General features: G+C 35.6%; 47 protein-coding genes. 28 read left to right on the top strand and 19 right to left on the bottom strand.

From position 1 onward, the window contains the following. Positions 1-5: 5 nt before the first annotated feature. The 3 genes from MP478_RS21055 to MP478_RS21045 all read right to left on the bottom strand — a co-directional run bounded on the left by MP478_RS21055 (position 6) and on the right by MP478_RS21045 (position 3,302). A complete protein-coding gene (locus tag MP478_RS21055; protein ID WP_257201569.1) occupies positions 6-1,091 on the bottom strand; it encodes a 2Fe-2S iron-sulfur cluster-binding protein in 1,086 nt (361 codons plus the stop codon). Continuing rightward, on the bottom strand, positions 1,091-2,407 hold the full coding sequence (locus MP478_RS21050; RefSeq protein WP_257201568.1) for a phenylacetate--CoA ligase family protein: 1,317 nt from the start codon (positions 2,405-2,407) through the stop codon (positions 1,091-1,093). Before MP478_RS21050 ends, MP478_RS21055 begins: the two co-directional genes overlap by 1 nt. Positions 2,408-2,693: 286 nt before the next feature. After that, positions 2,694-3,302 (bottom strand): TetR/AcrR family transcriptional regulator, encoded by a 609-nt coding sequence (locus tag MP478_RS21045; RefSeq protein ID WP_257201567.1) that lies wholly within the window; start codon positions 3,300-3,302, stop codon positions 2,694-2,696. 333 nt (positions 3,303-3,635) lie between these two features. Between MP478_RS21045 and clpB the strand changes: the two genes are divergently transcribed. From clpB to MP478_RS20995, 10 genes are all read left to right on the top strand, one after another. Then, the gene (clpB, locus tag MP478_RS21040) at positions 3,636-6,230 is read left to right on the top strand and encodes an ATP-dependent chaperone ClpB (protein WP_257201566.1); all 2,595 of its coding nucleotides are present in this window, start codon (positions 3,636-3,638) and stop codon (positions 6,228-6,230) included. Between the two features lie 165 nt (positions 6,231-6,395). After that, complete coding sequence (locus MP478_RS21035) at positions 6,396-7,049, top strand: hypothetical protein (RefSeq protein ID WP_257201565.1); 654 nt, start codon at positions 6,396-6,398, stop codon at positions 7,047-7,049. A gap of 457 nt (positions 7,050-7,506) precedes the next feature. Further along, positions 7,507-8,025 carry a hypothetical protein gene (locus MP478_RS21030; protein WP_257201564.1) on the top strand — a complete coding sequence of 173 codons (519 nt, stop codon included), beginning with the start codon at positions 7,507-7,509 and terminating at the stop codon, positions 8,023-8,025. Between the two features lie 33 nt (positions 8,026-8,058). Beyond that, the gene (locus MP478_RS21025) at positions 8,059-8,706 is read left to right on the top strand and encodes a hypothetical protein (RefSeq protein WP_257201562.1); all 648 of its coding nucleotides are present in this window, start codon (positions 8,059-8,061) and stop codon (positions 8,704-8,706) included. Then, positions 8,685-9,470, top strand: a complete 786-nt coding sequence (locus MP478_RS21020) for a sensor histidine kinase (protein WP_257201561.1) — start codon at positions 8,685-8,687, stop codon at positions 9,468-9,470. The genes MP478_RS21025 and MP478_RS21020 overlap by 22 nt, the downstream gene beginning before the upstream one ends. After that, positions 9,467-10,108 carry a response regulator transcription factor gene (locus MP478_RS21015; protein ID WP_257201558.1) on the top strand — a complete coding sequence of 214 codons (642 nt, stop codon included), beginning with the start codon at positions 9,467-9,469 and terminating at the stop codon, positions 10,106-10,108. Before MP478_RS21020 ends, MP478_RS21015 begins: the two co-directional genes overlap by 4 nt. Before the next feature lie 244 nt (positions 10,109-10,352). Beyond that, entirely contained in the window at positions 10,353-11,372 is a 1,020-nt protein-coding gene (locus MP478_RS21010) for a zinc metalloprotease (protein WP_257201557.1), read from the top strand. Between the two features lie 401 nt (positions 11,373-11,773). Beyond that, positions 11,774-12,781: a zinc metalloprotease gene (locus MP478_RS21005; protein ID WP_257201556.1), complete on the top strand. Its 1,008-nt coding sequence runs from the start codon at positions 11,774-11,776 to the stop codon at positions 12,779-12,781. Between the two features lie 441 nt (positions 12,782-13,222). Beyond that, entirely contained in the window at positions 13,223-14,215 is a 993-nt protein-coding gene (locus tag MP478_RS21000; protein WP_230041162.1) for a zinc metalloprotease, read from the top strand. A 99-nt stretch (positions 14,216-14,314) separates the two neighbouring features. Further along, the gene (locus MP478_RS20995; protein ID WP_230041163.1) at positions 14,315-15,700 is read left to right on the top strand and encodes a phosphatase PAP2 family protein; all 1,386 of its coding nucleotides are present in this window, start codon (positions 14,315-14,317) and stop codon (positions 15,698-15,700) included. A gap of 36 nt (positions 15,701-15,736) precedes the next feature. Here MP478_RS20995 and MP478_RS20990 read toward each other — a convergent pair whose 3' ends face one another. Together MP478_RS20990 and MP478_RS20985 are read right to left on the bottom strand one after the other, a co-directional pair. Next, complete coding sequence (locus MP478_RS20990) at positions 15,737-17,602, bottom strand: M1 family metallopeptidase (protein ID WP_257201555.1); 1,866 nt, start codon at positions 17,600-17,602, stop codon at positions 15,737-15,739. 104 nt (positions 17,603-17,706) lie between these two features. After that, positions 17,707-20,079, bottom strand: coding sequence for an outer membrane beta-barrel family protein (locus MP478_RS20985; protein WP_257201554.1), 2,373 nt, complete (start codon positions 20,077-20,079; stop codon positions 17,707-17,709). 229 nt (positions 20,080-20,308) lie between these two features. Between MP478_RS20985 and MP478_RS20980 the strand changes: the two genes are divergently transcribed. Both MP478_RS20980 and MP478_RS20975 read left to right on the top strand, forming a co-directional pair. After that, the gene (locus MP478_RS20980; protein ID WP_257201553.1) at positions 20,309-21,628 is read left to right on the top strand and encodes a sensor histidine kinase KdpD; all 1,320 of its coding nucleotides are present in this window, start codon (positions 20,309-20,311) and stop codon (positions 21,626-21,628) included. Next, positions 21,618-22,304, top strand: coding sequence for a response regulator transcription factor (locus MP478_RS20975; RefSeq protein WP_230041167.1), 687 nt, complete (start codon positions 21,618-21,620; stop codon positions 22,302-22,304). Before MP478_RS20980 ends, MP478_RS20975 begins: the two co-directional genes overlap by 11 nt. Positions 22,305-22,306: 2 nt before the next feature. Here the strand turns inward: MP478_RS20975 and MP478_RS20970 are convergent, their stop codons facing one another. The 3 genes from MP478_RS20970 to MP478_RS20960 all read right to left on the bottom strand — a co-directional run bounded on the left by MP478_RS20970 (position 22,307) and on the right by MP478_RS20960 (position 26,377). Then, complete coding sequence (locus MP478_RS20970; RefSeq protein ID WP_257201552.1) at positions 22,307-23,134, bottom strand: endonuclease/exonuclease/phosphatase family protein; 828 nt, start codon at positions 23,132-23,134, stop codon at positions 22,307-22,309. A gap of 85 nt (positions 23,135-23,219) precedes the next feature. Next, positions 23,220-25,418 (bottom strand): M1 family metallopeptidase, encoded by a 2,199-nt coding sequence (locus tag MP478_RS20965; protein WP_257201551.1) that lies wholly within the window; start codon positions 25,416-25,418, stop codon positions 23,220-23,222. Between the two features lie 77 nt (positions 25,419-25,495). Next, positions 25,496-26,377 (bottom strand): SDR family oxidoreductase, encoded by an 882-nt coding sequence (locus MP478_RS20960; protein ID WP_257201550.1) that lies wholly within the window; start codon positions 26,375-26,377, stop codon positions 25,496-25,498. Between the two features lie 126 nt (positions 26,378-26,503). Between MP478_RS20960 and MP478_RS20955 the strand changes: the two genes are divergently transcribed. Then, positions 26,504-28,801 (top strand): GH92 family glycosyl hydrolase, encoded by a 2,298-nt coding sequence (locus MP478_RS20955; protein WP_257201549.1) that lies wholly within the window; start codon positions 26,504-26,506, stop codon positions 28,799-28,801. A gap of 301 nt (positions 28,802-29,102) precedes the next feature. Here MP478_RS20955 and MP478_RS20950 read toward each other — a convergent pair whose 3' ends face one another. Further along, positions 29,103-30,440: a dihydroorotase gene (locus MP478_RS20950; RefSeq protein WP_257201548.1), complete on the bottom strand. Its 1,338-nt coding sequence runs from the start codon at positions 30,438-30,440 to the stop codon at positions 29,103-29,105. Between the two features lie 160 nt (positions 30,441-30,600). Between MP478_RS20950 and MP478_RS20945 the strand changes: the two genes are divergently transcribed. The 8 genes from MP478_RS20945 (at position 30,601) to ribA (ending at position 37,679) form a co-directional block, all read left to right on the top strand. Beyond that, positions 30,601-32,055, top strand: coding sequence for a lipopolysaccharide biosynthesis protein (locus MP478_RS20945; protein ID WP_257201547.1), 1,455 nt, complete (start codon positions 30,601-30,603; stop codon positions 32,053-32,055). 146 nt (positions 32,056-32,201) lie between these two features. Continuing rightward, entirely contained in the window at positions 32,202-33,218 is a 1,017-nt protein-coding gene (locus MP478_RS20940) for a sugar phosphate nucleotidyltransferase (RefSeq protein ID WP_257201546.1), read from the top strand. A gap of 112 nt (positions 33,219-33,330) precedes the next feature. Then, positions 33,331-34,176 (top strand): DUF4292 domain-containing protein, encoded by an 846-nt coding sequence (locus MP478_RS20935; protein ID WP_257201545.1) that lies wholly within the window; start codon positions 33,331-33,333, stop codon positions 34,174-34,176. Continuing rightward, positions 34,173-35,735 carry a murein hydrolase activator EnvC gene (locus MP478_RS20930; RefSeq protein WP_230041176.1) on the top strand — a complete coding sequence of 521 codons (1,563 nt, stop codon included), beginning with the start codon at positions 34,173-34,175 and terminating at the stop codon, positions 35,733-35,735. Before MP478_RS20935 ends, MP478_RS20930 begins: the two co-directional genes overlap by 4 nt. 31 nt (positions 35,736-35,766) lie before the next feature. Next, entirely contained in the window at positions 35,767-35,979 is a 213-nt protein-coding gene (locus MP478_RS20925) for a twin-arginine translocase TatA/TatE family subunit (protein WP_047494921.1), read from the top strand. Positions 35,980-35,994: 15 nt separating this feature from the next. After that, a complete protein-coding gene (locus MP478_RS20920) occupies positions 35,995-36,609 on the top strand; it encodes a DUF4254 domain-containing protein (protein WP_230041177.1) in 615 nt (204 codons plus the stop codon). Further along, positions 36,606-37,067, top strand: coding sequence for a hypothetical protein (locus tag MP478_RS20915; RefSeq protein ID WP_047494916.1), 462 nt, complete (start codon positions 36,606-36,608; stop codon positions 37,065-37,067). The genes MP478_RS20920 and MP478_RS20915 overlap by 4 nt, the downstream gene beginning before the upstream one ends. A gap of 15 nt (positions 37,068-37,082) precedes the next feature. Further along, complete coding sequence (gene ribA / locus MP478_RS20910) at positions 37,083-37,679, top strand: GTP cyclohydrolase II (RefSeq protein WP_230041178.1); 597 nt, start codon at positions 37,083-37,085, stop codon at positions 37,677-37,679. Positions 37,680-37,910: 231 nt separating this feature from the next. Here the strand turns inward: ribA and MP478_RS20905 are convergent, their stop codons facing one another. Next, positions 37,911-38,456 (bottom strand): hypothetical protein, encoded by a 546-nt coding sequence (locus tag MP478_RS20905; protein WP_230041179.1) that lies wholly within the window; start codon positions 38,454-38,456, stop codon positions 37,911-37,913. Between the two features lie 116 nt (positions 38,457-38,572). Here MP478_RS20905 and MP478_RS20900 point away from each other — a divergent pair, with 116 nt between their 5' ends. The 5 genes from MP478_RS20900 to MP478_RS20880 are packed head-to-tail and all read left to right on the top strand — an operon-like array spanning position 38,573 to position 43,465. Further along, positions 38,573-40,285, top strand: coding sequence for a glycoside hydrolase family 3 protein (locus MP478_RS20900; RefSeq protein WP_257201544.1), 1,713 nt, complete (start codon positions 38,573-38,575; stop codon positions 40,283-40,285). A gap of 4 nt (positions 40,286-40,289) precedes the next feature. After that, positions 40,290-41,438, top strand: a complete 1,149-nt coding sequence (gene bshA / locus MP478_RS20895) for an N-acetyl-alpha-D-glucosaminyl L-malate synthase BshA (RefSeq protein WP_257191957.1) — start codon at positions 40,290-40,292, stop codon at positions 41,436-41,438. Between the two features lie 26 nt (positions 41,439-41,464). Next, positions 41,465-42,727, top strand: a complete 1,263-nt coding sequence (locus MP478_RS20890) for a DUF2851 family protein (RefSeq protein WP_257201543.1) — start codon at positions 41,465-41,467, stop codon at positions 42,725-42,727. Between the two features lies 1 nt (position 42,728). Then, the gene (locus tag MP478_RS20885) at positions 42,729-42,950 is read left to right on the top strand and encodes a PspC family transcriptional regulator (protein WP_047494723.1); all 222 of its coding nucleotides are present in this window, start codon (positions 42,729-42,731) and stop codon (positions 42,948-42,950) included. Positions 42,951-42,952: 2 nt separating this feature from the next. Continuing rightward, positions 42,953-43,465, top strand: coding sequence for a GNAT family N-acetyltransferase (locus MP478_RS20880; protein WP_257191953.1), 513 nt, complete (start codon positions 42,953-42,955; stop codon positions 43,463-43,465). Positions 43,466-43,545: 80 nt separating this feature from the next. On the opposite strand, the gene MP478_RS20875 is transcribed toward MP478_RS20880, so the two are convergent. From MP478_RS20875 to MP478_RS20860, 4 genes are all read right to left on the bottom strand, one after another. Next, entirely contained in the window at positions 43,546-44,280 is a 735-nt protein-coding gene (locus MP478_RS20875) for an SIMPL domain-containing protein (protein ID WP_257201542.1), read from the bottom strand. Between the two features lie 76 nt (positions 44,281-44,356). Continuing rightward, positions 44,357-45,073, bottom strand: a complete 717-nt coding sequence (locus MP478_RS20870) for a carboxypeptidase-like regulatory domain-containing protein (RefSeq protein ID WP_257201541.1) — start codon at positions 45,071-45,073, stop codon at positions 44,357-44,359. A 116-nt stretch (positions 45,074-45,189) separates the two neighbouring features. Next, entirely contained in the window at positions 45,190-45,999 is an 810-nt protein-coding gene (locus MP478_RS20865; RefSeq protein ID WP_257201540.1) for a hypothetical protein, read from the bottom strand. A 5-nt stretch (positions 46,000-46,004) separates the two neighbouring features. Continuing rightward, positions 46,005-46,751: a hypothetical protein gene (locus MP478_RS20860; protein WP_257201539.1), complete on the bottom strand. Its 747-nt coding sequence runs from the start codon at positions 46,749-46,751 to the stop codon at positions 46,005-46,007. A 183-nt stretch (positions 46,752-46,934) separates the two neighbouring features. Between MP478_RS20860 and MP478_RS20855 the strand changes: the two genes are divergently transcribed. Then, a complete protein-coding gene (locus tag MP478_RS20855) occupies positions 46,935-50,075 on the top strand; it encodes an exodeoxyribonuclease V subunit beta (RefSeq protein WP_257191948.1) in 3,141 nt (1,046 codons plus the stop codon). Positions 50,076-50,214: 139 nt separating this feature from the next. Beyond that, entirely contained in the window at positions 50,215-50,439 is a 225-nt protein-coding gene (locus tag MP478_RS20850; RefSeq protein ID WP_257191947.1) for a hypothetical protein, read from the top strand. A gap of 271 nt (positions 50,440-50,710) precedes the next feature. Here MP478_RS20850 and MP478_RS20845 read toward each other — a convergent pair whose 3' ends face one another. The 5 genes from MP478_RS20845 to MP478_RS20825 all read right to left on the bottom strand — a co-directional run bounded on the left by MP478_RS20845 (position 50,711) and on the right by MP478_RS20825 (position 57,045). Beyond that, entirely contained in the window at positions 50,711-51,220 is a 510-nt protein-coding gene (locus MP478_RS20845) for a ferritin (protein WP_209804726.1), read from the bottom strand. A 127-nt stretch (positions 51,221-51,347) separates the two neighbouring features. Beyond that, complete coding sequence (locus MP478_RS20840; protein WP_257201538.1) at positions 51,348-51,794, bottom strand: hypothetical protein; 447 nt, start codon at positions 51,792-51,794, stop codon at positions 51,348-51,350. Positions 51,795-51,974: 180 nt separating this feature from the next. Further along, positions 51,975-52,946: a hypothetical protein gene (locus tag MP478_RS20835; RefSeq protein WP_257201537.1), complete on the bottom strand. Its 972-nt coding sequence runs from the start codon at positions 52,944-52,946 to the stop codon at positions 51,975-51,977. 139 nt (positions 52,947-53,085) lie between these two features. Beyond that, positions 53,086-55,737 (bottom strand): 4-alpha-glucanotransferase, encoded by a 2,652-nt coding sequence (locus MP478_RS20830; RefSeq protein ID WP_257201536.1) that lies wholly within the window; start codon positions 55,735-55,737, stop codon positions 53,086-53,088. Between the two features lie 141 nt (positions 55,738-55,878). Further along, positions 55,879-57,045, bottom strand: a complete 1,167-nt coding sequence (locus MP478_RS20825; RefSeq protein WP_257201535.1) for a T9SS type A sorting domain-containing protein — start codon at positions 57,043-57,045, stop codon at positions 55,879-55,881. Positions 57,046-57,671: the final 626 nt, after the last annotated feature.

Genomic DNA, 57,671 nt, shown 5'->3' with positions numbered 1-57,671 from the left:
TTGAATTAAACATCATAATTAAGCATCACCACATTCGTTGTCGGGTGGCATTGACAGGTAAGAACATAGCCTCTGGCTACTTCGTCTTCGGTAAGCGCATAGTTTTTCTCCATGAAAACTTCTCCTTCCAAAACCTCCGCTTTACACGTACAACAAACTCCTCCTTTGCAAGCAAAAGGTACAGGAAGATTGTCTTTCAATGCTTTATCTAAGATACTCTCTTTTTTAGAATTTAAGTGAAACGAATATTCATCATCATCGATAATTACCGTTACCATACTTTCAATATTGGCAATAGCCTTGAATTCGTCACTCATCTCCTCCGTATTTTCTTCGTCAGGAGCTGTGAAGTATTCAAATAAAACCTGGATAGCAGGAACTTTTTTATCCTTTTTAAGATAATCGGCGATCCCCTTGATCATTTCTGAGGGTCCACAAATAAAATAAGTGGATTCTTTTACATCAATATCCGTGTATCTTTCAAATAACTGTTCTAATTTTTCGGCAGAAATTCTTCCTTCAAAAACAGGATCTTCATGTTTCTCCCGGCTTACCAGGTAAACCACCTTAAGTCTTCCATTGAAATGCTCTACCAATTTATCTATTTCCCCTTTTCTCAAAATATGATTCATGCTTCTGTTACTGTAAAACAGATATGCATTACTGTTAGGTTCCTGATAAAGGCTTTCTTTAATATTGGACAAAACAGGAGTGATACCGCTTCCTGCTGCAAGACCTACATAAGTTTTCACATTGGTAGGATGATAAGAAGTATTAAAACCACCCATCGGAGGCATTACTTCCAGCATTTCATCCATATGAAGATGTTCGTTGAAGTATCCTGATACTTTTCCGCCTTCTAATAATTTCACCAAAACTTCCAGCGTATTGCTTTTTTCACTTGGAGCATTACAGATAGAATAAGAACGTCTTTCTTCGTTTCCGTTGATCATCATTCGGAAATTAAGGTACTGCCCCTGTTTGAACCTGAACTTGTCTTTCAGTTCTTCAGGAATTTCCACAGCCACATTTACGGCTTCCGGAGTATCTTTCTGAACTCTAACTGTTTTAAGTTTATAAAATGAATTCATTATTTTTTTAGTATTCTATTAATTTTCCCACCTTCACATTTCGGTAAGCTATCCTGGGCATGAACTTTTACTTTTGTAGTAATCCCTACCCGTTTTTTTATTTCGTTTTCTATATTTTTTCCAAAGATTCCGGCAAATTTAAAATATTCATCGGTATTGGCTTCTATTCTTTGATCTTTTACAAGGTCATCATCAATTTCTATATCGATATCCAGTGCTACACACATATGTTCCTTTTCAATCGGAGTCAGATAATAATTGGGAACAACACCTTTTACATATGAAAATGCATCTTCAATCTGGCTTGGATAAACATTTACCCCTCTTACAATCAGCATGTCATCTGCCCGGCCAACAATAGGTTTCATTTTCACCATTGTTCTTTTGGCATTTTCATCATAATAAAGACTTGTAATATCATTGGTCCAGTACCGTAAAAGGGGCATCGCTTTTTTCGTTAGAGTCGTAATCACCAATACGCCTTCTTCTCCGAATGGAACCGGCTGCTTGGTTACCGGATCTAAAATTTCAGGATAAAAATGATCTTCCCAAATATAAGAACTTCCTTTTTCTTCGAAATCTTCCATTGAAACTCCCGGTCCTATAATTTCACTTAAGCCATAGATATTCGTGGCATGAACCCCTAACCTTTCTTCAATATGTCCTCTGATAATCTCCGTCCAGGGCTCTGAACCCAACACCGCATATTGAAGACTGATTTCATCGGCTGAAATTCCTCTGTTGGCAAATTCATCAGCAATAGTCAGTGCATAAGATGGTGAACAGCAGATCACCTCTGGCTTAAAATCCATAATCAAGTCTACCTGTCTGGCTGTCATTCCTCCTGAAATGGGAAGAACACTCATTCCCAACTTTTCCGCTCCGTAATGGAGACCAAGCCCCCCTGTAAAAATCCCATATCCGTATGCATTATGTAACTGCATCCCCGGTCTGGCACCTGCAGCATACAGGGATCTCGCCACTACCTCACTGAAAAGATCCACATCCTCTTTGGTATATCCTACCACAGTAGGTTTCCCTGTAGTTCCGCTTGAACAATGAATTCTCTGCAGCTCATTTTTGGGAACTGTAAACAATCCAAAAGGATAATGATCTCTTAAATCCTGTTTGTAAGTAATGGGAAGTTTCGTGATATCTTCTATTGTCCTTATATCCTGTGGAGATATTTTTAATTCATCGAATTTTCTTTTATAAAACTCTGACTTCTCCTCAAGATAACCAATTAAACCTGTTAACCGGTCGGATTGAAGCTGTCTCAACTGACCCAGCTCCAGATATTCAACTGAAAAACCCATAAAACTAACTAACATTTGTTAGGTGTAAATTTAAAAAGATTTTGCAAGCTGACCAAATTTTTATGATTTTTATCATATTTTGAATGATTCTAAATAAGGATGTACTAATGATTCCCCTTATTTAAACCGTAAGTTTTGATATTAAGGCTAAGGAAAGTACAATAGGATTATTAATAGTACGTTTAAGTTTTTGAAAAAAAACAATAATTTACTTTAATGGAAATTGACATTCAGAGCAAACGCAATGGAGTGTGAACCTATTTATAAAATAAGTGTAATAAGGCCATTATTGTTTCTGGTTCCCTAATAGCCCAAAAAGTATCTTCTCTCTGATTTCATCAATAATTTCATCAGTAGAATCGCTGTTCCTTTTGAACCAGAAATAAGAGTTGTTTAGGGTATGAAGAATAAATCTTGTGGTAAATGAAGGTGATTTTAAATCCCAGTTTTCGGCCTGGTAAATTTCAGAAATAAGTTCCTCCACTTCCTGCTGATAGTTTCTCCTTAATTCCACAAATTCAGAAAGTCTTTCTTCCAGGTGTCTCCATTCGTTGGAATAAATATGGGTTACATCCCGGTTCTCCAGGACTACCGATAAATGTTTATCCAGAAATAGGTTCAGTTTTTCTCTGGGAGGAATATTGGTGTTTTTTACTTCCTGAAGCTCATCGAAAAATTCCTGTGCAATGCCAAAGCATATCCATTCCAAAATTTCTTCTTTCGAACGGATATGCGCATAAAGGGATGCGGCCTTAATATTGAGTTTTGTAGCCAGATCTCGTACTGAACTGCCCATATATCCTTTCTCCTTGAAAAGTTCTACAGCTACGTTTAATATTCTTCTTTGTTTTTCTTTAAGCTCCATCTGGTAAAATGCAAAAGTAGTTATTCTCAAAATAATACGCTGGAATTTAACACAGCATCGGGTAAATTAGCTCATTTCTCCATTGACGGCCAAAGATATTTCACTTCCGGCATGACGTATTGTTCTTCATTTTAAAGAAAATTATTAAGAATCGGAAATTTTGTCAAGTTAATTTTACGTTAAAAATGCTGATTTCGGAAATTTTGTCCTATTTTTTTGTAAATTTAATAATTGAACGATTTTTGTGATACAGTCATCGAATAAATGATTAAATAATTGATGGCATTAAGAAGCCAAGCCTTAAAATTTGGTTTCTTGATGTTTTTTAGAACTCCAATTTAAAACAACCAAAATATATAAAATATGAACTTAAACCAATATACTGTAAAATCACAGGAAGCCATTCAGGCAGCTCAGCAAGTAGCTCTTGAATTGGGTAATCAAAGTATCGAACCTCAACATATACTTGAAGGGATCTTTCAGGTAGATGAAAATATATCGCCTTTCTTATTAAAAAAATCTGAAGCAGATGCCAATCTGGTAAGAGAGCGCAACCGTGAAAATTTAGAAAAACTTCCAAAAGTACAGGGAGGGAATATTTATCTTTCCCAGTCTGCCAATAAAGTATTGCTGGATGCACCCAACATCGCTAAGAAAATGGATGATGAATATGTAACTATTGAACATTTATGGCTATCCCTTTTGGAGACAAGCTCTGAGGTATCCAAAATGCTGAAGGATATGGGCGTTACCAAAAAATTACTGGAAGGAGGTATTAAAGAATTAAGAAAAGGAAGCAAAGCTACTTCTGCAAGTTCAGAAGAAACTTATCAATCCTTAAATAAATATGCCAAAAACTTTAATGAATTAGCAGCTGAAGGAAAACTGGACCCTGTGATCGGACGTGATGAAGAAATCAGAAGGGTTTTACAGATCCTTTCCAGAAGAACAAAAAACAACCCGATCCTTATCGGAGAACCGGGAGTTGGTAAAACAGCCATTGCTGAAGGAATTGCTCACAGAATTATCAGTGGGGATGTACCTGAAAATCTAATGGATAAGACGTTGTTTTCATTGGATATGGGAGCTTTAATCGCTGGAGCAAAATATAAAGGTGAATTTGAAGAGCGTCTGAAATCTGTAGTGAATGAAGTAAGCAAATCTGACGGACAGATCATACTTTTCATCGATGAGATCCACACATTGGTAGGAGCTGGAGGCGGTGAAGGCGCAATGGATGCTGCCAATATTCTGAAACCGGCTTTAGCAAGAGGGGAACTGAGAGCTATCGGAGCGACTACTCTCAATGAATATCAAAAATATTTTGAAAAGGATAAAGCTTTGGAAAGACGTTTCCAGAAGGTAATGGTAGAGGAACCGGATACGGAGTCTGCAATTTCCATTCTTCGGGGTATTAAAGATAAATATGAGGCTCACCATAAGGTAAGAATCAAAGATGAAGCAATTATTGCAGCTGTGGAAATGTCTCAGAGATATATTTCAGACAGATTCTTACCGGATAAAGCAATTGACCTCATTGATGAGGCTTCTGCTAAATTGAGAATGGAAATCAATTCAAAACCGGAAGAACTGGATGTACTGGATAGAAAATTAATGCAGATGGAAATTGAATTGGCAGCCATCTCAAGAGAGGGTAATGAAACCAAAATCAACCACTTAAAAGAAGATATTGCTAAAATTTCTGAACAGAGAAATGAAATCAATGCCAAATGGCTGAAAGAAAAACAGAAAAGTGAAGATTTAACGCAGATCAAAAAGGAGATTGAATCTTTAAAATTAGAAGCGGAAAGAGCATCCAGAGCCGGTGATTATGCCAAAGTAGCGGAAATACAATATGGAAAACTCCGTGAAAAAGAGGAACAACTGCAAAAGGTTGAACTTGAAATGCAGAACCATCAGAATGAGCTGATCAAAGAAGAGGTTACTGCCGAGAATATTTCTGAAGTTATTGGTAAATGGACGGGTATTCCTGTCACCAAGCTATTACAGTCGGAAAGAGCAAAATTATTGAATCTTGAGGCTGAGCTCCACCATAGAGTTGTAGGACAGGATGAAGCGATACAGGCTGTAGCAGATGCTATCAGAAGAAACAGAGCCGGATTGAGTGATGAGAAAAAACCTATCGGATCCTTCTTATTCTTAGGAACCACAGGTGTTGGTAAGACTGAGCTGGCAAAAGCATTGGCGGAATTTTTATTCGATGATGAAAACAATATGACGAGAATTGATATGAGTGAATATCAGGAGCGTCACAGCGTTTCAAGACTCGTGGGTGCGCCTCCGGGATATATCGGATATGATGAAGGTGGTCAATTGACAGAAGCCGTGAGAAGAAGACCTTATTCAGTAGTGCTTTTAGACGAAATTGAAAAAGCCCATCCTGATGTTTTCAACACATTATTACAGGTGTTGGATGACGGAAGACTGACTGATAATAAAGGTAGAGTTGTAAATTTCAAAAACTCAATTATCATTATGACTTCGAATTTAGGTTCCCATCTGATCCAGGAGAATTTTGAAAATATCACAGAGGAAAATCAGGACGAAATTGTAGCTAAAACAAAAGACGAGGTCTTTGATTTATTGAAACAAAGTCTGCGTCCGGAATTCCTGAACAGAATTGATGAGATCGTACTGTTCCAGCCTTTAAGAAAAAAAGAAATCGGAAAAATCGTTCAGTATCAGCTGAGAGGATTCAATGATATGTTAGCAAAACGGAACATTATCATGACTTTCACTCAGGATGCTGTAGATTATCTGATGGAGAAAGGTTACGATCCTGCATTCGGAGCAAGACCTTTAAAAAGAGTTATCCAACAGGATGTACTGAATAAATTATCTAAAGAGATCCTTGCCGGAAATGTAAATGAAGGAGATAGAATCACATTAGATTTCTTTGAAGAAACAGGTCTTGTTTTCAGACCTGCCGAACAATAAAGTAGTTTTTTTTCATATACATTATTTTGTAAGTAAGTGCTGTAGAATTTTCTGCAGCACTTATTTTTTTATCCTACTTTTGGGATAAAATTTCATCATATCCAAAAAACATATTATTAATTTAAATAAAATATCTTAAATCTGTAAAAATATTTCATTTAACAAATGACAATCCCCCAACTACTTTATGAAAGCATCCTTTGGGTAGAAGGAGCTACAGCACTCATCGCACTACTCTGTTATCATCGTGAAAAACAGCAGTATTGGAAATATTTTTGCCTATACCTGATCATTATATTCCTATGCGAGGTGTTCGGAAAATACAGTCCGCGTTTTATAGAATATGACAGTCCAAAATTTTATAATTATTTTGTGATACCGCTGGAGTTTATATTCTTTTATTGGCTGTATGCTGCGAAAGCTTTCGGAAGGCCCAGACTTTTTTACATTGTAACTTTTATATACCTGCTGTCATTTATCCCAAATGAGATTTTTCTTGATACCAATAAGGAAATCTTTTCCATAAATTACACACTGGGCTGTCTTATATTAATGATCCTTGTGATTATGGAGTACTATAATCAGGTAAATTCTTCTGAGATTGTCAATTTCAGCAAAAACAGAATGTTTTACATCAATCTGGGAGTTACTTTATTTTATATCGGAACCTTGCCTTTCTGGACTTTTTTTGCTCAAATAAAGCAGTATAAAGAAATCTGGAATATTTATTATTCTTATTTTCAAATTTCTCTCATTATCATGTACATCCTGTTTTCAATTTCGCTGATAAAAGGAAAACAGAAACTTAAATATCCCTGATATTTTACACTTAAAAATAAGCAGGTTATCTTTTTAACTATTTTTATCCAGACAACGTGAATTATCATTACATTTACATCACTAATCTAACTAAAACAAAATCAACATGAAAAAATTAAAAAGAGATGAATTAAAGAAAATTGACGGTGGCGTTCTTTCATCGATCATTATGTGTGACGAGTTCTGGAATTGCCCAACAGGCCTATGCTGCACAGCAGGACTGGTTTGCAAGGACCGGACAAAATATCCATGCATATAAAATCTAAGCCGGAGATTGCCTCCGGTTTTTTTTGTCATTATGATAACCTGGTATTTATTTACGTATAGTTGAATTTGCGTACAACCCGTAAAAACACGGTAAAAATAACAGTATAATCCCCAATTTATTACTGTTCTTTCTACCATATTTTTTCCGAAATTTGCAGATACACTAACATTTTTTATAAATACTAAGGTTATGGAAGCAGAATCTACTAATGAACACGGACCAAAATCCGGCAGAATGCCCAATGATTTGATTAAGACTTTAATTGATAATTACCGTCAGAATCATTTGAATGCAATTAACGAGACTTTGGGTATACAAGATGCCCACTCCATCTGGTTTGATCTTCCTAAATTAAAAAAGTTCATTGCGATGATAGAAGAAGAAGCCATGAAAAAGACTCCCGATGTAACTGAGGAAGATTTAGGAATCAGATTTTATTATGCCGCTTATCCAAAGCTTGAAAACTGGAATCTTATGGAATCTCACCCTGTATCGGAAGACTATGCAGGAAGGCATACCCTGGTGATGATCCCTACGGTAAAAAAAACAGATGAAGAAGGAGAAATCCACCATTATGATTTCAATACCTTAGAACATTCTATAAATTTAACATTAATTGCAAAAAAGGGAGGTAAAGAGGAAGATCCTATCGGAGAAAATAACGGGTCATTAACTCCTCCTGGAGATCCTATATCTGAAAGGTTCTAATCTCATAAAAAATATTCAATACTATTTATAACAATGACCGAATTCCAAAAGTTTTTCTTACAAATCATGTATACGGGAGAAGGAATTGCAGCCCTGACATCCCTTATTTACTTTAACCGTGTAAAAAAACAATATTGGAAATATTTTGCCTTGTTTCTGATTGCTATTTTCCTGTGTGAATCTGCAGTAAAATGGGCAGAAAAGCCGTTACACATCAATAGAGTAAAGTTTTACAATTATTTTGTTATGCCCCTTCAGTTTGTGTTCTTTTATTGGCTGTATGCAATAAAATCTTTAAAAAAAGCAAACCTTTTTTATATTTTTTCAGGAATCTATCTTTTATCATTTGTACCCAATGCTTTATTTTTTCCTGATAAAAAGGTAGTTTATTCTTTTAACTATACTTTTGGTTGCTTATTTTTAATGGCTCTTGTCATTATGGAATATTATAAGCAGGTGAATTCATCAAATATTTTAAATTTCAGCACAAACAGAATGTTCTACATTAATCTGGGGATTACTCTTTTTTATATTGGAACCCTCCCATTTATGACATTTATGTCTCTCCTTTGGGAATACAGGAATATTTGGGATTTATATTTTGCTTATTTTCAGATCTCAGGTGCCGTCATGTATATTCTATTTGCAAGTTCATTTATATGGGGAAAACAGAACTCTTAATTACGATTATTCTTTTTAATACATTTTTTTTAATGTTTGTTATTGCCGTAGCTATCTATATCAGAAATTACAGGCAGCGCAAGAAAGAATATCTGACTGAAATTGAAATAAAAAATGAGATCCACCAAAAGGAGCTTCTGGCAACCCAGCTGGAAATCCAGCAGGCAACCATGCAGCAGATTGGAAGGGAACTTCATGACAATATTGGCCAAAAGCTGACGTTGGTAAGTCTCTATACCCAGCAAATGCTTTACGAGAATAAAGTTCCGGAAGCCAGTGAAAGAATTGAACAGGTCTCACAGATTATCAACCAGTCTTTACAGGATCTACGCAGTCTTTCAAAAACATTAACGGACGATAATATCAACCAAAAAGAAATTAAAACACTCATTCAGGAAGAGGTAGATATTACCAATTCTTTTAAAAGGTGTACCGTAAGTTTTGAATGCAGCTTTGATCAGCTCGATTTGAGTTTTGTTCATAAAAACGTAGTTCTGAGAATTATCCAGGAGTTTATTCAAAACAGTATAAAACATTCGGGCTGTAAGAATATTTTTATTACTTTAAATACTTCCGAAAATATCCTTTGGGAACTTTCTATTAATGATGACGGTGTTGGATTTGATACCAGTCAGACAGCATATAATGGGATTGGCCTTACCAATATGAAAAACAGGGCTAGAATCATTGGTGCAGACTTTCATTTTGAAAGCCAGAAAAATACAGGAACTTATCTTCATATTATTTTAAAAAAGCAATCATGAAAAAAACAATTGTAATTGTTGATGACCATATACTTATTGCCAAAGCTCTGGAGGGTATTATTGGTAATTTTAATGAGTTTGAGGTGATCTACGTGTGTGAAAATGGAAAAGATCTGATTCAGAAATTTGAAGAGGGTAACAAGATTCCGGATATCATCCTATTAGATATCAGTATGCCTATTATGAATGGTTTTGAAACGGCAGCCTGGCTCTCGAAAAACTATCCAGATATCAAGATAATGGCCCTCAGCATGCAGGGTGATGACAACAGCGTCATTAAAATGATTAAAAATGGGGCAAAAGGTTATTTGCTAAAAAATACACACCCAAAAGATCTGGAAACAGCATTGACTAGATTAAATTCTGATGGATTTTTCTATCCTGAATGGGCCTCAAAAATTATATTCTCGACCCTCAATAAAGATAAAGAATCTGAAATCACGGTAAAAATTAGCGAAAGGGAAAAAGAATTCCTGAAATACACTGTTACCGAGCTCAGTTATAAGGAAATTGCAGACAGAATGTGTTGCAGCCCAAGGACAGTAGAAAGCTACCGGGATCAGCTTTGTGAAAAACTGGATTTAAAAACCCGGGTAGGACTTGCCGTTTTTGCCATTAAAAATGGTTTTGGCAGTTGACACAGAATAAAAATATTTCGTTTAAATAAACAATATTTACAATTATTAACACCAAAATTACAGCGTATTGTGAAATATAAAAACGTAATTTACTGGATTGATTAAAATTCAATAAAAATTCAAATTAAACACCAAATAAACAATTAAAATATAGATTAAATAACTATTTATCAAACAAACCGTTAAATAATTTGCATATCAATTTCAAATAATATAATTTCACATCCTCAAACAAAAAGACGATATGAAAAAATTATTATTTGGAGCTATTGTACTAAGCTTCATGTCAGCTTGTAACAGTGACAACATTTCAAACCAAGGTGAAGAACCTACAGATCAGGCAAATTCTCCTTCTACAACCGCATTAAAAAGAAGCTGTCCTTCTGTAGAACTCAGAGAAGCAGCCCTGCAGAAAGATCCTGCATTGAGACAAAGAGCAACAGAGATTGAAGCCACTGCTGAAAGATTTGCCAACGATATAAAATTTGGAAAGGTTCTCGCTGATGGAACCGTTGAAATTCCTGTAGTAGTGAATGTATTATACAGAACTGCTACTGAAAATGTTTCAGACGCAAGAATTGCAGAACAAATCGCTGTTTTAAATGCTGATTATAGTGGTACAAATACAGATGCCTCTAAAATACCTACAGAATTCCAAGGGGTAAAAGCTGGCGATGTAAAAGTAAAATTCAAACTGGTAAATACCGTAAGAAAAGTAACAACTAAAACATCATGGACTCCCACTGATGTAGACAACCACACGATGAAAAAAGTCTCTACTGGAGGAATAGATGCTACCAATCCTACCAATTATTTTAATATCTGGGTGGTAAGCAGTATGCCAGATGGTCTATATCAGACTCTTGGATATGCTACTTTTCCTGAATCCGCAGGATTATGGAATGATGGTGTAGTAATTGCAGCTCCATATTTTGGAAAAACAGGAGCAACTGCTAATTTCAACCTGGGAAGAACAGCCACTCATGAAGTAGGGCACTATTTAGGACTTATACACATCTGGGGAGATGCAAGCTGTGGAAATGATCTTGTTGCCGACACTCCAACTCAAACTGGATTCAATAATGGAAAACCACGCTACCCACTTTATAATACTTGTGGCGGAGTAAAAAGATCTGTAATGTTTATGAATTACATGGATTACGTAGATGACGCTGCTATGTTTATGTTCTCCACCGGACAAAAAACAAGAATGCAGTCTGCGGTTGCAGCATCAGGACCAAGATCCGGGCTAAGAGTTTTATAATACATCTACAAACAATTCTATTTAATATTTTAAATCCATCTCAATTGAGATGGATTTTTATTTTCAAATGACTAGAATTTCACCATCAAAAAGAGCTTACAACCCTTATCAGGATTGACTGCTTTAGAAATCAAAAAAAACATCTTAACCAATCGATAAAATGTAATATTTTATTATAAATAAAAAATAAATACAATTATTTACATTAAAATAATTAAATACAAGAAAAATTTAAATCATAAATTTTAATTTTGATTAAAATACACTCTAATTACAATTTACTTAAATAATAATCAAGAAAATTGTATATTTAATAGTAATTTATTAAACAAAACGCGAAATGATTTGCATATTAATTTCAAATACTATAATTTCACATTCTCAAACAAAAAAGAAACGATATGAAAAAATTATTATTTGGAGCTATTGTACTTAGCTTTATGTCAGCTTGTAACAGCGACAACATTTCAAATCAAAATGAAGAATCTACAGATCCGGCAGTTTCTTCTTCATCAATGGCTTTGGAAAGAAGCTGCCCATCAGAAGAAATCAGAGAGGAAGCTTTAAAAAACAGCCCTGAACTCCGACAAAAGTTTGCTGATCTGGAAGCCAATACAGCAAGGTTTGCCAATGACCAAAAACTTGGAAGAGTCTTGGCAGATGGGACCGTAGAAATTCCGGTTGTAGTTAATGTAATCTACAGCAGCACAGCAGGAAATGTTTCAGACGCAAGGATTGCAGAGCAAATAGCTGTATTAAATGCTGATTATTCCGGAACAAACACTGACGCCGGTAGTATTCCTACAGAATTTCAAACAGTAAAAGCAGGTGATACAAAAGTACAATTCAGATTAGTTAATACCATAAGAAAGTCTACAACTAAAACAGGCTGGAAAACAGATGATTCCATGAAAAAAGCCTCATCTGGCGGTATTGATGCTACCAACCCAACCAATTATCTAAATATTTGGGTGGTAAGTAAAATGACCTCTCAAGGAAAAAGCATTCTTGGCTATGCCACTTTTCCTGAATCTGCAGGATCATTAAATGATGGTGTAGTCATTGCTGCTCCATTCTTTGGAAAAACAGGAGCTTCTTCTCCTTACAATCTGGGCAGAACTGCTACTCATGAGGTAGGACATTATCTAAACCTCAGACATATCTGGGGAGATGCAATGTGTGGGAATGACCTAGTAGATGATACTCCTACACAAACTTCATCTAATGGAGGCGCACCAACATACCCATTATACAACACCTGCAATAGTGTAAAAAGGTCTGTTATGTTCATGAATTATATGGATTATGTAAATGATGCTTCCATGTTTATGTTCTCATCTGGACAAAAAACAAGAATGCAGGCTGTAGTTGCCGCATCCGGAGCAAGAGCAGGGTTAAGAGTTTTATAATACATCTCTAAATACAATCTTATTTAATATTTTAAATCCATCTCCATTGAGATGGATTTTTTTATTTTTAGGAAGTTTAATCCTCAAACATCATAATGATAAAAGGTCATTATCCTCCAGTTAAAAAAATGCAGTGATCGCGGCAAAATTTACGGGACAATTAGCTTCCTTTTCCAACGGCTTGAAACAGATATGCCAGATGACTAAATTTTCATTAAAAATCAAAAACAATAGTATTTTTTTTAGTTAAAAAACACAAAAAAGTGAAATATAAAAACAAAATTACTAAAATTGATTAAAATTCAAATTAAATTAAATTTATTTAAGATAATCACAATCATTAACAATAAAGATTAATAATAATTAAATAAATTAAGAAATAATTTGCACATTAAGTTTATTTAATATAAATTCACAAACTCAAAACCAAAATAATATAATATGAAAAAACTTCTTTTTGGAGCTGGAATTCTATTTCTGGCTTCTTGTAACAACGATGTCAATTCTGTAACGGAACAACAGGACATGCAACCCCAGGAAACCGCCAGCAGAAGATCTTGCCCGTCGGATGAAATGAGGAACAAAATTCTAAGTACAGATCCTGCAGCCAGAGCCAGAGTTAACGCTATTGAAGAGTTTACGGAAAAGCGTCTTAACGACATAAAAGTAGGCAAGGTATTGGCAGATGGCACCGTAGAAATTCCTGTAGTATTCAATGTTGTTTATAACACAAGCAGTGAAAATGTATCTGACACGCGCTTACAATCCCAGATTGATGTCCTGAACAGAGATTATGGAGCTACCAATGCAGACAACAGCAATACACCATCAGAATTCGTTCCTGTAAAGGCCGGAGACACCAAAATCAGATTCAGATTAGCTAAAACAGTGAGAAAGCAAAACAGCACAACGCTTTGGAATCCTGACGAGAATAAGATGAAATCAGCAAGTACAGGTATTGCAGCTACTACTCCAGACAATTACCTAAACATTTGGGTAGTCAATAAAATGACAGGCGGCACCCTTGGATATGCTTATTATCCGGGAACCATCACTGGCTCCTTAGATGGTGTAGTAATAGCTGCTCCCTATATAGGAACAGGATCCGGAACTTCAGCACCTTTCAATTTGGGAAGAACAGCCACTCATGAAGTGGGACATTATTTAAATCTTCCTCACCTTTGGGGCTCATCAAACACAGGCTGCCAGACAGATTACTCTAATGATACACCTGTTTCGCCTGGTCCAAATTACGGAACACCTTCTTATCCTCTTAGCCGTGCTTGCGGTGGAGTAAGCCGTTCTCAAATCTTCATGAATTACATGGATTATGTGGATGACAAGATCATGGTCATGTTTACAACCAATCAAAAACAAAGAATGCAGGCTGTGGTTTCTGCATCCGGACCAAGATCAGGGTTGAGAGTATATTAAACCATTAATATATTAAGATTTGCTTAAAAAAAATCTGTCCCAATTTAGGGATGGATTTTTTTTATACTTTTATGCGATTCTAATTTCAGAACAACAAAGATGAAAAAAATAATATTAGCAGCCAGCATGTTTTTACATTTATGCTGTTATAAAGCACAAGATACTGTTCAGTCTCGAAATCTGCAAAAAGATATTTCATTAATAAGCTCTGATATACCTATTGAAAATAAAACAACTTTCTTCAAAAAAGAATGGGTGAAAAAATCTATAGCTCCAGCCATACTTTTTACAGCTGCTGCAGCAACCTGGGGAGAGAAGGAAAATATCCGTGAAGTCCGAAACCGCTATCTTCCTACATTCAAGGCAAAATATGATGATTATCTGCAATATGCTCCTGCAGTTGCTGTTTACGGATTAAAACTTTCCGGAGTTAAAGGGCGGAACAATATAGGAAGAGCTACACTTTCTTACATTACCAGTTTAGCTATTATGGGTATTGTGGTGAATTCAATCAAATATACATCAAAAGTTGAACGACCTGACCGCTCTAAAAATAATTCATTCCCATCCGGCCACGCTGCTATGGCTTTTACCAATGCAAGTTTTCTGCATAAAGAATATGGTATGGTAAACCCAGCATACAGTATTGGAGGATATAGTACAGCCACTCTTACGGCGCTTGGTCGGAATTTAAACAACAGACACTGGCTTCCTGATGTATTGGCCGGTGCAGGAATAGGTATTATATCTACGGAATTAGGCTATTTCTTTATTGACAAAATATATAAAAACAAAGGTGATAATTTAAGTCTTTTATCGAGGATACAGGGAAATGATTATCCTTCTTTCCTGGCTATAAAACTGGGCACAGCATTGGGTACAACAAATTTCCTGAAAGAGTCTGATCTTGACAATAAAAAACAAGTAGGCTTTGAAGGCGGATTGGAAGGAGCTTATTTCTTTTCAAAAAAATGGGGTATCGGAGCAGACATCACCTTTAGCAGCTTTCCCGTTAAGCCTCTAAAAGAAACGTTAGATAACGGAGAAGATTTTGGAGATTACACTATTATTACCCAATCTTTAGGTTTTCTAGGTGCCGGAATAGGGCCTTATTTCTCGCACGAGTTTTCAGATAAATGGCAGTTTACATTAAAAGCCACTGCCGGATACGCAGCCACAGCAAGCGGAAAAGTCTCTATAAAAAGTGACAATATAGACACACCAACTCATGAGCTTCCTATTGCCAGTTATAAACCTAAGCCCGCTTTCCGGTGGAATACGGGAGCTTCCCTTACTTATAAATTCAATCCCGGAATAGGACTTACATTATATGCCGATTACAACCAGATAAAATCTACGATCCGATATCATTTTAGTGATGAAATAAAAGAAAACGACGAATTAAATGAAGAGCTTAATCATGTCATTGCAAAGGAAAGAATCAATTATATCACGTTAGGTTTACGGTTAACAGCCTATTTTTAAAATAAAAAAGCCTTCAAAAATCTGAAGGCTTTGCTTTTATAGTATTTTAGTATTGTCTTCCGGAGTGTAATCCATAAAAAGATCTCCATCCAGCTGTACCGATTTTACTTTTTTCTTGATGGGAATCACAAGATCAGTTAGTTTTTGGTCTTTCTCCCAAATGGAAGGTGAAAAATGCAGCTTCTCCGTTGTTCCGTCCTCATAAGACAGGATAGCATCAAACGGAATAGCAAACCCTCCTACATTGATAATATTTACCGTAAGCAGATCATTCATCTGGGAAACTCCCGCCACTTTTACATCTATATAATGATTGGTATAAAACCAGTTATGGAAGAACCAATTCAAATTTTTTCCGGATCCTGTATTCATAGAATTAAAATAATCCCAGGGAACAGGATGCTTACCATTCCAGTTATCCATATAATGATGCAATGCTTTTTTAAACAATTCATCTCCAAGATAATCTTTTAGGGCAAGATAGGATAACGATGCTTTTACATAAGAATTATTTCCATAGCCGGAGCCGCTTACCTGTGTGCTCATAGTGATAACAGGCTGATCCTGCTCTGCGGAAGCATCATTGATCCATTTTTTAACACGGAAGTTTTTATAAAATTCTTTTGCTTTAGCCTCACCGTTTTCATCAATTCCTATAAGATATTCCAATGTTGTTGCCCATCCTTCATCCATAAAAGCATATCTTGTTTCATTGATTCCCATATAAAAAGGGAAATAGGTATGCGCAATTTCATGATCGGCAGTAAGTCTTGCATCCTGAAGATCATCCGGAATACTGGAATCATTAATCATCATAGGGTATTCCATATCAGCATATCCCTGAATGGCTGTCATTACATTATAAGGATATTCTACTCCCGGCCAGTTTTTCGAAAACCAGTCCAGATTATAGCGCATCCACCCTACATATTGTTCGAAATCTTTTGCTCCGGCTTTGTATCCTGCCTGCACACTCGCTCTTTTTGTTTTCAGCTGGACACTGGCCGCATCCCATACGTAATGATTACTTAATGCAAAACAAAAATCAGTAATATGGTTCGCTTTAAACTTCCAAACATTCCATTTATTCTGTCTGGTTACTTTCCCGGACTTCATTTCCTGCTCTGTTGCAATATGTATCAGCTTATCACTCTTCAGGGAAGCTTTATATCTTTTTAAATATTCCGGCTGAAGGACAGCATCAGGATTCAGGAAATCCCCGGTTGCCCAAACCACATAATTTTTGGGAGCCGTAATAGCAAAACTATAATCATTAAAGTCATTGTAAAACTCCTGTCTGTCTGAATGGGGAAGCATATCCCATCCATTATAATCGTCATATACAGAAATTCTTGGGAAAGAATAAGCTACATAAAAAGTTTCAGGATCTATCTGTCCTTCTCTTCCACTCTGCACAGAAAGCGGGTATTCCCATTCTATTTTAACCTCAGCTTTTGATTTTGATTTTAAAGCTGATTTCAATTTCACTTTTTCAACAGTTCCCCAATCATCGCTGTCAATATCATACCTTTCACCATTTACAATAAATGATTTGATTTTAAGTCCCGAAGACAAAAAATCTTTAGAGACCGTTCCTGATCTTGGAGATTGTGGCTTATGAAGGTTATTAACAAACCTGATGGCCAATTCATTAAGGTTATCTGAGCTATTGTTAGTGTAAACAATTGTTTCTTTTCCTGAAACTATTTTTGTATTGGCATCTACCTTTACTTCAACATTATAAATTCCTTTATTCTGCCAATAGTTTTTACCCGGCGCTCCCGAAATGTCGCGCGTTCCTTTTTCATAGGCTTTTTTGATATTTCTCGGCATATATAAGTCCTGTGCAGAAAGCTGGAATAATGAAACCACCACCATCACACCGGAAAAAATTCTCTTCATAACTATCTTTTTTAAGATTGGTATCAAAAATAGCGAAAATGTGACACAGAGCAGCAAATTCTTTGATAAGAATATTTAACAATAACCGTATTTTGTTTAATTATTTACAATCGTTCCTGTTCTTCTGTTTTTTTTATCGTTTTGGCGTTCTTTACAGACTGGTTTCCAAAATTGAACTTCAAAGAGAAGGTAAAGCCTTGTGTATCGTTATAATCCAGGAAATAATTATCCTGATTGGCATATTGGGTGCTTACTTTCTGCCCCATGGTCCTGAAGATATCATTGAATATAAAACTGGCATCCAGTTTTTTGTTGAAAAACTTCCTGTTCATTACAAAATAAGCAGTCCAGGCATTCGAAATTTTAAATGTTCCCTGTATTCCCGGAGAATAGTAACGGTGTCCCACTTCTAATTTCCAGTCGTTACTTTTATCCAGCGTAAAGCTTGTAGAAACATTGGAAACCCAGTTCCATACTTTATTTTTGTACAGTATTCCGTCGGTACCTTTAAAATAATTTTCATTATGTTCTAGATTTTCGGACAGAATAAGGTTCCACCATGGTTTTATCTGCAAATTCTTATATACACTCAGTCCGAAAGCTTCTCCTTTTTCAATATTGGTAAAATAGTAGATCAGGCTGTTGGTATTGGGCTCCTGAAAGGAAATTTCCATAGAAGGATAGATCTCTTTTCGGTAGTATAGATCGAGATTCCACTCTTTCCAGGAATAGGTAAAGTTAAGATTATGAGTAATGGTCGCTTTTAATTTGGGGTCTCCCTGGTAATAGGAGAAAAGATTATAGTAAGACTTTGCAGGATTCAGCCAGGAATAGGTAGGCCTGCTGATGCGTTTGCCGTAGGAAAATCCAAATTCCTGCTTATTTTCCGTAGTATATTGGGTGTAAAAAGTAGGGAAAAGGTTCCAGTATTTATTTTTATTCCGGTCATAAGGCTCAGAAACAATTCCCTCCAGGTCGGTCATTTCTGCACGCAGCCCGGCTTTGAAGTTCCATTTTCCGATGGTGTATCCTAAAGAAGAATAAACGGCAAAATTATGTTCCTTATAATCAAAAATACTGCTTTTATCCGGTCTGTACTGCAGCATTCCATTTTCATTATCAGAAAAATCCAATCTGCTGTTTGTTTTTACAAAACTGTATTTTACGCCGGATTCAAGGTCAAATTTTTCATTTTTCCATTGATAATCTGCCTGTGTGGAATAGAGCTGAACATCAGTTTTATTTTGGGTCATAAAATTCTCTTCCCTTGGAGACTGTCCGGCAAAATTCAGGGAAGTGATCACATTTTGATATTTATCGGTGTTGTTTCCTGTAAAATAATTAATCCATGACAGGCTGCTTTTTTTATTCAATTTTCTATCTATCTGAAAGCTTAAAGAATTATTAATACTGCGGTTTTGGTGATCATTAACTGTGGTATAATCAGACTCAGCAATATTCTGATTATTATAGATTATTGTGGGAACATTGTATATTCCATAAGACTTTGGAGAGTAAAACCCTGAATAGTTGAGACTTAAGCTAGTCAAACTGTCCAACTCATATTCCACATTAAAATTCAGGGTATTCTGGTTATGGTTTTTATCCTTCCTGTTCATCGTACTTACCCATCTCTTCTGGCTTTCCATATAATTGACATAATCTGTTCCTTCCCTGTAGTAAGTCCCCATCCCTTTATAATAGCTCGCCATAACGGAGAGTTTATCTTTTTTATAATATTGAGAAAGTCCGAAAACACCTTTTGCGTACTGTGTCTGTATATATTTAGATGACAAAATTCCCCGGTAGCCTTCAACTTTATTTTTTTTCATGATAATATTGAGCACTGCACTTCCCGATGCTTCATATTTTGCAGGAGGATTGGTAATCACTTCTACAGACTTCACCTCATCTCCCTGAGTATTTTCCAGGAGATTTTTGAGCTCATCGCCAGTCAGCATCACCTTTTTATCATTAATGGTCACCAAAATTCCGGTACTTCCTTTTACACTAAGGACATTATTATTAACCGTTACATTGGGTGTATTTTTCAAAATCTCCCAGGCATTGAGTGATGAAATATTACTGTTCTCCACATTAAACTCCAGACGGTCTACTTTTCTTTTCACCAAAGGCTTGCGCTTGGTCATCACCACCTCTCCTATTTCATGAGATTCTTTTTTCATGATGATATGCAATGGCTCAGGATTTTGAAGATCCAGATTTTTTTCATACAGGGCATATCCTTCGCTCTTCACAACAAGCTTTACATTTTGTTCTGAAATTCCTTCTAAAATAAAGCTGCCGTCAATATTTGTTTTCAGCACTTTAATCAGTTCATTCCGGGAATTATAGAGTTCCACCTTTATTGCGGAAAGCTTTTCATTCTGATTGCTGACAACCATTCCTTCAAGTTTTTGCTTTTGGGCAAATACCAACAGGGGAAAACATAGAAAAAGAAAAATTTTATACATCATTACCGTTTTTTGAATGACACAAAGCAATATGACTGTCTTGCTTTATGGTACAAAACTCTGAAATGAAAGGGTAAGTTTCGGTTAACAGGAGGTTAATGATAGGTTAACGTCCATTGCCCTGTTCTTTTCCTCTTTAAGAAACAGAAAACGCAATGTATATACTGGTTAATGAAAGGTTAATATCAAAATAAATCTCCTCGAAAATAGCTAAAGCTTTATCTTTGTTTTAATGATGTCCAAAAGCAGATACCTTATTCCTCTATTCGCTACGTTATTCCTGATTTTATTGGGAATCCAGGTCTATTTCATTTATAAAACGTATCAGGTAAAAGAAAGGGATATCTACAGGTCTATTCAGGAAGGTCTGTCCAATTACACCGATAAACTGGAGGATGTGAGTACAAAAGAAATGAAAGATGATTCTCTTCAGAGTATTATTATCCAATATTATGATAAGGAAATCAGCAAAAAAGATTTTTTAAACCACTTCTTAGACAACAGACAACCTACCCGGGAAAAGCTAAATCGTTATATCAGCAGCCGTTTCAAAAAAGAAGGCTATGATATTTCTGCAAAAATTCAATACTACTCAATCATACATCTTCCGGACAGCACTAAAATAATCGATCAGCCAATCATCATTTTTGAAACAAAAAACAAGGTTAAAAATTCTAAAATTTCAACAACCAGCAGCTGGGAAACCTCTTCCACCAAAAGGAATGATAAAAACAATGAAAAAATTGAAAGGAAAAACACTTTTTTAGTCAAAAGTAAAACTGAATTTGAAATTGCCAATATTAAGAGCATTGTATTTAAAGAACTTACCTTATTGATTATTTGCTGTATCATCCTTCTTGCAAGCGTTCTACTGCTGTATATCTTCACTGTTAAAAACCTCATAAACCAGCAAAAACAGGTAGAGGTACTTCATACCGTAGTAGACAATATATCACACGAATTCAAAACACCTATTGCCACATTAAAAATAGCTTCTAAAACTTTAAAGAAAGAATGGAATCCGGAAACGCTTCCCCTTATTGACCGGCAGATTTACAGACTTGAGGCCCTTATGTCCCAGCTTCACAAAGATGAACTCCCGGATAAAGCTACTCCCGTAAAGCCTGAAGATTGGGATTTCTTTATTCAGGATCTGGCCTTCACTTACTTCAATACAGATTTTAAATTTGAAAATAATATATCACAGGAGCTTCCTTTTGATAAAAACCTGATGGAAACCATTATCAAAAACCTCTGTGAGAACAGTGTAAAATATGGTGCTTCCAGTATAAAAATCAATATCAGCAGTTCTCTACAGCATTTAGAAATTGAAATTTCCGACAACGGCTTTGGCATGGAAACTAAAGAATTAAAAAATATCTTTGAAAAATTCTACAGGATACAGGCCAACAATATCCATAACAATAAAGGATTGGGGCTTGGGCTGTATATCGTTAAAAAAATTGTTACAGAATATCACGGCAAAATACATGTTTCCAGCCAGCCTAAAGTGGGAACTGCTTTTAAAATATCTATTCCTTATGAAAACTAAAATCCTTTTAGCAGAAGATGATCCTGATTTCGGAATGATCCTGAAACAATATCTTGAACTGGAAGATTTTGAAGTCACCTGGTTTGAAAACCCTGAAGATATTGTAAAAATAATCCCTTCCGAATTCCCTTTCCATATTGGAATTCTGGATATTATGATGCCTAATATTGATGGTTTTTCTTTAGCTAAAATGATCCTGCAGGAAAAAAGTGATTTCCCATTGCTTTTTTTAACCGCCAAGAATCAGAAAATAGACCGGTTAACCGGATTAAAAATAGGAGCAGACGATTATATTGCCAAACCCTGCGATCCTGAGGAACTCATTTTGAGAATAAAAAACATACTCAGAAGAACTTTACCGACGGCTGTAGAAACATACATTAAGATTGGAGAATATTCTTTAGACACCAGTAAACTTTTACTTTCACACAATGAGGGGAGCATACGCCTTACGGTTCGGGAACAGGAACTCCTTGTCTATCTTTTGAAGCATAATCACACCACGATAACAAGAGACAACATCCTGGATAACCTCTGGGAAACCAATGATTATTTTACAGGAAGAAGCCTTGATGTATTTATCAGCAGACTCAGAAAATATTTCAGCCATGACCCGGAAGTAAAAATCCAATCCCTGAGAGGAATTGGATTTGAAGTTGATTTTCCAACGCATTGATCTTAGAAGGAAAGCTCTGTAATCACCGGAAAATGATCCGATGGATACAGCAGGTTTTCCCTTCTGTCATTAATGTGTCTATTTGATTTGATCCTGAAACCTTTTGTAAAAATATAATCAATCCTTTCTTTAGGTACTTCGTTGATATTAAAGCCTGTAAAAGTTCCTACCGGACCATAATGCTTCGTTTCCGAATGATAGAAACTATCTTTCATATGTTGGGAAAGAATCTTAATCGGCTCTGTATCATCTGTCAGGTTAAAGTCTCCACTTAAGGTTACCGGAAGGTTTTTGGGATTAAGTTCCTGAATCTTTTTTATAATCAATTCAGAAGATTTAACCCTTGCCACATTTCCAACATGATCAAAATGAAGATTCATTGCTAAAAATTCTTTTTTAGATTTTCTATCCCTGAACACAGCATACGTACAGATTCTGTTCAGTGCAGCATCCCAGCCTTTTGAAGGTTTTTCCGGAGTTTCAGACAGCCAGAATGTTCCGGATTTTACGACATCAAGCCTCTTGGTATCGTAAAAAATAGCAGAAAACTCTCCTTTTTCTTTTCCATCATCCCTGCCTACACCAATATAGTCATAGTTCTTCAATTCGCTTTTAAGATCTTTCATCTGCTCGGGAAGTGCTTCCTGAACTCCGAAATAATCGGGATGGTAATAGGTTAATAAATCGGCGACATCCTGTTTTCTCTGAGGCCAGGCATTCTCTTTATCCGATTCTACATTAAGCCGGATATTAAAACTCATCACCGTAAGATCCTGTGAAAACCCCAATACAAAAAGCATCAGGAGCATAATTGAAAATCTGAAATTCATAGTTTATTTTATCAATAAGAGACAAAAATAAGACTTCTCTGTGACAGGGAAGTCTTATTTATATGATAATATTGTTAAATCAAGATTATTCTTTATTGAATTTATATTCTCTTCCTCCTTCTGTAAGCGTAATCATCTTTTTATCTTTACTGAAAACAACCGCCAGCCCGGCCTGGTCAAAAGTGAATCTATTATCTCCTGCGTACTCAAAAGGAAATTCCTGCTGTCCCATTACACTTCCAAAAAGCTGTCCGTTCTTCTCCACAAATGTGATCTTAAAATTGTTCTCTTTGCTTCCATATATTCCTGTAAAATCTTTTGCATTGATTTTTTCAACAGGTTTTGCATCAGAAGATGTCCAGATGTTATTTTTTGCGTTAATATCGGGAACTACAGAATTCGGATCCAGTTTCACCTCATCTATTTCTTTAGCAGCATCTACTTTAAAGGTCCATTCTGTATTTCTTTTCCAGACTTCAACGGGTATTTTTACTGTTTTCGATGTTCCATCCTTAAATTTCATCTGTACTGTAGTAGGCATTGGTAGCTGGCCAAGATTTTCAACAGTTACCTCAGCCCCATTCTTAAAATCTCCATTGATATATTTTACATTTTTAACAGCCTGATCAATTTTCCACTTATTAAAAAACCAGCCTCTCCAGAACCAGTTCAGCTCTTCTCCGGAAACATTCTCCATAGTGTGGAAGAAATCCCAGGGCGTAGGATGTTTAAAAGCCCAACGGTTGATATAGGTCCGGAATGCTTTATCAAATTTTTCAGGACCCAAAATGGCTTCTCTTAAAACGGATAATCCTGCTCCCGGTTTATAGTAGGCTAAAGCGGCAATATTCCTTTCCTTCATATTATCCGGTCCTACCATTATAGGTTCCAGGTTATCACCCATCAGATAGCTTCCTGTACGGGCAAGGTTTGGCTTTTTATAATATTCACCCTTATTAAAAGCTTCCGTTGACAGTCCGTTAATGAAAGTATTAAAACCTTCATCCATCCATGCAAATAGTCTTTCATTAGAACCTACGATCATAGGGAACCAATTATGACCAAATTCGTGATCGGTAACCCCCCAAAGACTTTCTCCTTTTGAATCCATATGACAGAACACAATTCCCGGATACTCCATTCCGCCTTCATTTCCTGCAACATTAGTCGCTGCCGGATATGTATATTCGTACCATTTATTTGAGTAGTGCTCTATAGCAGCCTTGGTATATTCCGTAGATCTCCCCCATGCTTTATCTCCCGCACTTTCTGCAGGATATGCAGAAATAGCTAAAGATTTTTTCCCACTTGGAAGATTGATTCTTGATGCATCTATAATAAACCCCGAAGATGATGCCCAGGCAAAATCCCTTGCCTGTGTAATCTTAAACTTCCAGGTTTTTGTTCCGGCCGTTTTATTTTTACCAATTTCAGATTCAGAATGGATCATTACTGTTTTATCACTGTTTCTGGCTTCATTCCATCTGTTGATTTCCTCTCTGGTATACACTTCTTTCTCATTGAGAAGCTCACCGGAAGCAACTACATAATGATTGGAAGGAACTGTAATATTGGCTGTAATATTTCCATATTCTAAATAAAATTCCGATGCTCCAAGATAAGGCATCGTATTCCATCCCAATACATCATCATAAACGCACATTCTAGGATACCATTGTGCCATGGTAAATATTTTGCCATTTTTCGTATCCTGCACTCCCATTCTGTCTGACCCGTATTCCGGAGAAATAAAAGAATATTCAACGGCAATTTTTGCTTTACCTCCTTTTGCTTTCAGTTCCTTAGGAAGGTCAATCTGCATTCTTGTATCTGTAATGGTATATTGTACTTCTTTACCGTTCAGTTTTACCGATTTAATATGATATCCTCCATTCAGTTCCTCACCATGAGCTCCGTTTCGGCTTCCCGACATAGGAACAACTCCATTTCCCCGGGAATCTTTTGCAAATAAATTCTGATCCAGCTGTAACCAGAGAAAACTCAATGCATCAGGGCTGTTATTCGTATATGTGATTTCAGCAGTACCTGCAATTTCTTTTTTATCTTCATTCAGGCTGACATTCAAATAATAATCTGCTGAATTCTGCCAATAAGCATGACCGGGCTGACCACTTGCAGAACGGGTTTCCGTACCTGTCTGGGGATAAAAAAATGGCTTAAACGCCTCTACATAATCATATTTTGGCGTCTCCTGTGCATATACAGATCCTGAAAAAAGGAAAAATGCAACTGCAGAAACCAGGGTTGGAAGTTTACAATTCATTTAATTATTTTATACATAGGTAAAAAAAACTCCTGGAATTGTTACAAATCCAGGAGCTTTTTATTTGATTTTTTTATTTAATTTGATTTTTTAGACTTAATCATGGCTTCTAAAGCATCCCACATTTCCTGAGGGATATCTTCCAGCATATTAAATTCTCCTGCTCCCTGAAGCCATTCGCCACCGTCAATAGTTACCACTTCACCATTCATATAAGCAGAATAATCTGAAACAAGGTAAGCTGCCAGGTTTGCCAATTCCTGATGTTCTCCCACTCTTCTCAAAGGCACTTTTTTCTTCATATCAAATTTTTCCTGTAAATCACCAGGCAACAGTCTGTCCCAGGCACCTTTTGTAGGGAAAGGCCCCGGCGCTATCGCATTAAAACGGATTCCATATTTTGCCCATTCTACAGCTAAAGATCTCGTCATGGCTAAAACACCGGCTTTAGCACACGCTGAAGGAACAACGTAGGCAGATCCCGTCCACGAATAGGTAGTTACAATATTTAAAACAGTTCCTGCATGTTTAGCATCTATCCAATGTTTACCCACTGAAAGTGTACAGTTTTTTGTCCCTTTTAAAACAATATCTAAAATAGAATCAAAAGCAGAATGCGTTAACCTTTCTGTAGGAGAGATAAAGTTTCCAGCAGCATTATTTAAAAGGATATCTATTTTACCAAATTCTTTCAACGTTGCCTCTTTCATTGCTTCCACCTCATCCCAGTTTCTCACATCACAAGCTACACATAGAACTTTCCCACCTGTTTCCTCTTCCAGCTCCTTGGCAGTAGCCTGAAGTTTTTCAATATTTCGGGAAGTGATCACCACATTGGCTCCTAACTCAAGGAAATATTTAGTCATGGCTTTTCCAAGGCCACTTCCTCCTCCTGTTACAATCGCTACTTTATCTTTCAGTGCGCCTTCACGCAACATTGGTTGTGTATATAAATTCATGTATAATATTTTTCTAAAAATAATAAATATTGAACGGATTGTCCCTAAATTAAATTTATAAATAATGCCATAAATAATATTCTTTATTTTTTTAATTAATTTTAGCACTTAATAATATCGTTGCTCATGAAAAATCCGGGAACTGCTCTTGTTCTATCATTGTTATTTTGTAGTTCAAACTTTAACGCTCAAAAGTTTGAAAAGTTATACCAATATGTAAATCCGCTCATTGGAACTGAAAAAATGGGACACACTTATCCCGGTGCAACTGCGCCGTTCGGAGCTGTGCAGCTAAGCCCCGAAACCGATACCATTTCCTATGAACTCAATGGAAAATACAATGGTGATGTTTACAAATATTGTGCAGGCTACCGCTATGAAGACAAAACAATTACAGGGTTCAGCTCCACACACTTCAGCGGAACCGGACATTCTGATCTGGGAGATTTTCTTATCATGCCTACCGTTGGAAAACTGCAGTTGAACCCCGGAACAGCTTCTCATCCTGAAAATGGCTACAGAAGCAGCTTCTCCCATCAGAATGAAAAGGCTGAAGCGGGTTATTACAAAGTAAAACTTGATGATTATAATATTCTGGCAGAGTTAACAGCAACAACCAGAACCGGAGTTCACCGCTATACATTTCCAAAATCGGATCAGTCCCACATCATCCTGGATCTAATGGCCGGAATTTATAATTATGACAGTAAAAATGTCTGGACTTATGTTCGGGTAGAAAATGGGAATACAATAACGGGATACCGTCAGACAAACGGATGGGCAAGAACCAGGACTGTTTATTTTGCGATGACATTTTCAAAACCTTTTAAGTCATACGGCCAGAAAAATTATGATGGAATACAGGTGTATAAAGGATTTTGGAGAAAGTTTAACCAAACGGAAAACTTTCCGGAAATCGCCGGTAAAAATCTGAAAATGTATTTTGATTTTGATACCAATGAAAATGAAGCCATCGAAGTAAAGCTTGCTATTTCTCCCGTAAGTCAAATCAATGCCATGGAAAACCTGGAAAAAGAAACAGGAAATTTATCTTTTGATCAGGTAAGAGCAAAAACTCAGGAAGATTGGAACAAAGAATTAAATAAAATTGTCATTCAGGGATCTGAAACTGAAAAGACTAACTTTTACACTGCCATGTACCACACCTTCATTAATCCGACAGTCTATATGGATGTCAATGGAGAGTATAAAGGATTGGATCAGAATATTCATCAGGCAGAAGGTTTTACAAATTATACCACCTTCTCATTATGGGATACTTACCGTGCTCTTCATCCCTTTTTTAATATCATTCAGCCTAAGCGAAATAATGATATGATAAAATCAATGATGGCCCATTACGATCAGTTTTCGATGAAAATGCTTCCCATATGGTCTCATTATGCCAATGACAACTGGTGTATGAGTGGCTATCACAGTGTAAGCGTTGTCGCGGATGCTATTATTAAAGGAAATTATACCGGTAATCCTAGAGAAGCTCTTAAAGCCTGTGTGGAAACTGCCAATAAAAGGAATTACGAGGGTATAGGTCAGTATATTGATTTAGGCTATATCCCCGCTGAAAAGAACGGAACTTCAGTTTCAAATACATTAGAATATGCTTATGATGACTGGGCAATTGCTCAGCTGGCAAAACATTTGGGTGAAACAGATATTTATAACCAATTCATCAAACGTTCTGAAAACTGGAAAAATAATTTCGACACTACCATCGGGTTTATGCGTCCACGTCTTGCAGACGGAAGTTTCAAAAAAGATTTTGACGTATTAAGTACACACGGACAGGGTTTCATTGAAGGGAATTCCTGGAACTACAGCTTCTTTGTTCCCCAAGACCCTGATGAACTGATCAAAATGATGGGTGGCAGGAAAAAATTTGCCTCAAAGCTGGATGAGCTGTTTACGATGCACTTGCCAGATGCATTTTTTGCAGATACTGAAGATATTACCCGGGAAGGAATCATCGGAGGATATGTACATGGCAACGAGCCGGCTCATCATGTTGTTTATTTTTATAATTGGGCAGGGCAACCCTGGAAAACCCAGTCACAAGTCCGACGTATTTTAGAAATGCAGTATAAAGCTACTCCTGACGGACTGGGAGGCAATGACGATACGGGACAAATGAGCGCATGGTATATTCTGAGCTCACTTGGCTTTTACCCTGTTGCTCCCGGTTCAGAAGATTATGCAATCGGAAGCCCGGCCGTTGACCATGCTTTTTTACATTTGGAAAACGGAAAAACCTTTGAAATTGAAGCCGTCAACCAAAGCCAAAAGAATGTATATGTTCAGAAGATTCTTTTAAACGGAAAAGAGATTAAAAATTTCACCTTGAAACATGCTGAGATTATGAACGGAGGAAAACTTACGTTTTATATGAGTAATAAAGCAAGGAAGTAAGTGTTTCATAAAGCCTTCTATTATTCATATTTAATAAATAAAAACGCTCTTAGATTAAACGAACTGAGTAGATGACTGTAAAAAGTACACAGACTTACTCTGTAAGAAAAAAAACTGCATTTGGCAGTTTTTTTTGATTTATATTCTGGTCTCTAGCAGGTTTTGGCTAAAGCCAATGGATATTCTAAAATTAAAAAGCGGGCTAAAAGCCCGCTCCTATTAATATACTTGTTACTAAATATCTTTTACAGCATAGCTACAAAAGCAAATTTAAGATTTTACAGTTTTATCTTTTATTTTGTTACTCCTGAACTTCAAAAAGCAAACGCTCTCCAAACTTTTCTTCTGCAATTTTTCCGTGATCATATACCAAATGTCCATTTACAAAAGTATGCGTTACCTTAGAATGGAAATTCATCCCTTCCAATGGGCTCCAGCCACATTTGTACAATAAATTATCTTTGGCAACCGTCCAGTTTTCGTCCAGGTCCACCAGCACCAGGTCTGCTTTATAGCCTTCTTTCACAAAGCCTCTCTTCTCAACTCTGAAAAGGATAGCGGGATTGTGGCACATTTTTTCAACAATCTGTTCAAGAGAAATTTTACCATTTCTGTAGTTCTCCAGCATCACTACTAATGAATGTTGTACCAAAGGGGCTCCTGAAGGGCATTTTGTATATACATTCTGTTTTTCTTCTGCAGTGTGTGGGGCGTGATCGGTAGCAATCACATCAATTCTGCCATCCAATAAAGCTTCCCAAAGGCCATCTTTGTCTTTTTGTGTTTTTACAGCAGGATTCCATTTAATCAAGCCTCCTCTCGTTTCATAATCTTCATTGGTAAAGGTTAAATGATGAACACATACCTCAGCGGTAATTTTCTTTTCTTTCAATGGAATATCATTTCTGAAAAGACTCATTTCCTTAGCTGTTGAAAGATGGAATACATGAAGCCTCGCTCCCGTTTTCTGTGCCAGTTCAACGGCTTTTGAAGAAGACTTATAACAAGCTTCCTCACTTCTTATCAAGTAATGAAATTTTACAGGAATGTCCTCTCCATATTCATCCAAATACTTTTGTGTATTAGCTTTGATGGTAGCTTCATCTTCACAATGAACAGCAATAAGCATTTTTGTATTGCTGAAAATATTTTCCAGGGTTTCAGGATTATCAACCAGCATATTTCCTGTGGATGAGCCTAAGAATAACTTAATTCCCGGAACATTTCGGGGATTGGTTTTTAAAACCTCTTCAAGATTATCATTAGTTCCTCCCATCATGAAACCATAGTTAGCATAAGCTTTCTGAGAGGCAATTTCATATTTATCGGCTAATAATTCCTGTGTAACAGCATTGGGAACGGTATTCGGCTGATCGATAAAACTCGTTATTCCACCGGCAATAGCTGCTCTTGATTCACTTTCTATATCTCCTTTATGAGTCAGCCCCGGATCACGAAAATGAACCTGATCATCAATAACGCCCGGAAGAAGATGTTTTCCTGAACCGTCAATGACCTGATCTGCCTCGTCAGAAATATCAGTGCCTATTTTAGAGATTAGATCATTTTCTATTAAGATATCGCTTTCAAAGACTTTGCCTTCGTTGACGATTTTTACGTTTTTGATAAGGGTTTTCATTTACTCTTTTAGAAATTAGATGTTAGAGATATTTAGAAATCAGATTATAACAAATCCATTCTATTTCATTGTAAGCAAAATTAAGGTTTATGAATGAATTTTTAATATCACTTCTAAAAAATCAATTTCTAATATTTACATTTGCATAAAATTTTTCGAATTGTATAAGAAATTATTTGGGCAGACAGCTGTATATGGGCTTAGCTCCGTATTGGTTCGCATTTTCCCCTTTATCATTGCCCCAATTGTTACAAAAGCATTCGGGCCTGCTGCTTCATCACCATTTGTAGACTGGTATTCCATTGCAGGAGTAATTACAGTATTACTTACTCATGGTATGGAAACTTCCTTCTTCCGGTTTGCACAGGAAGATAATATCGACAAGAAAACATTGATTTCTACCTGTTCGGTGAGTATCATTAGTATGGGGCTCATCTATCTTATTCTAGGATATGTCTTCAGATACCAGCTAGCAGAAGCCTTTGAAACCCCCGATCAGGTCAACTATCTTATTATATTCCTTTTCATCCTCTCATTAGATGCATTTTCTACTATTCCCTCAGCTATATTGAGGCTTCAAGGGAAACCTTTTAAATATATGCTGTCTAAGGTAGCGGGTTCTTCAGTATACTTCCTATTGGTATTATTCTTTATCAGATGGCTTCCTAATCATCCTGAAGGAATACTAGGTCTAAAATACAATCCTGAATTTGGCGTTGGTTATGTTTTTATAGCAAACCTCATTCAAAGTATTATTACTCTTTTAATCGTAGGAAAAGAATTTTTCAGTTTCAGCATCTCAAAATTCGATTTCAATTTATGGAAAAGAATTATGAATTATTCATGGCCGGTCATGATTGCAGGGCTTGCGGGTATTGTTAATCAGACTTTGGACAGACAATTTTTAAAATATCTGCTTCCTGAAGAAGAAGCCCGTCATCAAATAGGTGTTTATGGAGCTGTATATAAAATAGCAACCTTCATTACTGTCTTTAGGCAGGCTTACCAATTGGGTATTGAACCTTATTTCTTTTCAAGTTTTAAGAATAAAGATTCCCATAAGACCTATGCTGTATTGATGGATGTTTTTGTCATTTGCAGCTGTATTATTTATATGGGGCTCATGGTTAACCTTCAATGGATATCAGAAAAATATTTAAGAAACCCTCTCTATTATGAAGGAATTGAAATTATTCCTTTTGTAATGTTGGGAGCTCTGTTTTTAGGAATTTACCTTAACCTGTCGATATGGTATAAACTATCAGACCAGACACGGGTAGGATTGTATATTTCAGTAATGGGTGCCGTTATTACCATTCTTATCAATTTCTTATTCATTCCTCAGTATGGATATTGGGCCAGTGCAATGGCTGCTCTGATAACCTTTATGTCAATGATGATTATTTCCTATATATGGGGGCAAAAACAATACCCAATCCATTATAATACAGGAAAAATATTAACGTATCTTATTTTTACTATTACATTTTCATTAGTTTCTTTTTATTATTTCAGAACCAACTATCTGGTAGGAAACTTATTTTTAATCCTGTTTCTTTGTCTGGTAGCTTTCAAAGAAAAAGCTATTTTATTAAAAATTATAAAAAGATCTTAGAATTTGGTCTCTAATTTGATGCTTAGCAAGCTTATCATATACAATTAAACAGACTGCTAAAGATGATAGTTATTACGTTTTAATAAGCGTTTTAATAGTATCTTTAACAAAAGGAATAAACTTAAACAAACTTACTTATATAATTTATGAAAATTATTGTTCCAATGGCTGGGCGTGGTTCCAGATTACGTCCACATACACTGACTGTTCCAAAACCTCTTATTCCTATTGCAGGAAAACCTATTGTACAGAGATTGGTAGAAGATATTGCTAAGGTAGCAGGAGAAGATATTGAAGAAGTAGCTTTTATCATCGGAGATTTTGGTCCTGAGATCGAAAAGTCTCTTATTCAGATTGCTGAAAAGCTGGGAGCAAAAGGAAGTATATACTACCAGAATGACCCTCTGGGAACAGCCCATGCTATTAAATGTGCTGAACAGTCTATGCAGGGAGATGTCGTGATTGCATTTGCAGATACACTTTTCCGCGCAGATTTCCAGCTGGATAAAAATTCAGACGGTGTAATCTGGGTGAAAAGCGTAGAAGATCCAGCTGCATTTGGCGTTGTAAAGCTAGACAACTATGGATTTATCACTGATTTTGTTGAAAAGCCCCAAACTTTTGTTTCAGATCTTGCCATTATTGGTATCTATTACTTCAACAGTGCTGAAAAGCTAATGAATGAGATCAATTATATCATGGATAATGATATTAAAAATGGTGGAGAATATCAGCTGACTACAGCTCTGGAAAACCTTAGAGCAAAAGGTGCCAAGTTTACTTTAGGAAAGGTAAACGACTGGATGGACTGTGGAAATAAGAATGCTACGGTAGAAACCAACAGTAAAATTCTAGCGTATGAAACGGAGGAAATGTCACACCACCCGGCTTCCGCAACTATTGAAAACTCATTGATTATTCCGCCTTGCTTTATTGGAGAGAATGTGAAAATTTCTAATTCTAAAATAGGACCTGGTGTTTCATTAGGAAACAATACTGAAATTGTAAACTCAAATATTGAACACTCTCTTATTCAGGAGAACACTAAAATCAACCATGGGAATCTTTCGAATTCCATGATTGGTAATTCTGCACAGTATTTCGGTGTAGCAAGAGAAATTTCTTTGGGAGATTATTCTGTTTTAGATTTTCTATCCAAATAAATAAGATCAGAAATTATTTACCCTAAAATATAATATCATCAAACCACACAAAACATCTTGTGTGGTTTGGCGTTAATATTGCAACGTATTTTTTAATTGAAAAGATAAATACATGAAAAATTGGATCCCACTCCTTTTATTACTTCTTGCCTTATCATCCTGTAAAACAAGAAATGCCATTAAAGATAATAATGGCAATCCACAGGACAGCATTACCGCTGCAGAAAATAATAAAAATCCAAAAGATGTAAATGAACCGGTGAGCGATAAACTCACTTTCTTTGAGCATGTATTAATCCCGCCAAAATTTGAGCAGATTAAGATTGACAGTAAAGTACGTGTAGAAACCGGAAGTTTTATTCCTACCCTGGATGCAACTGTCTATATTGAAAATGATAAAAAAGTATGGATGAACTTAAGAGCTGTATTCCTGAATGTGGCAAGAGGAATTGCCACTCCTGAAGGCATAAAAGGTCAGGACAAAGTAAACAAGGTCTATATTGATTCTGATTTTGACTATCTCAATAATCTGCTGAACGTTAATTTCATCGACTATAAGTCTCTGGAGAAAATATTGATGGGCAGAACTTTTGTAAAGATCAGTGATTCACAATTTACCCTCACTCAAAATGCGCAGGGATATAAAATGACCTCAAAGGTCAATCAAAAAATTGTTACTGACGAAAAAAACAGGGAGTATAAAATCGTCCTGCAATATGACACGAATTATGACTTACTCAGTGTAAACCTTAAAGATGTTTTATCTCCGGATGAGCTTGAAATTTCTTACAGTGACTGGAATGAATATGAAGGAATACGTCTTCCAAAAAATGTTAAAATAATTATAAAAGGCTCAAAATCTAGTCAGATTTTAATGGAAAATACGAAATTTGACTTTTCGAGGATGGAAACAGCTTATTCTGTACCCTCCAGTTATAAGAAAATTGAGATTAAATGATTAAAAAATTTAGCTTTTTAATAGGTATTTTGGTGTTCGGACTGCACCTGGGACAGCAGAATAAAGAACAGCTGCAAAAACAAAATGCCGAACTTAAAAAACAAATTGCACAAATAAATTCAGATTTAGCGAAAACCCGAAGCGAATCTAAGCTTTCTTTAGCCTACCTCACCAATGTTAATCAAAAGTTGGTTTTAAGAGAAAAGGTTTACAATAATACCCAGAAAGAGAAAAGATTTATTGAGGATGATATCTACCTGCGTCAGCTGGAGATCAATCGTCAGAATAAGGAATTGGCAGTTTTAAGAAAAAACTATGCTGAAGTTCTTGTAAATGCTTATAAAAACAAAGGGGTACAAAATAAGGTAACCTTTATTCTTTCTTCCAAGAATTTGGGAGAAGCTATACGTAGAGTACAGTATCTGAAACAATATTCCGATTACCAGGATAAGAAAGCTAATGAGATTACTGATGCAGCCAATCTGATCAAAAAAACAATTGCACAAAGGCAAAACTCCGTAAAAGCAAAAGAAAATCTGTTGATTAACCAGCAGAAAGATCTTGCTACAATTAATGCAGAAAGAGCACAAAAAGAACAGCTCGTTACTGAATTCAAAAAGAACGAGTCGAAACTTACGGTTGAACTTAAACAAAAACAAGTTCAGTCTAAAGCTCTGGAAGGACAGATCAGAGCAATTATTGCTGAAGAAATAAGAATAGCAAAAGCAGAGGAAGAAGCAAGAAGAAAAGCTGAAGCTGAAAAAATCCGTTTGGCCAAACTTGCTGCAGAAAGAGAGAAGGCCAGAATTGAAGCTGAAGCTAAAGCCAGAGCTGAAGCCCTGGAAAGAGAAAGAAGATTGGCAGAGGCAGAAGCAAAAAGAGCTGCTGAGCTAGCGGCTAGAAGAGCTGAAGAAGAAAGAAAACGTAATGAAGAGGCAGCGAAAGTAGAAGCCAGCGCAAGAGATGAAGCCAAAAGATTAGCCGCTAAAAAAGCATCGGATGAAGCAGCTGCCAGATCAAGAGAAGCTGCCAATAAGCTAATAGCAGCAAAAGCAGCAGAAGCTGCTCTTACCAAGAAAAAAGAAGAAGATAAAAAAGCTGCAGAAACAAAGGCAATGACAAGTTATGGGGTAACTACTTCTTCGGGAAGCAGTTTTGCCGATAACAGAGGAAGACTGGGTTATCCTGCAGACAGAGCCGGGCAAATTACCCACCGTTTTGGAAGACAGCCTCACCCTGTTTTCAAAAATATTACCGAAGAAAATAATGGAATAAAAATTTCTGTTCCTTCAGGTACACGCGCTAAATCTGTGTACCCAGGGTCAGTATCTTCAGTACTGGCAAACAATGATGGAACCAAAACTGTTATTGTAAAACACGGAAGCTATTTTACTATTTATTCCAACTTAGGAAATGTAAGTGTTTCCAAAGGGCAGCAGGTTTCTTCAGGCACTCCTGTAGGAACAGTAGCTCAGGATTTCGACGGTTCCTATACCCTTGATTTCCAAGTATGGAACGGAAGTACACCCGTTGATCCATTAGGTTGGATTTCATATTAAAAAAAGCTTAACTTTGTAAAAATTTTAAGAGATGAATACAATAACAATACTAGCCTTATCTTGGCAACATATCCTTATCGTAGCAGTACTTTTGGTATTACTATTTGGAGGAAAGAAAATTCCGGAATTAATGAGAGGAGTAGGTTCAGGAATCAAAGAATTTAAAGATGCGGTAAAAGAAGAAGATAAACCAGGTTCTGAAAATAAAACTTCTTCTACAAACAATAATTCTTCCAGTAACTAATATTCCTTACGATTAATGAATTTCACTGAGACTGCATGGAAAGTCTTCAATCAATGTATTGAAGACTATCACGTGTCTGATAACGTTAACTCTCTAATTAATAACCCGTTCGAAATAGATAGTTTGGAACGGATTTTGTATGCAAAGAACTGGATTGATACCGTTCAATGGCATTTGGAAGATATAATTAGAGATGAAAATATCGATCCGGCTGAAGCCCTTCAATTGAAGAGAACAATAGACGCCTCCAATCAGAAAAGAACTGATCTGGTAGAATATATTGACAGTTGGTTCCTTAGAAAATTTGAAAATATAACTCCTAAACCTGAAGCAAAAATAAATACCGAAACTCCCGCTTGGGCAGTAGACAGATTATCAATTCTTGCACTAAAGGTTTATCATATGTCACTGGAAGCGAATAGAGAATCTGCTTCTGATGAGCATCGAAAAAATTGCCAGGCCAAACTGGATATATTGCTTACTCAGAAAGAAGATCTATCAACTTCCATAGATCAGTTGCTTGCTGACATTGAAAACGGTAATATTAAGATGAAAGTTTACAAACAAATGAAAATGTATAACGATGAAAGTCTTAATCCAATCCTTTATCAAAAAGGGCAACAGAAATGAAAAAACGATTTTTTTTTGGAGTACTAATTATAATAATAACTTCTTCCTGCGCAACGGAAAAACTTAACCTTTCCCCGCTGTCGAATAATTTTTATAGTGAAACAAAAGGTTCTGATTCGGACAGAGGCTCAAAAAAGAGTTTCAACATCAATATCAAGGAAAATATAAACGCTTCTGAAATTTCAAATATAATTTCAACCTTTCCTAAATTTAAAAGTAATGGGTTGAATGATGAAATAACAAGCTTGAAATACAGCCTTCAGAATTATTTATATGCTATTGATGCCAACAATTCTGCCGGAAAGAGCAGAGCCCTTAAAAGCTTCGAAAAATCATATAAGAAAATACAAAAGCAAAGACAAAATCTTGATAGAGATGATGATGAGGTTCTCAACAGATACCTGGTTCGTTTAAAAACCAATATTTCTGTGATTGAAGATGCTTTACCAGGAAGTTAAAACAATTAACTATTAATGATTAAAACTCAGGCGGAGGCCAATGTTCCTACAGAACACGGCAATTTCCGAATGATAGCTTTCTCTGAAAATGAAAACGACTGGATGCCTCACATGGCTATTATCGCAGAAAACACAGATTTTTCAAAACCTGTTAATGTGCGTTTCCATTCAGAATGTATTACAGGAGAAGTTTTCCATTCAAAAAAATGTGAATGCGGCCAGCAATTAGACGCCGCTATGAAATATACCCATGAAAATGGAGGAATTATTGTCTATCTTCGTCAGGAAGGCAGAAATATTGGAATAATCAATAAACTAAAGGCTTACTCACTACAGGAAAAAGGTCTTGACACCGTTCAGGCCAACCTTGAATTAGGACTTCCTGCTGATGACAGAAATTTCGGAGTAGCTATTGAAATCCTTAATTTATTGGGCGTAAAAGACATCAACCTGCTTACCAATAACCCTGAAAAGGTAAAATATGTAGTAGACAGTAATATTCACCTTAATTCGCGGATTCCTTTACAAATTCCGGCTAACGAAATAAGTAAAGGTTATCTACAGACTAAAAAAGATTTCTTTGGACATCTTCTGGATGACAATGATAATTAATACATAAACAGGCTTCAGATTCTTATCTGAAGCTTTTTTATTTTCTAATACATACCTTGGTTTCATCACATGAGGCTCTGTACCTTTTTTGAAGTGCTTTCTGCCAACAAAAAAGAAATAGTTATAGAATGGCTTCATCCTATTACAGTTGATTCTCCTTTTATATAAATCAAAAGCCCCGGAATTTCTCCCGGAGCTTTCTTTAATTATAAAAAACTGAAAAGATATTTCTTAATTTACTCTTGTAGATGAAACATTAGAATCATTAAGATTGTAATATTTTACCACAGCGTTATAATCGCTATAATCTACAGGTGGAGTAGCATTCGCTGATTTCAGATTATTTCCTGAAACAGCAGGAACTAATACAATTCTGAATCTTTGATTATTTAACCAGTCATTTTTCTCACCGGAAGTTGTACCATTGGTTAAATCAAAATTTTCATTTTCTACTCTTACTTGTACATTCTGAGTATCGAAAACAAAATTATATTCAAATACCCTGTTGGTAGGCATACCCGTTACATTATCTAAAACTACAGTCTTAGGAATCTGCTGCCATGCACCTCCGGCATCTCTATACACCAACACGACATCCGTATTCTGAATAGCAATACCTTGTTTGAATGCAAAATTATTACTGCTGTTAAATGTACCTGTAACATCTTTTATCTGGGCATTGGCAGTATTTTGTACGACAACATCATCTTTGTTATCACAGCTGTAAGACAAAAACCCAATTCCGGCTAGTAATATAAATGGAAGAATTTTTTTCATTTCTATTTAAAGTTTAGTTATTATTTATATTGCGTATTCAAATCATATACCAAAAATTAAAAAAACATTGTTTTCGTCGTTTTTTTAATTGTATTTTTGTTCTTATTCAAAAAGTCATGAAGAAAATAGTATATACTTCACTCTTTATTGTTGCTCTGATAAGCCCAAAGATTAAAGCTCAGTATCAGCCTAAAAACGCATCTCCGGAAGATTTGAAAAAGGCACAGCAATGGGTGGAAAAAACGTATAAAAATCTTTCTCAGGATGAAAAGCTGGGACAACTCTTTATTGTTGCATTATATACGAATAAAGGAGAAGACTATATCAATCAGGTAAGAAATATTGTTACAGGCGATAAAATAGGGGGTTTGATTTTAATGCAGGACGATGCAGCCAGAGAAATCAGCCTTGTCAATGAATTTCAGCAAAAGTCCAAAGTTCCGTTAATGATCGGAATGGATGCTGAATGGGGGCTGTTCCAAAGAATTGCAACCGCCCACAAATTTCCTTGGGCTATGACATTAGGAGCAATACAGGATAAAAATTTAATTTACCAGATGTCTGCAAAAATTGCAGAAGATTGCCACAGGATGGGGATTAACTGGGATTTTGCTCCGGTAGTGGATGTCAATACAAATCCGGACAATCCTATCATTGGTAACAGAAGCTTTGGATCAGAAGTCAATAATGTGATTGGATCTGCTTTATCTTATTCTAATGGTCTTCAGGATAACAATATATTAGCAGCAATCAAACATTTTCCGGGGCATGGAGATACCAATACGGATTCACACCTTGATCTTCCGGTTGTCTCGCATAACCTCAGCAGGCTTAATACTATAGAATTAGCACCATTCAAAGCATTAATGGATAAAGGAATCGGCGGTGTGATGGTTGCTCATTTGTATGTTCCGAGTTTAGAATCAGGAAAAGGAATTCCTGCTTCTGTTTCTAAAAATATCATTACAGGTTTATTGAAAGACCAATTAGGCTATAAAGGATTAATCATCACAGATGCCCTCAATATGGGTGCTGTAGCCAATAAATATAAACCGGGAGAACTGGATGCAATGGCATTCAGTGCAGGAAATGATATTATGCTCTTTTCACAGGGTGTTTCAGAAGGAAAAAAACTGATTCAGAAAGCCATAGATAAAGGAGAAATCCCTCAATCCAGAGTGGAAGAAAGTGTAAAAAAGATTTTACTTACAAAATATTTTTTAGGACTGACTCAATACACTCCCAAAAGTCCTGATAACATCAATGCTGATCTGAATAATGATTCTCACAAAACGCTAGTTCAGAATTTATATTCCAATGCATTAACTTTATTAAAAGATGATCAAAAACTTCTTCCTGTCACCGGAAAACAAATTTATTATGTTCCGCTGGAAGAAGCTCCTTACCAAACTTTTGCCAATAGAATAGGATCGAATCTTATTATAAAAAAGGCAAGCGAAATCAATACAATTCCGGCAGGTTCTACTGTAGTTGTAGGTTTCCATAAGGACAATTCTACGGCTTATAAGCCTTACAAAATATCGGCAGAATCAAAAAAAGTTCTTGCTGACCTCACAAAAAATCAACGTGTAATCCTCAATGTATTTGGAAGTGCTTATGCTTTAAAAGACATTGATATTTCAAAGGTATCTACGGTTCTTGTTTCTTATGAAAACAATGATGATTCTATGAATGCAGCAGCCGATGCTTTGAACGGAAAAACAAAAATATGGGGAAGACTTCCTGTACTGGTCAATGACCAATTAAAACCAGGAATGGGTATAGATCTTAACCCTACTTTATCTTTAACAACATCAAAACAACAATAATCCAATGAAAATAGGCATACTTTGCTATCCAACATATGGTGGAAGCGGAATTGTAGCAACAGAGCTGGGAATGTCACTTGCCAATAAAGGCTATGAAGTACATTTTATCAGTTCTGCACTTCCTGCAAGATTAGATATTACCAATCCCAATATTTTCTTTCATAGGGTAAATGTTCAAACCTATCCCCTTTTCCAATATCAGCCTTATGATATTGCGCTAAGTTCTATGATCTACCGGGTTGTCAATCTTTATAAGCTCGACTTGCTTCACGCTCATTATGCTATTCCTTATGCCTATGCAGCTTTTACCGCTAAGCAAATGCTTCGTGAGGATAATAATGATATTCCATTGGTAACAACCCTTCACGGAACAGATATAACCCTTGTGGGCCAGCATCCGAGTTATAAACATGCTGTAGAGTTTTCGATCAATCAATCCGACGCTATTACCTCGGTTTCCGAAAGTCTGAAAAAGGACACTCTTCAGTTTTTTAATATTAAAAAACAGATACAGGTTATTACCAATTTTATTGATAATTCTGAATTTGATGACTGTTCGGAATGCCAAAGAACACAGTTTGCGAATCCGGATGAAAAAATACTGATCCATGTTTCAAACCTACGTCCGGTAAAACGTGTAGAAGAGGTACTTCAGATCTTTAAAAACGTAAATAAAAAGGTAAAATCAAAACTGATCATCATTGGGGAAGGTCCTGATATGGAAAAAGTAAACCAGTTCCTGGAAGAAAATCCTGATCTTATCTCCAAAATACGCCTTTTAGGTAAAGTAAATGACCTTTATAAAATATTACAGCTTTCAGATGTATTTTTACTTCCTTCGGAGCAGGAAAGCTTTGGTTTGGCAGCTCTTGAAGCCATGGCCGCCTACACTCCTGTAATCAGCTCCAATGCAGGTGGAATTCCTGAAGTAAATATTCAGGGTGAAACCGGTTATTTAGCAGAAATCGGAAATGTAGAGGCTATGAGCAACTATACGATCAAATTATTGAGTAATGATCAGCTTTTAACACAAATGAAGGAAAATGCGAAAGAACAGGCTATAAAATTCGATTTAAAAAACATTCTTCCTATATATGAAGAAATGTATAGAACAACTATAGAAAATTTTAAGAAAGAGCTGACGAAAGTATAATATTTCTATTATATTTATCGTCACTTATGACGGAAAAACTACTTCAATATCTTTGGAACTATAAGGTTTTCAATAATTTTGACTTCAAGGATATTGAAGGAAATTCCGTTGAAATCATCAATTTTGGAAAGTGGAATAAAGATGCAGGTCCCGATTTTCTGGATGCCAAAATCAAGACTAATGGCTTGGTTATAGCCGGGAATATAGAACTTCACGTCCGCTCATCTGACTGGATTTTCCATAACCACTCTCCAGATCCCAATTACCAGAATATCATACTTCATGTTGTTTTCCAGCATGACCTGGAAATCAGTGAACATACTGACAAAAACGTCCCTACCTTAGAGCTGAGCAGCTATATTGATGAAAATATAATAGGTAAGTATGAAAAATTCATTGATGGCAACCAGTTCATAGCCTGTGAAAAAATTTTTGACCGCAACAAGATCCCTGTTCATTTTCATGAAGGAAATATTCTGAAAAAACTGGACGAAAAGTCCCTTGAGCTTGAGCATAGCTTATCGCATTATAAAAATAATTTCGAAGCCGTTTTATTCCACAGCCTTGCCTATTCTTTTGGATTAAAAGTGAATGCTTATATTTTCAGACAAATTGCAGAAAGTATTGATTTCAGTATCATTAATAAAATCCGGCAGAATCATTTGCAGCTTGAAGCTTTATTCTTCGGAGTTTCCGGATGGCTTGATGTTCCTTTGGACGGACAGATGAAAATATGGAAAAGAGAATTTGATTTTCTTAAAGCCAAGTTTATGCTATCCGATGTAAAACTACATCCCAAGTTTTTAAGATTAAGACCTCCTAACTTTCCAACAATCCGACTTTCTCAATTGGCTGATCTTTACAACAGACACCAGAATTTATTTTCAAAAATAATCAGTATTAAAAATCCTGATCAGCTTTATGAGATTTTTCAGTCTGTAAAAGCTTCGGAATATTGGGACTGTCATTTCAATTTTGGAACCATTTCAAAACCTACTCCAAAAATGTTGAGTAAGGATTTTATTGATCTCCTTATTTTAAATACTGTACTTCCGGTAAAATATGCCTACCACAGGTATCATAATGAAGAAATAGCCGATGAAATTCTGGGATTCTACAGTCATATTACAGCAGAGAAAAATTCCGTGATAACGGGATGGAAAAATCTGGGTCTCCATATAAAAAATGCTTTGGAAAGCCAGAGCCTGATTTATCACTACAAACATCTCTGCGAAGAAAAAAATTGCTTAAATTGCAGTATTGGATTTAAACTACTAAAAGAATCTTGAAATGCTGAGTAATATTCGTCATAAAATGGAGAGAGAATGGTTTGGTGTTCTTACAAGAACGGGCGCTAAACTGGGAATACCTGTATCTAAATTAAGAGTTTTCTTCATCTACTCTACTTTTGCTACCGCCGGATTTTTCTTTCTTATTTATTTGGGATTGGCATTTACTTTGTGGATTAAAGATATTTTTATTACAAGAAGACCAAGCGTTTTTGATTTATAATTATGGAATTTTTACCGATTATTAATGCTGAGGATGATAGAGTTCAGGAAATCTATAATTCTTATATCAGCACGTTTCCTATAGACGAACAAAGAGATAGAGAACAGTTTCTGGATCTATTTTCAAACCCACAGACAAAAATAATGTCTGTTGTTCACGAATCTGAAGCCATTGGCTATCTCATCTTATGGAAAATGAGCTCTTTCGTTTTCGTAGAACATTTTGAAGTTTTTGAAACATTCAGAAGTAAAAAACTGGGTTCTCATATCATAGGACATCTATTGGAGACTTACCCTAAAATCATTCTGGAAATCGAACCTGCGGAATTGAGTGAGGATGCTCAGCGCCGTTATTCTTTCTATCAACGAAACCGTTTCAGTCTGATTGATACCAACCACATACAGCCCAGCTATGGTGAAGGGAAACAGTCTTTACATCTATGGCTGCTTGCCAACTATGCTCCGGAGAATGTAGACGAGTTGAAAAATGAAATTTGTGATATTGTATATCCTTAACATATAAAACGCCGGAATATTTCCGGCGTTTATTTTTATGTTGATTATAGACTGCTAAAGGATTTCCGCAACTGATGTTTCTAATTCACCTGATATTCCAGTTTTATTGTAATACTGGCTTCTTTATCTTTGGAAGAAGTATTGAAAGTTCCTCCGTATGAATAATCTTCATTGGAATTGGGAGCTGTGATCTGAATAACTCCCATTGTTGCTTTCTTAAGGTTCCCCAGGCTGCTGCCGGAGTTCTCGGCAATTTTTTCGGCCCGTTCTTTGGCATCTTTTGTTGCACTGGCAATCATTTCCTGCTTTACAGTAGCTAACTTGGTATAAAAATAAGAAGGTGAAGAAGAGGTAAATTCAATTCCACGATTGATAATTTCGGTAATATTTCTGGAAAGGTTTTCAATTTTTGCTACTTCCTTGCTTTCAATAGAAACCTTTTGAGTCAGGTTATAACCCGAAAACTCGCCTTGTACATAATTGCCATTGGAGTCATTATAACTTCTAAACTGTTTTTGAATATCTACCGATGAAAATACAATTTCAGCCTGTTTAATTCCTTTTGAAAGAAGATAATCATTGATCACCTTTCTATCCAGAGCCAATTCATCATACGCTGATTTAAGATCCATATTGTTTTTGGAAAAACTTCCGGACCAGGTAATAAGATCGGAAACAAACTGTTTTGTTCCCAACCCTGTAACCGAGATTGTATTTTCAGATTTATTTCTATTTTTGATGGCATTTCCTAAAAAGCCAAGCCCTATTACAAAACCTAAAGCCCCTATTGCTACTGCAATATTATTTTTATTCATAAGATTTGTGGATTTGATTTATTTTATATCAGTAATGCATCAATTTCCATTCCAATATTTTAAGATTTTGTTAACACTATTTACCACTCTTCTTTAGCCTCTCAACATACAAAGGAATAGTTTCTTCCAGCCTCAGCAGAACTCCCGATAGATTTTTCGCTTTTACATAGGTACGCACCTGAGGTTTGGTAACGAATGAGAATTCTATAAATTCAGATATTCTATCTTCCGGAATTCCGGCTTTTGTAAAATAGTCATCTTCCACTCTATCTCTAATCCAGGCAATGTGCTCTTGTAAATCATCATATCTGTACAGTCTTTTTTGCTTTCGTGCTTTGCCACTTATCAGATCATAAGCTCCCTGAACATTCAGGTTTCCTAAAAGTATAGGCAGCAGAACCTGCTTCACTTCTGCCGGCTTTTCCCTCATTTTTCCAACAAGCTGTGGTAAACCTACTGCATCCCGAACTATTTCCCCTTTATCCACTTTAGCAACAATTCTGGAATCCTGCTCAAGATCACCCGTCAGTCTTTTTACAATCTTTACTTCTTCTATTTCTTTGGGAATCTGAAAAAGCTGTATTAGCAACTGAAAATTGACTCCATCCGTGAGAATTCTTTTAGACTGTCTTCTAAAACCTTCCTTTACAAATCTGAGTTCATCATTCGAAGATGCTTCAATAGAAAACATTCCCAATGAATTGGAATATACTTTTTTATCGGTAGACATATTGATAATCGTTACTCCGCTTACATCTTCATTACTGTCATCAACAATTTTTCCTGTTATCATTTGTTGGGAAAACAGAGCATTACACAGGAAAAGAAACAAAAGAAAAACTCTTTTCCTCCAAAAAACATTTATAGTCTCAACAGTATTAGCCAATCTTTATTTTAGTTTTATCAGGTTTATTTTTCCCAGCCGTTCAGTTTATGCAGCTTTCGGTATTCTCCAAAGGCCACTTTTAATTCATATTCTACCACATCGTTTTTAAAGTCCTTCCTGTAGTTTTTTGCCAGCATCCTGGTTTTATTGGCATAGAGGAGGAATCTGTCAATCTGTTCTTCATCCATACCGTATTTTTTCAGAAAGTCAAGGCTGATTTCATTTTTTACTCTGATAAGAAAATTTTGAGTTTCATTATAATCTGCTTTAGTAATTTTCGGTTTTGAAGCCTTCTTAATAATCCCTGAAATAGCTTTAAAAACGCCCATCACATTTACCTGACCGGCATTAAAATCATGCCCGGTAAATGTTTTGGATACCGTATTATCCGGCATAGGCTCATTGAGAGGGCTTTTCATATACATTGTTATATCAGATTTTAAGGCCTTTAATTTTCCGGATTCACTTAAATACTTAGAGTCTTTTACCAGATTTCCTGTGGGCTTATAAGCTATTTCTATTTCAGGAATCTGTATTTCCATTCTTCTCAGAAGTATATGTAACGGTGAAGCTAAATCTTCTTTTGTAATCTTCTTTTCAAGGCGGTAATATCCTTCTTTTACAAATCTGACTTCATCATTTTCTGCTGCCTCAATGGCAAACTCTCCTGACATACTGCTAAGGGAGCTTTTTTGAGCAGAAATATTGATTATTAAAACAGGGTTTACATTTCCGGTACTGCCATCTGTAATCTGTCCCTTTATATTCTCTTGTGAGAATAATTTTCCGGCCACAAATAAAAATATCCAGCACAGTTTAACGAAAGTCTTCATATAGGTTATTTTTGAGTCTGCGGTGCCCGGTATGATGATATTCTGGTGAGTACAAAACGCTGAAACCTGTTCAGATCAGCATCACTGCAGAAGCCATATTTTAAAATTTTCTTTCTTTCAAAACCACCTGCAAGAACATAAGAAATAAAATGATCAATTTGAGGTTTATCTATTTTTAAGCTTGCAAAATAATTTTCTCCCAGGCTCGTTTTGAGATATTTCATTAAATCGATATCATCCCATTGATCTTTTACTTTTCCTATTGAAAAACCTTCGCCTTTTGGCTGTACAAACTCTCCTGCCCTTGCCGCCAATATTCTGGGGTCAGATTTTTGGGCAATATACCGGTCTATTTCTTTAGAGAGTTTTTCAACCTTTTTAGGTTTGTTATATATTTTGGAATCTATTTTTAAATTTCCGGTAAGACCTTGTTTCACTTCCACTTCAGGAATCTGTATGGTAACTCTCACCAGACTGATATTCAATGGAGATTGTATATTTTCCTGAGATATAATCCTGGTTAGGCGCTCATAACCTGGCTTTATAAAGCGTAATTCGTCTCCTGTCTTTCCGGAAATCATAAAATGCCCGTCACTATTGGAGAGCACCATTTCGTCCGTTCTGATATTGATCACATTCACGTCCTGTATCTCGGAACTTCCCTCAGAAGTTATTTTGCCGAAGATGTAACTTTGGGCACTGATGGTAATGGAAGAAATAAGAAATAAAAAAAAGAATAGTTTGAGTTTCACAGGCTGTTTTATATAAAGCAAAGCTAAAATTATTTTTAAATTATTCCACAAGTTTAACCACAGTTAACGCCTTTTAGTATTTCTTTTCGGTTTTTGCTCTTGAAACTGTTAAATAGCTGAAGTGAATTGTTAAAATTTCTTTTAAATTTTAGCTAACTTGCAGTTTCAATTCTACTTTTTATAATGCAAAATTCTTATACAGTCATCAATGCCTCAGCAGGATCAGGGAAAACATATGCTCTGGTTCAGAGACTGCTGATGATCTGTCTCCGCTATCCTAATCAACATCAATCGATCAGGAATATCCTCGCTCTGACATTTACCAATAAGGCTGCGAATGAGATGAAGGAAAGAATTTTGACATGGCTGGGAAACTTTTCTGCAAGTAGCTATACCGAAAATGCAGATCTTACAAATATTCAAAAAGCTTTTGCAGAGCAGGGCTTAAAAATTACAATTGATGAGCTCCATCTGCGTTCAAAAAAGCTTTTGGATTATATTCTTCATAATTATTCTACACTGAATATCGGGACTATTGACCGTTTTAATTCAAGATTGGTAAGAAGCTTTTCTTATGAATTGGGACTGGCTAAAAATTTCAATCTTGAAATTGAAGCTGAGCCCTACCTGATCGAGGCAGTAGATAAAATGCTCGATCAGATTGGTGAAAATGAAACGATTTCCAATTCTTTCATGGATTATGTAGATTACAGTCTTGAAAACAATGAAAGGATTAATCTTAACAAAAATCTGTATGACTCCGCGAAAGAATTTGTGAAAGATATTCATTATGAACATCTGAAAAACAACAAAAGTTTTGATGATGCGAATTATGACACTATAAAAAACACACTGCGTAAAGAAATTGTCCTTCATAAAAAACAGGCTGCAGAGCTTGCGGCAACATCTGTTGAGCTCTTTAAGTCCAGAAATATTGAAGTTGAAGATTTTGCCCAGGGGAAAAATGGAATTGGAGGCTTTTTTCTTAAAGTTATCGACTTTTATCAGCAGAAAAGAGCTGGATTTCCTTTTCCCACTACTCAGGAAGAATCTGTAGTCAACAATTACAGAAAGGGAGCTTCTTCAAAATCAAAACATAAGGAAGCTGATATTGTAGAGATCCTGGATCAGCTTCTTGATAACAGGATGCAGCTTATTCTTCTGTATATTGAAACGCAAAAGAAAGAAAAAGTACTTTCGGCACTTCTTCCTTTAAAAGTTAATAAAGATATTCAGGATGAGCTCAAAAAGATTGAGGAAGAAAATGATCTGGTGCTGCTCTCAAAATTCAATATTCTGATCAATGAAAACCTTAAAGATGAACCTTCTGCATTTATTTATGAAAAAGTAGGTTCACAATTTCAGCATTACTTTTTTGATGAATTTCAGGATACTTCAGAGCTGCAGTGGCAGAACTTTGTTCCGTTAAGAGACCATAGTGTATCTTCTGAAAACACTTCTTTTACATTAGTTGGAGACCCTAAACAGAGTATTTACAGATTCCGTGGAGGAGAAAGTAAGCTGATGCTCGATATTATCAATAAGAAAGAATTCTCTCCTAAAGAGGCTGATCTTCTGGTTTTAAAAGATAACTGGAGGAGTGCCAGAAATATTGTACAATTTAACAATGAGCTCTACCGTTTCCATTCCGGAGAACTGGAGGAGGAACATCAAAATATCTTTGGAACAGATGCCGAACAAACTCCAAAATCCCAAATGGATGGAAGGGTAAAGGTAAACCTCATTGAAAACCTCACAAACGAAGAGTTTTATGATGATACTTCTGAAAAAATGCGAAAAGATATTCAGGAATGTCTGGATAATGGATTTAAATTTTCTGATATCACCATTCTCTGCCGTGGAAATTTTGATATTTTCAGCTATTCTCAGAAGCTGGGAAACTTAAAAGTAAATTACCGGGGTGAAGAGACCAATATAAAAACAATCTCCGATAAAGGGCTTACATTGGAACTTTCCAATACCCTAAAAGCTGTTATTGAATTTCTGAGATGGGAAATAAATCCTAAGAATAAACACTGTCTGATCATGATGATGTATTACCTGAATACGTTGGGTAAAATTCATATGGCTGATTTCACACTGGAAATGAAAGAAATTCTGGATATTGAAAACCATGAAGAGATCCTCGAGATTATTAAGCAAAAATATTCATTACAGCTTAAGCAGGATAACTTTCCAAGGTTTAATCTCTACAACTTTGTAGAATATTATATCAATGAATTTTCCGTTGAGAATAAAGAAACCGATTTCCTGCTCAACTTCATGGAAATGCTTTTTAATTTTACCCAAACTGCTGGTGTAAGTACAAAAGAGTTTTTGAAATACTGGGATGAGGAAGCCTCTTCTTACACTATTCAGGCTTCAGAGAATATTGATGCCATTCAGATTATGACCATCCATAAGTCTAAAGGACTGGAATTCCCTATTGTTTTTATTCCCATGATGAACAAAAACAGGGATAATGAGTTTACTAATTGGTTTGATACTCATGATAATGAATCGTTAAAAGCAGTCAATATCAACCAGTTCAGTAAAAACCTGGAAGCATATGACAGTGAGATTCAGTTATTCAACAAAAAAAACTCCTATAAAAACCTGATTGACAGATTATGCCTTCAGTATGTTGCTACTACAAGACCTGTTGAACAGTTATTTTTCTACCTTCAAAAGCCTAATAAAACATCCAACAATCTTGAACTTTTAGAGTTTATTAAAACAAAGAATACGAATGAAGCTGATGAATTTGATCTGTATGAAGTAAAGCCTGAAATGCTAAAAAAGTATTCTAAAGAAAAAAGCTCGCCTTTCAAAACCCAAAATATTCAGGATCTGAAAAATGTCAATGAAAAGACTACTTCCATAAAGATTGCCACTCCATCAAAAAATTATCAGGTAAGAAATGAAAAAGTAAGAATAGGACTTTTCGTTCACGAACTTCTCTCAAAAATAAATACGGAAAAAGATATTTCAAAAGTACTGGAAGGGTATACATTGGAAGGCCAGATTACATTAGAGGAGAAAAATGAAATCCAGGATACTTTACAGGAAATTGTGAGGACCTACGCCGAGTTCTTTGATGAGAAATGGGAAGTAATTAATGAAAAAGACATCATGATTTCAGAACATGGAGAAAGTTTTATTTTAAGGCCGGACCGTATTTTAAAAAGCAATGAAGGGTATATCATTGTAGATTTCAAAACCGGAGAACAAAAAAGCAAAGATGAAGCTCAGGTGGAAGGTTATAAAAACATTCTCGAAAGACTAGGTAAAAAGGTTCTCAAAACCCAAATCATCTATTTATAAACCTCTATAATGCTTTTATTCGCGATAATAGAATAGAATTGTCTCAAAAAAAGTCACAAATACAAAAGGTTTGATTATTTTTATTCATTAAAAAATTAGTCCGTTGTGTATTTGAATTGATAAAAGACAATAACTAACCATGAAAATATATTTAATTTCAGCCCTTATAAGTATTGTTATGATGATACTCTCTGCTGTAACCATTTACAATATTGCAGATTATATAGATCCACCGGTAACAGATGACGGACATCCCTATATGCCCACGGAAAATATCGCAAAATCCTTCATTGGCAGTTTGATATTAACAGCCATAGCATTTATTGCAGTGGTAAAAATACAAAGGGAAAGACAGAAAAGATAAAGTTCAACAGGTTATATTTTAAATAATTAAATTACAAAACGCTATCATAAAGAACCGGAAGTCTATATTTAGTGTTCGGGTGATCATTTTGACCTAATTTATTCTTTTAACTTTTGTCTGTTATTTCTTTTCACATATATACCAGCAACAATCTGCAGGCTATATAATACTGAATACAATTATAAGCCAAACCATCCAGAACAATTTATTGTATAAAAAAACCGCTATTCTTTTGAAAAGCAGTTTTATATTTTTTGAAAAGATTTGATTCTTAAACAGCCGGATTAGGAGTAAACACTCTCTGTGCTAATTCCTGGTCGAAAAGATATAATGCAGATGGGTTATCACAAACCATCTTAATCTTTGTTACGTATTGCGAAGCACTTGCTTCCTCTTCTACCTGTTCGTTGATAAACCATTGCAGGAAAGACGTTGTTGCAAAATCACCTTCTTCGTTAGCATTCTTTACAATATTGAAAATACTTTTAGTTACAATTTTCTCATGTGCCAATGCTTTCTCGAAAATATCTGTTGCATTATCAAACTCATGTGGAGGTTTTGCAATTTCCCCGATAATGATTTCTCCCCCTACATCATTTAAATAATCAAACATTTTATCCGCGTGCATTAATTCTTCTTTGCTTTGCACTCTGAAATAGTTGGCAATTCCATCTAAATCTTTTCCTGAAAACCAGGCAGACATTGAAAGATAGTATTGAGCAGCATATTGTTCGTGGGCAATTTGTTCGTTAATTAATTTTGCAATTTTTTCGCTAACCATAAGTATTAAATTTATAGCCAAAAATAGGGAATAAATGCCCGAAATCAAAAGTTTTACAGAAAATTAATACAAAAAGGATGGAAAAATTTCCATCCTTTACACATTAAAAAACTACAATTACAAACTATTATTTCACTTCAGGAGTAGCTGTATTCATCGGCTTCTTCATCATTTTCCTATCTTTCATAGCTACTCTTTTCTGCTCCATCTTAGCTTTTCTGTCAGCCTGCCATTTATCATATTGCTGAGGAGTAAGAATCTGTTTCATATCGGCATCCATCTGTGCTCTTTTAGCCTTTCTCTCATCCATCTTGGCTTGTCTGTTATCCTTATTCTTTTCAAAGTCGGCCTTCATTTCAGCCTTTCTTTTTTCATGAAGATCTTTTATTTGAGCTACCTGCGACTGATTAAGGTTAAGGTCTTTCTGCATTTGTGATAGATGCTCCTGTTCTTTTTGTTGTCTTTTCTGCTGCATTTCAGCTTTTCTTGCTTCTTTGTCCTGAGGATTGGTTTGTTGTGCCATTGCGAAACTTCCCATTCCGATAAATGCTATTGCTAAAACTAATTTTTTCATCTTTAAAAATTTTAATTAATTGTTATACATCTTTTGGATTAACAATTAAAACACAAGTTAAATTAACACATTCATAAATAATGTTAATTTTTAATAATAATAAATCAATAAAACAACAAAAAAAGGACAGATTATAAAAACCTGCCCTTCACACCACTTAAATATAATATATGAAAATTATTAATTCTTTACTAAGCTGCCTCTAAAGCCTCCGCTATTACTGCGGTTTTGCTGACGGGGTGCAGAACTTTCAGACTTTTGTCTAAAGCCTCCGCTATTTCCTCTGAAGCCGCCATTATTTTCTTTTCTGGCTTCGCCGCTATTTCCCCTAAATCCTCCTCCATTATTACTTCTAAAACCTCCGGAATTGTCGGAACTACCTCTAAAACCACCATTATTTTCTTTTCGAACTTCGCCGCTGTTACCTCTGAATCCTCCTCCGTTGTTACTCCTGAAACCTCCGGAATTATCATTATCCCTGAAACCTCCGGAATTGCTGCCATCTCTTACAGGACCTCTGAATCCGTTGTCGGGTCTGCTGTCTCTTCTGATGATATCAAAAGTAGGATTATCCATTCTGCGGAATCTTGATCTGTCCATTCTGTAAATATTGATATTTACATTCCTGTATCTTGGCATTACAGTATATCTTGGCGCATAGTACGTTCTTCTGTAATTCTGAAAATAAATAACTGGGCTTGAGCCACGATAGTAGTTATTTTGGAAAACTACAAAGACTCTCGGACCTAAAATTCTTTCCAATGCATAAAACCTGTCATAATACCACCTGTCCGGATTATATCTGTAAAAATTATCCCAAGTTGTAAAACTTGAATACAGATTATTCAATCTCATAATCTGGTCGACCTGCCAGCGATTTAATCTGTTCTGTACGAAAAAGCCGTTCCAGTCAATATTAATAATACTATTTCTGTAATCGTTATAATAACTTTGATAATAATCACCAGGATAATAATCCTGAGGATAATTGTAATAATAGTCATCCGGAAAATAATTCCTATCATCTTCGTTGCTATAATAGCCGTCTCCATTCTGATAATAACCATCATCTTCCCAACCATTATTCGGATATTGCTGAGCTGCCGTCAAGACTCCAAAGCCCAAAGCTAATCCCAAAAATATTTTTTTCATCTCTACAGTCGTTATTTGGTTAGTATATAGCAGAATATCTTAATTCTACCTTTTTGATTCAAATAAAAAAAAGAAGTTAAATCATAAGATTAAACTTCTTTTAATATTTTCATAACAAACTGATAATCAGATGTTAAATTTATCCTCTTCCACTATCTTTTATCCATCTGGATATTTTTTCATTGAAAGCTTGTTTTCCTTTTAGATCTTCCAGCTTTATATGCATTCTATACTGCCAGTAATGAGGAAAAACAGCAGGATTATTGATTCTTTCGTTGTCCATATTTTTATTGGATAGTTCTGCATCTGTAGCAAAAAATTCCTGGATAGGGAAAATAGCCAGCATAGCATCATTGTATAAATGCTGCTTCATAATGATCTCAGCAAGATCCGGGTTCAGATCTTCCGAAGCTTTTCCGTATTGAATCAATTGTTGGTTAAAATACTTCTGTGTCAAAACAGAATCTTCTTTCCACCATTGCCTTAATGTAGAACTGTCGTGGGAAGAGGCCGTAACCACATTCATATAACCGGCATTCTTAGGATTATAGAATGGAATATTTTCTGAAGGCATACGCTGTACTTTCAGGGCAATAATACCAAGTTCATCCATTACCACCGGTACACATGCCGGAACCATCCCAAGGTCTTCTCCGCAAATCAGCATTTTGGTGGCATTTAGGATTACAGGAAGTTTTTCCATTGCTTTCTCGTACCATAAATGGTCTTGTCTTCTAAAGAAATAGTCATGGTATAAATCATAAATACCTTTCCTTTCAGATTCCGGCAAGTATTTGTATGATTCCGTATGATATACATTGAATCTCGGATGATAAACCAGCTCACCATTTCTTTCCTCCGTTAAAAATAAAACATTGGCACAAAGTGAAATCAGCTGTTCTTCAAGTGCACCTCCCGGATGTTTTTTAAAGAAATCTACCAGCTTTCTCTGCGTATTAAATTCTTCCTTAAAAGAATAGGTTCCGTCGTGATTGCGATCAATAAATTCAAATACTTTTCCACTGTGATCCCCAAAGTGATCCCATAAGATCTGATTATTAATAAATGGTTTACAGTATCTGTCAAAATCAAACGGAATCTGCCAGGCTTTAAATTCATCAGCAACAATAGGCACAGCCGGATAAAAATATCCTAAAATACCCTGTACAGCAGAAACCGGCATTCTCCAGATTCTGAAAAAGCCCAGAATATGATCAATTCTCATTGCATCAAAATACTGCTCCAATGCTTTGAACCTATTTTTCCACCACCTATAGTCATCTTCTTTCATTGCTTCCCAATTATAAGTTGGAAACTCCCAATTTTGGCCAAGCTCTGTAAACTGATCCGGTGGTGCACCAGCCTGAAAATCCATACCGAATAATTCCGGTTCCGTCCAGGCTTCTACGGAATATCTGTAAATCCCTATAGGAAGGTCTCCTTTTAGAGAAATACCAAGGTTATGAGCATAATCAACGGCATCTTTCAACTGTTTATGAAGCTGATACTGCACCCATGCATGAAGCATAGAATTATCATAGTCTTTACTTTTTGGAGTAAAAAACTGCAAGATTTTTCCAGCGATATATTTTTTGTGAGTTTTCCACTCATTAAAGTTAGGAGTCTTATATTTATCTCTCAACACACAAAATGCAGCATAGGGAACCAGCCAGGATTCATTTTCTTTTATAAACTTTTTGAAACTGCGGTCTTTATAAATATTTTCTTTTTCTGTACTGAAAACCGCTTTCAGATATCTCCATTTAGCCACGATCATTTTTTCATAATCAATAAGCTCAAGAGCATTAAGAGTCTGTTTTTCAGAAATATAATTCTCAACTAATTTTTCCGGTAATGGAAAATCCAGTTTTTCGAGTGATATATATTGTGGATGCAGTGCATATACTGATACTGCAGCATAAGGATAAGAATCTGTCCAGGAATAATTCGCTGTAGTATCGTTGATAGGCAGGATCTGAATAATTCCAAGGTTAGTTTCCTTTGTCCAGTCTGCTAGTTTCTTAATATCCGCAAACTCACCGACCCCAAACCCTTCTTCGCTTCTTAAAGAAAATACAGGAACTGCTACTCCGGCATCATGATACATCTGATATGCCTTGAATTTAAAATAATGGTTGGAAACTATCTGAAGAACATCTGTAAAAGAATTAGCTACAGTAAATCTGTTATCACCGGTTTCAACATCTATTACCTTATTTTCTTTGATATTATAAAGGCAATATTTGAATTGAATAAATTCGTTTTCCGGGATTTCAACGGAGGCTTCCCATACTCCGAAGTCAGTTTGGTATAAATGAACAACATTATCCACATTCCAGCTTCCCAATGATTTTGTGCTTCCAAACAATACAATTTTCCAGTCAGGATTATAAACAGGAGCTTCCAACCTGAATAAATGTGTATGCTTTTTTAAGACAGATACTTTCTCCGGAACGAATCCATGTAACTTATTATATAGAATTTTATTATTTAAATAATGCTCAGGAAAATTTTTATTATTCCATTCATCGAAAATAATAAACTCCTTATAATTATGCGGAAAATTAAGATGATGATAAACAAATTCTTCTCTTAAAACATTATTCTTTTCATCTACAAGCTGGTATTTGTAGGAAATCGATTTAGAAAAATAATCTACTTCACACTTCCATAATCCGTTATCTGCATAAAACATAGTATGGATATGAACCGCAGCTCCTTCCTCACCAATAATCAATTGAAGATTTTCTCCGGCTTTTGCAACATACCCTACATTAAAGTATAGCTTCATCTATATTTTTTTATAAAATTACATTTTAATATCGAAAGATAAAACTTATCGAATATCAAATAATCATTAAAAAACCTTCTCAAATTAATTTAAGAAGGTCCTATTTTTATGGACAGAAAGAGTTCTTTCTTTAAATTAAACTTATTCTGTCACCAAAATCTTTTTATTCAATAATATTTTTCCTGATGTATCAACAATACTTACAATATAGGCACCACTCACTAGGTTTTTGAAATATACCTTTTCATGTAAAGAGCCCTCTTTTACATTCAGGCTTTGTGTCATCACATTCTTACCAGACATATCAAAAACATTAAAATGAATATTTCCTTTAACATTCTTATTGTTACTATAAACATTCACATAATGCTCATTAACTCTAGTTGGGTAAATATCAATATTAGCCAATACATTCACTGAAGATGCCTTATCATTAGCAAAATATTTGCTGGCCAAATCATAAATGTGGAGATTTTGTTCTCCTGGAAGCTGCTGTGCCTGTAAAGTACCCAGATCTACTTCATATAAAGGAGCCCCTTTAGCACTTGCAATAACAACTTTCCCGTTTGCATTCACAGCACTGCCATTTACGGAATAGTTATCGGGAATACCTGCAATTTTACCAATAAACTTTGCTTTCAATTCTTTTATTGATACTTTAAAAACATTTCCTGACGCTGCAAAAATATAGAAATTATTATCTGTATCAGCAATCATATCTCCTCCAAAACCGGTTTCTATAGCGGTAAATGAATTTTTACCATTAGAGGTGTCATCTTTTATAATTCCTAGGTCATTTACTTCATATTGTCCATTTTTATTTGTGATCTGTAAAAACTGTGTTCCTGCATTATTTACAGCATAAATATTGCCGTCATAGCCTGTAGCCATCCTCGTTATATGGGAATTAATATCACAGGACGAAGCCTTTGCTATACTGTTTTCTATTAAAGTAATTTCCTTAGTTTCAGGGTTTAGAATATAAACATTTGAAGAGAACATGGGTATGTACACTAAGTTATTATTAGAAGAATTATAAGCTAGTGCAGCCATCGTCGCAGCCTGAGAACTATGGGAAGAATTTCGATCTTCCGTTATCATACTTTTTCTGGTCTGTGAAAATATTTTAGCAGAAGATTCGGTTGTAAAGACTTTTTTACCAGATATTCCACTAGCCGGATCAATTACCCTAAAGTCATTAAAATTAATACTTTGAGTATCCTTTCCGGTAATCGCAAAGAAATCTTGCTGGGCATGAACATTCATACCTAATAACAAGGCAAATAGAGGGAGTAAATGTTTTTTCATAATATGCATATTTTAGAATTCGTAGTCATTTTGGTTATGACTAAGTTACATAATTTTAAAATTGAAAAAACAAAAAGACAGTGATATTTGAATAACATTTACAATAAATTAATCCAAACACTGATATTTTGCAAATAAGGGAGGTTATCAGTCAAAAAAGAATAATGATGAGTTAAGAGTTGAGAGTTATGAGTTGAAGGTTGACAGCGCTATCAACTATTCAGTGTCCGGCATTACTTTATCATACTCCACCTCCCTTGTCATCCGGTAGGGATCTCAGTATTGAACTTCAATATAAGTTCTAATGAGTTATAAGTTATGAGTTAGGAGTTGAGAGTTATAAGTTGAGGGTTGACAGCGCTATCAACTATTCAGTGTCCGGCATTACTTTATCATACTCCACCTCCCTTGTCATCCCGTAGGGATCTCAGTATTGAACTTCAATATAAGTTCTAATGAGTTAGGAGTTAGGAGTTAGGAGTTGAGAACTATTAACTATCAACTATCAACTGAGATTGGGTATAGTTTAGAGTTGGAGTATAGGAGTATAGCAGTTATAGTATATAAACAAAAAAAATCCTCTATCTTACGATAAAGGATTTTTAAAAATAAAATAAAAACTGGCG

Origin of the sequence: Chryseobacterium sp. WG14, from assembly GCF_024586945.1 — a bacterium.
Lineage (GTDB): Bacteria > Bacteroidota > Bacteroidia > Flavobacteriales > Weeksellaceae > Chryseobacterium.
This window is presented reverse-complemented; position numbering and strand designations above follow the sequence as displayed.

Bases quoted from the DNA above. Each gene is read 5' to 3' on its own strand.
- MP478_RS20845 (WP_209804726.1), bottom strand. From the start codon at position 51,220: ATGGTTAGCGAAAAAATTGCAAAATTAATTAACGAACAAATTGCCCAC.
- ribA (WP_230041178.1), top strand. From the start codon at position 37,083: ATGATTAAAACTCAGGCGGAGGCCAATGTTCCTACAGAACACGGCAAT.
- MP478_RS20975 (WP_230041167.1), top strand. From the start codon at position 21,618: ATGAAAACTAAAATCCTTTTAGCAGAAGATGATCCTGATTTCGGAATG.
- MP478_RS20980 (WP_257201553.1), top strand. From the start codon at position 20,309: ATGATGTCCAAAAGCAGATACCTTATTCCTCTATTCGCTACGTTATTC.
- MP478_RS21030 (WP_257201564.1), top strand. From the start codon at position 7,507: ATGGAAGCAGAATCTACTAATGAACACGGACCAAAATCCGGCAGAATG.
- MP478_RS21015 (WP_257201558.1), top strand. From the start codon at position 9,467: ATGAAAAAAACAATTGTAATTGTTGATGACCATATACTTATTGCCAAA.
- MP478_RS20890 (WP_257201543.1), top strand. From the start codon at position 41,465: ATGACGGAAAAACTACTTCAATATCTTTGGAACTATAAGGTTTTCAAT.
- MP478_RS20990 (WP_257201555.1), bottom strand. From the start codon at position 17,602: ATGAAGAGAATTTTTTCCGGTGTGATGGTGGTGGTTTCATTATTCCAG.
- MP478_RS21020 (WP_257201561.1), top strand. From the start codon at position 8,685: ATGGGGAAAACAGAACTCTTAATTACGATTATTCTTTTTAATACATTT.
- MP478_RS20855 (WP_257191948.1), top strand. From the start codon at position 46,935: ATGCAAAATTCTTATACAGTCATCAATGCCTCAGCAGGATCAGGGAAA.
- MP478_RS21050 (WP_257201568.1), bottom strand. From the start codon at position 2,407: ATGGGTTTTTCAGTTGAATATCTGGAGCTGGGTCAGTTGAGACAGCTT.
- MP478_RS21025 (WP_257201562.1), top strand. From the start codon at position 8,059: ATGACCGAATTCCAAAAGTTTTTCTTACAAATCATGTATACGGGAGAA.
- MP478_RS20885 (WP_047494723.1), top strand. From the start codon at position 42,729: ATGCTGAGTAATATTCGTCATAAAATGGAGAGAGAATGGTTTGGTGTT.
- MP478_RS21000 (WP_230041162.1), top strand. From the start codon at position 13,223: ATGAAAAAACTTCTTTTTGGAGCTGGAATTCTATTTCTGGCTTCTTGT.
- clpB (WP_257201566.1), top strand. From the start codon at position 3,636: ATGAACTTAAACCAATATACTGTAAAATCACAGGAAGCCATTCAGGCA.
- MP478_RS20840 (WP_257201538.1), bottom strand. From the start codon at position 51,794: ATGAAAAAATTAGTTTTAGCAATAGCATTTATCGGAATGGGAAGTTTC.
- bshA (WP_257191957.1), top strand. From the start codon at position 40,290: ATGAAAATAGGCATACTTTGCTATCCAACATATGGTGGAAGCGGAATT.
- MP478_RS20935 (WP_257201545.1), top strand. From the start codon at position 33,331: ATGAAAAATTGGATCCCACTCCTTTTATTACTTCTTGCCTTATCATCC.
- MP478_RS21035 (WP_257201565.1), top strand. From the start codon at position 6,396: ATGACAATCCCCCAACTACTTTATGAAAGCATCCTTTGGGTAGAAGGA.
- MP478_RS21055 (WP_257201569.1), bottom strand. From the start codon at position 1,091: ATGAATTCATTTTATAAACTTAAAACAGTTAGAGTTCAGAAAGATACT.
- MP478_RS20940 (WP_257201546.1), top strand. From the start codon at position 32,202: ATGAAAATTATTGTTCCAATGGCTGGGCGTGGTTCCAGATTACGTCCA.
- MP478_RS20850 (WP_257191947.1), top strand. From the start codon at position 50,215: ATGAAAATATATTTAATTTCAGCCCTTATAAGTATTGTTATGATGATA.
- MP478_RS20970 (WP_257201552.1), bottom strand. From the start codon at position 23,134: ATGAATTTCAGATTTTCAATTATGCTCCTGATGCTTTTTGTATTGGGG.
- MP478_RS20915 (WP_047494916.1), top strand. From the start codon at position 36,606: ATGAAAAAACGATTTTTTTTTGGAGTACTAATTATAATAATAACTTCT.
- MP478_RS21010 (WP_257201557.1), top strand. From the start codon at position 10,353: ATGAAAAAATTATTATTTGGAGCTATTGTACTAAGCTTCATGTCAGCT.
- MP478_RS20870 (WP_257201541.1), bottom strand. From the start codon at position 45,073: ATGATAACAGGAAAAATTGTTGATGACAGTAATGAAGATGTAAGCGGA.
- MP478_RS20965 (WP_257201551.1), bottom strand. From the start codon at position 25,418: ATGAATTGTAAACTTCCAACCCTGGTTTCTGCAGTTGCATTTTTCCTT.
- MP478_RS20905 (WP_230041179.1), bottom strand. From the start codon at position 38,456: ATGAAAAAAATTCTTCCATTTATATTACTAGCCGGAATTGGGTTTTTG.
- MP478_RS20830 (WP_257201536.1), bottom strand. From the start codon at position 55,737: ATGAAGCTATACTTTAATGTAGGGTATGTTGCAAAAGCCGGAGAAAAT.
- MP478_RS20950 (WP_257201548.1), bottom strand. From the start codon at position 30,440: ATGAAAACCCTTATCAAAAACGTAAAAATCGTCAACGAAGGCAAAGTC.
- MP478_RS20865 (WP_257201540.1), bottom strand. From the start codon at position 45,999: ATGAAGACTTTCGTTAAACTGTGCTGGATATTTTTATTTGTGGCCGGA.
- MP478_RS20835 (WP_257201537.1), bottom strand. From the start codon at position 52,946: ATGAAAAAAATATTTTTGGGATTAGCTTTGGGCTTTGGAGTCTTGACG.
- MP478_RS20925 (WP_047494921.1), top strand. From the start codon at position 35,767: ATGAATACAATAACAATACTAGCCTTATCTTGGCAACATATCCTTATC.
- MP478_RS20930 (WP_230041176.1), top strand. From the start codon at position 34,173: ATGATTAAAAAATTTAGCTTTTTAATAGGTATTTTGGTGTTCGGACTG.
- MP478_RS20880 (WP_257191953.1), top strand. From the start codon at position 42,953: ATGGAATTTTTACCGATTATTAATGCTGAGGATGATAGAGTTCAGGAA.
- MP478_RS21005 (WP_257201556.1), top strand. From the start codon at position 11,774: ATGAAAAAATTATTATTTGGAGCTATTGTACTTAGCTTTATGTCAGCT.
- MP478_RS20985 (WP_257201554.1), bottom strand. From the start codon at position 20,079: ATGATGTATAAAATTTTTCTTTTTCTATGTTTTCCCCTGTTGGTATTT.
- MP478_RS20875 (WP_257201542.1), bottom strand. From the start codon at position 44,280: ATGAATAAAAATAATATTGCAGTAGCAATAGGGGCTTTAGGTTTTGTA.
- MP478_RS20920 (WP_230041177.1), top strand. From the start codon at position 35,995: ATGAATTTCACTGAGACTGCATGGAAAGTCTTCAATCAATGTATTGAA.
- MP478_RS20900 (WP_257201544.1), top strand. From the start codon at position 38,573: ATGAAGAAAATAGTATATACTTCACTCTTTATTGTTGCTCTGATAAGC.
- MP478_RS20825 (WP_257201535.1), bottom strand. From the start codon at position 57,045: ATGAAAAAACATTTACTCCCTCTATTTGCCTTGTTATTAGGTATGAAT.
- MP478_RS20955 (WP_257201549.1), top strand. From the start codon at position 26,504: ATGAAAAATCCGGGAACTGCTCTTGTTCTATCATTGTTATTTTGTAGT.
- MP478_RS20995 (WP_230041163.1), top strand. From the start codon at position 14,315: ATGAAAAAAATAATATTAGCAGCCAGCATGTTTTTACATTTATGCTGT.
- MP478_RS20960 (WP_257201550.1), bottom strand. From the start codon at position 26,377: ATGAATTTATATACACAACCAATGTTGCGTGAAGGCGCACTGAAAGAT.